This window comes from Streptomyces sp. NPDC001599 (assembly GCF_042893535.1).
Classification (GTDB): Bacteria; Actinomycetota; Actinomycetes; order Streptomycetales; family Streptomycetaceae; genus Streptomyces.
Genome location: NZ_JBIAVA010000026.1, coordinates 1 through 56,238, shown reverse-complemented (window position 1 = coordinate 56,238; position 56,238 = coordinate 1). Strand labels below are relative to the sequence as shown.

The 56,238-nt window shown below is 71.3% G+C and carries 48 protein-coding genes, 5 tRNA genes and 1 pseudogene; 18 read left to right on the top strand and 36 right to left on the bottom strand.

Translation table 11 applies throughout. The annotated features are described in order from the left end of the window. Nucleotides 1–149 precede the first annotated feature (149 nt). The 3 genes from ACFYZ3_RS37070 to ACFYZ3_RS37060 all read right to left on the bottom strand — a co-directional run bounded on the left by ACFYZ3_RS37070 (nt 150) and on the right by ACFYZ3_RS37060 (nt 3,212). Entirely contained in the window at nt 150–1,319 is a 1,170-nt protein-coding gene (locus ACFYZ3_RS37070) for a D-alanine--D-alanine ligase family protein (protein ID WP_388527417.1), read from the bottom strand. A gap of 91 nt (nt 1,320–1,410) precedes the next feature. Then, on the bottom strand, nt 1,411–2,421 hold the full coding sequence (locus tag ACFYZ3_RS37065) for an NAD(P)H-dependent glycerol-3-phosphate dehydrogenase (protein WP_361011414.1): 1,011 nt from the start codon (nt 2,419–2,421) through the stop codon (nt 1,411–1,413). After that, nucleotides 2,418–3,212, bottom strand: a complete 795-nt coding sequence (locus ACFYZ3_RS37060; RefSeq protein WP_388527414.1) for a lysophospholipid acyltransferase family protein — start codon at nt 3,210–3,212, stop codon at nt 2,418–2,420. Before ACFYZ3_RS37060 ends, ACFYZ3_RS37065 begins: the two co-directional genes overlap by 4 nt. Before the next feature lie 143 nt (nt 3,213–3,355). Here ACFYZ3_RS37060 and cofC point away from each other — a divergent pair, with 143 nt between their 5' ends. Together cofC and ACFYZ3_RS37050 are read left to right on the top strand one after the other, a co-directional pair. Next, nucleotides 3,356–3,994: a 2-phospho-L-lactate guanylyltransferase gene (gene cofC / locus ACFYZ3_RS37055; protein WP_388527411.1), complete on the top strand. Its 639-nt coding sequence runs from the start codon at nt 3,356–3,358 to the stop codon at nt 3,992–3,994. A gap of 9 nt (nt 3,995–4,003) precedes the next feature. Continuing rightward, nucleotides 4,004–4,273: a hypothetical protein gene (locus ACFYZ3_RS37050; RefSeq protein WP_388527408.1), complete on the top strand. Its 270-nt coding sequence runs from the start codon at nt 4,004–4,006 to the stop codon at nt 4,271–4,273. A gap of 117 nt (nt 4,274–4,390) precedes the next feature. Here ACFYZ3_RS37050 and ACFYZ3_RS37045 read toward each other — a convergent pair whose 3' ends face one another. The 4 genes from ACFYZ3_RS37045 to leuC form a co-directional block, all read right to left on the bottom strand. After that, a complete protein-coding gene (locus ACFYZ3_RS37045; RefSeq protein WP_388527405.1) occupies nt 4,391–5,047 on the bottom strand; it encodes an HU family DNA-binding protein in 657 nt (218 codons plus the stop codon). Between the two features lie 137 nt (nt 5,048–5,184). After that, the gene (locus ACFYZ3_RS37040; RefSeq protein ID WP_109036119.1) at nt 5,185–5,415 is read right to left on the bottom strand and encodes a hypothetical protein; all 231 of its coding nucleotides are present in this window, start codon (nt 5,413–5,415) and stop codon (nt 5,185–5,187) included. Nucleotides 5,416–5,702: 287 nt separating this feature from the next. Continuing rightward, nucleotides 5,703–6,296: a 3-isopropylmalate dehydratase small subunit gene (gene leuD / locus ACFYZ3_RS37035; RefSeq protein WP_361011402.1), complete on the bottom strand. Its 594-nt coding sequence runs from the start codon at nt 6,294–6,296 to the stop codon at nt 5,703–5,705. 5 nt (nt 6,297–6,301) lie between these two features. After that, nucleotides 6,302–7,732 (bottom strand): 3-isopropylmalate dehydratase large subunit, encoded by a 1,431-nt coding sequence (gene leuC, locus ACFYZ3_RS37030; protein ID WP_361011399.1) that lies wholly within the window; start codon nt 7,730–7,732, stop codon nt 6,302–6,304. A gap of 197 nt (nt 7,733–7,929) precedes the next feature. On the opposite strand from leuC, the gene ndgR reads away from it, so the two are divergent. Continuing rightward, complete coding sequence (gene ndgR, locus ACFYZ3_RS37025; RefSeq protein WP_003973443.1) at nt 7,930–8,646, top strand: IclR family transcriptional regulator NdgR; 717 nt, start codon at nt 7,930–7,932, stop codon at nt 8,644–8,646. Between the two features lie 66 nt (nt 8,647–8,712). Here ndgR and ACFYZ3_RS37020 read toward each other — a convergent pair whose 3' ends face one another. Beyond that, a complete protein-coding gene (locus ACFYZ3_RS37020; RefSeq protein WP_388527401.1) occupies nt 8,713–9,285 on the bottom strand; it encodes a DUF4188 domain-containing protein in 573 nt (190 codons plus the stop codon). A gap of 81 nt (nt 9,286–9,366) precedes the next feature. Here ACFYZ3_RS37020 and ACFYZ3_RS37015 point away from each other — a divergent pair, with 81 nt between their 5' ends. Then, a complete protein-coding gene (locus tag ACFYZ3_RS37015; protein ID WP_388527398.1) occupies nt 9,367–10,011 on the top strand; it encodes a MerR family transcriptional regulator in 645 nt (214 codons plus the stop codon). A 59-nt stretch (nt 10,012–10,070) separates the two neighbouring features. On the opposite strand, the gene ACFYZ3_RS37010 is transcribed toward ACFYZ3_RS37015, so the two are convergent. The 10 genes from ACFYZ3_RS37010 to ACFYZ3_RS36965 form a co-directional block, all read right to left on the bottom strand. Then, a tRNA-Glu gene (locus ACFYZ3_RS37010) sits at nt 10,071–10,143 on the bottom strand. Between the two features lie 44 nt (nt 10,144–10,187). Further along, a tRNA-Gln gene (locus ACFYZ3_RS37005) sits at nt 10,188–10,259 on the bottom strand. A 20-nt stretch (nt 10,260–10,279) separates the two neighbouring features. After that, a tRNA-Glu gene (locus ACFYZ3_RS37000) sits at nt 10,280–10,352 on the bottom strand. A gap of 62 nt (nt 10,353–10,414) precedes the next feature. Then, nucleotides 10,415–10,487 (bottom strand) — tRNA-Glu (locus tag ACFYZ3_RS36995). A 39-nt stretch (nt 10,488–10,526) separates the two neighbouring features. Further along, nucleotides 10,527–10,598: transfer RNA gene (locus ACFYZ3_RS36990), tRNA-Gln, on the bottom strand. Between the two features lie 92 nt (nt 10,599–10,690). Next, the gene (locus ACFYZ3_RS36985) at nt 10,691–11,425 is read right to left on the bottom strand and encodes an HAD family hydrolase (RefSeq protein WP_388527395.1); all 735 of its coding nucleotides are present in this window, start codon (nt 11,423–11,425) and stop codon (nt 10,691–10,693) included. A gap of 39 nt (nt 11,426–11,464) precedes the next feature. Beyond that, nucleotides 11,465–11,860 (bottom strand): RidA family protein, encoded by a 396-nt coding sequence (locus ACFYZ3_RS36980; RefSeq protein ID WP_388527392.1) that lies wholly within the window; start codon nt 11,858–11,860, stop codon nt 11,465–11,467. A 108-nt stretch (nt 11,861–11,968) separates the two neighbouring features. Continuing rightward, nucleotides 11,969–13,453: a glutamate--tRNA ligase gene (gltX, locus tag ACFYZ3_RS36975; RefSeq protein ID WP_388527389.1), complete on the bottom strand. Its 1,485-nt coding sequence runs from the start codon at nt 13,451–13,453 to the stop codon at nt 11,969–11,971. After that, nucleotides 13,446–14,231 carry a fumarylacetoacetate hydrolase family protein gene (locus ACFYZ3_RS36970; RefSeq protein ID WP_388527386.1) on the bottom strand — a complete coding sequence of 262 codons (786 nt, stop codon included), beginning with the start codon at nt 14,229–14,231 and terminating at the stop codon, nt 13,446–13,448. Before ACFYZ3_RS36970 ends, gltX begins: the two co-directional genes overlap by 8 nt. Before the next feature lie 101 nt (nt 14,232–14,332). Next, on the bottom strand, nt 14,333–14,521 hold the full coding sequence (locus ACFYZ3_RS36965) for a hypothetical protein (protein ID WP_162832949.1): 189 nt from the start codon (nt 14,519–14,521) through the stop codon (nt 14,333–14,335). Between the two features lie 602 nt (nt 14,522–15,123). Between ACFYZ3_RS36965 and ACFYZ3_RS36960 the strand changes: the two genes are divergently transcribed. The 9 genes from ACFYZ3_RS36960 to ACFYZ3_RS36920 all read left to right on the top strand — a co-directional run bounded on the left by ACFYZ3_RS36960 (nt 15,124) and on the right by ACFYZ3_RS36920 (nt 28,971). After that, nucleotides 15,124–19,074 carry a nitrate- and nitrite sensing domain-containing protein gene (locus ACFYZ3_RS36960; protein ID WP_388527382.1) on the top strand — a complete coding sequence of 1,317 codons (3,951 nt, stop codon included), beginning with the start codon at nt 15,124–15,126 and terminating at the stop codon, nt 19,072–19,074. 9 nt (nt 19,075–19,083) lie between these two features. Continuing rightward, a complete protein-coding gene (locus ACFYZ3_RS36955; RefSeq protein ID WP_003973453.1) occupies nt 19,084–19,497 on the top strand; it encodes a roadblock/LC7 domain-containing protein in 414 nt (137 codons plus the stop codon). A gap of 111 nt (nt 19,498–19,608) precedes the next feature. Then, the gene (locus ACFYZ3_RS36950) at nt 19,609–20,007 is read left to right on the top strand and encodes a DUF742 domain-containing protein (protein WP_003973454.1); all 399 of its coding nucleotides are present in this window, start codon (nt 19,609–19,611) and stop codon (nt 20,005–20,007) included. Then, nucleotides 19,988–20,563: an ATP/GTP-binding protein gene (locus ACFYZ3_RS36945; RefSeq protein ID WP_003973455.1), complete on the top strand. Its 576-nt coding sequence runs from the start codon at nt 19,988–19,990 to the stop codon at nt 20,561–20,563. Before ACFYZ3_RS36950 ends, ACFYZ3_RS36945 begins: the two co-directional genes overlap by 20 nt. Before the next feature lie 406 nt (nt 20,564–20,969). Then, nucleotides 20,970–24,212, top strand: coding sequence for a nitrate- and nitrite sensing domain-containing protein (locus ACFYZ3_RS36940; protein ID WP_388527379.1), 3,243 nt, complete (start codon nt 20,970–20,972; stop codon nt 24,210–24,212). Between the two features lie 10 nt (nt 24,213–24,222). After that, the gene (locus tag ACFYZ3_RS36935) at nt 24,223–24,636 is read left to right on the top strand and encodes a roadblock/LC7 domain-containing protein (RefSeq protein ID WP_004983065.1); all 414 of its coding nucleotides are present in this window, start codon (nt 24,223–24,225) and stop codon (nt 24,634–24,636) included. A gap of 94 nt (nt 24,637–24,730) precedes the next feature. Further along, nucleotides 24,731–25,303, top strand: coding sequence for a DUF742 domain-containing protein (locus ACFYZ3_RS36930; RefSeq protein ID WP_388527376.1), 573 nt, complete (start codon nt 24,731–24,733; stop codon nt 25,301–25,303). After that, nucleotides 25,284–25,865 (top strand): ATP/GTP-binding protein, encoded by a 582-nt coding sequence (locus ACFYZ3_RS36925; protein ID WP_030216560.1) that lies wholly within the window; start codon nt 25,284–25,286, stop codon nt 25,863–25,865. The genes ACFYZ3_RS36930 and ACFYZ3_RS36925 overlap by 20 nt, the downstream gene beginning before the upstream one ends. Nucleotides 25,866–25,950: 85 nt before the next feature. Then, entirely contained in the window at nt 25,951–28,971 is a 3,021-nt protein-coding gene (locus ACFYZ3_RS36920; RefSeq protein WP_388527372.1) for an NACHT domain-containing protein, read from the top strand. Between the two features lie 57 nt (nt 28,972–29,028). Here ACFYZ3_RS36920 and ACFYZ3_RS36915 read toward each other — a convergent pair whose 3' ends face one another. The 3 genes from ACFYZ3_RS36915 to ACFYZ3_RS36905 form a co-directional block, all read right to left on the bottom strand. Continuing rightward, complete coding sequence (locus tag ACFYZ3_RS36915; protein ID WP_356862550.1) at nt 29,029–29,226, bottom strand: acyl-CoA carboxylase epsilon subunit; 198 nt, start codon at nt 29,224–29,226, stop codon at nt 29,029–29,031. A 17-nt stretch (nt 29,227–29,243) separates the two neighbouring features. Further along, complete coding sequence (locus tag ACFYZ3_RS36910; RefSeq protein WP_356862548.1) at nt 29,244–30,827, bottom strand: acyl-CoA carboxylase subunit beta; 1,584 nt, start codon at nt 30,825–30,827, stop codon at nt 29,244–29,246. Between the two features lie 154 nt (nt 30,828–30,981). Continuing rightward, nucleotides 30,982–33,375: a polysaccharide lyase 8 family protein gene (locus ACFYZ3_RS36905; protein ID WP_388527457.1), complete on the bottom strand. Its 2,394-nt coding sequence runs from the start codon at nt 33,373–33,375 to the stop codon at nt 30,982–30,984. 151 nt (nt 33,376–33,526) lie between these two features. On the opposite strand from ACFYZ3_RS36905, the gene ACFYZ3_RS36900 reads away from it, so the two are divergent. Continuing rightward, the gene (locus tag ACFYZ3_RS36900) at nt 33,527–34,084 is read left to right on the top strand and encodes a YceI family protein (RefSeq protein ID WP_104635676.1); all 558 of its coding nucleotides are present in this window, start codon (nt 33,527–33,529) and stop codon (nt 34,082–34,084) included. A 124-nt stretch (nt 34,085–34,208) separates the two neighbouring features. Here ACFYZ3_RS36900 and ACFYZ3_RS36895 read toward each other — a convergent pair. Both ACFYZ3_RS36895 and ACFYZ3_RS36890 read right to left on the bottom strand, forming a co-directional pair. Further along, nucleotides 34,209–34,361: pseudogene (locus tag ACFYZ3_RS36895) on the bottom strand (isochorismatase family protein); the annotation flags it as partial. Between the two features lie 42 nt (nt 34,362–34,403). Next, nucleotides 34,404–35,003, bottom strand: coding sequence for a TetR/AcrR family transcriptional regulator (locus ACFYZ3_RS36890; RefSeq protein WP_388527367.1), 600 nt, complete (start codon nt 35,001–35,003; stop codon nt 34,404–34,406). 76 nt (nt 35,004–35,079) lie between these two features. Between ACFYZ3_RS36890 and ACFYZ3_RS36885 the strand changes: the two genes are divergently transcribed. Further along, nucleotides 35,080–36,039 (top strand): DMT family transporter, encoded by a 960-nt coding sequence (locus ACFYZ3_RS36885; RefSeq protein WP_388527364.1) that lies wholly within the window; start codon nt 35,080–35,082, stop codon nt 36,037–36,039. Between the two features lie 17 nt (nt 36,040–36,056). Here ACFYZ3_RS36885 and ACFYZ3_RS36880 read toward each other — a convergent pair whose 3' ends face one another. The 6 genes from ACFYZ3_RS36880 to ureA all read right to left on the bottom strand — a co-directional run bounded on the left by ACFYZ3_RS36880 (nt 36,057) and on the right by ureA (nt 43,461). Then, nucleotides 36,057–37,409 carry a hypothetical protein gene (locus ACFYZ3_RS36880; protein ID WP_388527362.1) on the bottom strand — a complete coding sequence of 451 codons (1,353 nt, stop codon included), beginning with the start codon at nt 37,407–37,409 and terminating at the stop codon, nt 36,057–36,059. A gap of 84 nt (nt 37,410–37,493) precedes the next feature. Continuing rightward, the gene (gene cimA / locus ACFYZ3_RS36875; RefSeq protein WP_388527359.1) at nt 37,494–39,098 is read right to left on the bottom strand and encodes a citramalate synthase; all 1,605 of its coding nucleotides are present in this window, start codon (nt 39,096–39,098) and stop codon (nt 37,494–37,496) included. A 318-nt stretch (nt 39,099–39,416) separates the two neighbouring features. Beyond that, on the bottom strand, nt 39,417–40,019 hold the full coding sequence (locus ACFYZ3_RS36870) for a TetR/AcrR family transcriptional regulator (protein WP_388527356.1): 603 nt from the start codon (nt 40,017–40,019) through the stop codon (nt 39,417–39,419). A gap of 17 nt (nt 40,020–40,036) precedes the next feature. Continuing rightward, entirely contained in the window at nt 40,037–41,056 is a 1,020-nt protein-coding gene (locus ACFYZ3_RS36865) for an agmatine/peptidylarginine deiminase (protein WP_388527353.1), read from the bottom strand. 45 nt (nt 41,057–41,101) lie between these two features. Beyond that, nucleotides 41,102–42,781, bottom strand: a complete 1,680-nt coding sequence (locus ACFYZ3_RS36860) for an urease subunit alpha (RefSeq protein WP_388527351.1) — start codon at nt 42,779–42,781, stop codon at nt 41,102–41,104. Then, on the bottom strand, nt 42,778–43,461 hold the full coding sequence (ureA, locus tag ACFYZ3_RS36855) for an urease subunit gamma (RefSeq protein WP_388527348.1): 684 nt from the start codon (nt 43,459–43,461) through the stop codon (nt 42,778–42,780). The genes ACFYZ3_RS36860 and ureA overlap by 4 nt, the downstream gene beginning before the upstream one ends. A gap of 144 nt (nt 43,462–43,605) precedes the next feature. Here ureA and ACFYZ3_RS36850 point away from each other — a divergent pair, with 144 nt between their 5' ends. After that, nucleotides 43,606–45,060 (top strand): cytosine permease, encoded by a 1,455-nt coding sequence (locus ACFYZ3_RS36850; RefSeq protein ID WP_388527345.1) that lies wholly within the window; start codon nt 43,606–43,608, stop codon nt 45,058–45,060. 54 nt (nt 45,061–45,114) lie between these two features. Here ACFYZ3_RS36850 and ACFYZ3_RS36845 read toward each other — a convergent pair whose 3' ends face one another. The 5 genes from ACFYZ3_RS36845 to ACFYZ3_RS36825 form a co-directional block, all read right to left on the bottom strand. After that, nucleotides 45,115–46,203 carry a branched-chain amino acid aminotransferase gene (locus tag ACFYZ3_RS36845; RefSeq protein WP_388527342.1) on the bottom strand — a complete coding sequence of 363 codons (1,089 nt, stop codon included), beginning with the start codon at nt 46,201–46,203 and terminating at the stop codon, nt 45,115–45,117. Nucleotides 46,204–46,465: 262 nt separating this feature from the next. Next, nucleotides 46,466–47,509, bottom strand: a complete 1,044-nt coding sequence (locus ACFYZ3_RS36840; protein ID WP_388527339.1) for a 3-isopropylmalate dehydrogenase — start codon at nt 47,507–47,509, stop codon at nt 46,466–46,468. Between the two features lie 75 nt (nt 47,510–47,584). Beyond that, nucleotides 47,585–47,716: a hypothetical protein gene (locus ACFYZ3_RS36835; RefSeq protein WP_011030289.1), complete on the bottom strand. Its 132-nt coding sequence runs from the start codon at nt 47,714–47,716 to the stop codon at nt 47,585–47,587. A gap of 308 nt (nt 47,717–48,024) precedes the next feature. Next, complete coding sequence (pruA, locus tag ACFYZ3_RS36830; protein ID WP_388527336.1) at nt 48,025–49,665, bottom strand: L-glutamate gamma-semialdehyde dehydrogenase; 1,641 nt, start codon at nt 49,663–49,665, stop codon at nt 48,025–48,027. A 49-nt stretch (nt 49,666–49,714) separates the two neighbouring features. After that, nucleotides 49,715–50,641 carry a proline dehydrogenase family protein gene (locus ACFYZ3_RS36825; RefSeq protein ID WP_388527333.1) on the bottom strand — a complete coding sequence of 309 codons (927 nt, stop codon included), beginning with the start codon at nt 50,639–50,641 and terminating at the stop codon, nt 49,715–49,717. A 165-nt stretch (nt 50,642–50,806) separates the two neighbouring features. Here ACFYZ3_RS36825 and ACFYZ3_RS36820 point away from each other — a divergent pair, with 165 nt between their 5' ends. Further along, a complete protein-coding gene (locus tag ACFYZ3_RS36820; RefSeq protein WP_388527330.1) occupies nt 50,807–52,066 on the top strand; it encodes a PucR family transcriptional regulator in 1,260 nt (419 codons plus the stop codon). Here the strand turns inward: ACFYZ3_RS36820 and ACFYZ3_RS36815 are convergent. Continuing rightward, a complete protein-coding gene (locus tag ACFYZ3_RS36815) occupies nt 52,047–52,637 on the bottom strand; it encodes a TetR/AcrR family transcriptional regulator (RefSeq protein ID WP_388527328.1) in 591 nt (196 codons plus the stop codon). The two genes, ACFYZ3_RS36820 and ACFYZ3_RS36815, sit on opposite strands and share 20 nt — an antisense overlap. Before the next feature lie 83 nt (nt 52,638–52,720). On the opposite strand from ACFYZ3_RS36815, the gene ACFYZ3_RS36810 reads away from it, so the two are divergent. Continuing rightward, nucleotides 52,721–54,268, top strand: coding sequence for an MFS transporter (locus tag ACFYZ3_RS36810; protein ID WP_388527325.1), 1,548 nt, complete (start codon nt 52,721–52,723; stop codon nt 54,266–54,268). A 65-nt stretch (nt 54,269–54,333) separates the two neighbouring features. Here ACFYZ3_RS36810 and serA read toward each other — a convergent pair whose 3' ends face one another. Beyond that, complete coding sequence (gene serA, locus ACFYZ3_RS36805; RefSeq protein WP_356862510.1) at nt 54,334–55,923, bottom strand: phosphoglycerate dehydrogenase; 1,590 nt, start codon at nt 55,921–55,923, stop codon at nt 54,334–54,336. Between the last annotated feature and the right edge of the window lie 315 nt (nt 55,924–56,238).

Below are 56,238 nucleotides of genomic sequence, written 5' to 3'. Positions count from 1 at the left end.
GTCCTGGTGATCGCCGCCGCGTGCTGTTCCTCAGCAGACGACGGCAAGTGGACGACGGTTCCCGGACCGGACAGGAAACCCGCTGATCATACTGCGAGAAGGCGACCCCCGAGGGAGTCGCCTTCTGCGTGGTCACGGCGCGAAAAGCGTCAGCGCAGTCCCGTCGGCCGCCGCAGCGCCGCCTGGACCAGCCGGTCCACCAGCTCCGGGTAGCTCACCCCGCTCGCCTGCCACATCTGCGGGTACATGGAGATCGGCGTGAAACCGGGCATGGTGTTGATCTCGTTGATCACGAACTCGTCGTCCTCGGTGAGGAAGAAGTCCGCGCGCACCAGCCCCTCGCAGGAGGCCGCGTCGAACGCCGCCACGGCCAGGCGCTGGACCTCGGCGGTCTCCTCGGCCGTGAGCGGGGCCGGCACGAGGCCGGGGGTGGAGTCGATGTACTTGGCCTCGAAGTCGTAGTACGCGTGCTCGGAGGGCGGCGGGATCTCGGCCGGGACGGAGGCCCGGGGGCCGTCCTCGAACTCCAGCACCCCGCACTCGATCTCCCGGCCGCGCAGTGCCGCCTCGACCAGGATCTTCGGGTCGTGGCGCCGGGCCTCCTCGATCGCCTCGTCGAGGCCGGAGAGGTCGTCGACCTTGGTGATACCGATCGAGGAACCCGCGCGGGCGGGCTTCACGAACAGCGGCCAGCCGTGCTCGCCGGCGAAGTCGACGATCTTCCTGCGGGCGCCGGAACGGTCCTGCTCCCACTCGCGGGGCCGGATCACCGCGTACGGGCCGACCTTCAGCCCGTAGGAGGTGAACACCGCCTTCATGTACTCCTTGTCCTGGCCGACGGCGGAGGCGAGGACGCCCGCGCCGACGTAGGGCACGCCGGACAGCTCCAGCAGGCCCTGGAGGGTGCCGTCCTCGCCGTACGGACCGTGCAGCACGGGGAAGACGACGTCGACCTCGCCCAGCGCCTTGGGCACCGAGCCCGGTTCGCTGTAGACGACCTCGCGGCTCGCGGGGTCGACGGGCAGCAGCACGCCGCCCTCGGTCGACTCGGCCAGTTCCTCGACGTCGGGCGTACGGCGTTCGGTGATCGCCATGCGTTCCGGTTCGTCGGCGGTGAGGGCCCAGCGGCCGTCCCGGGTGATGCCGATCGGCAGGACGTCGTAGCGCGTCCGGTCGATGGCCGCGAGGACGGCGCCGGCGGTGACCACGGAGATCCCGTGTTCGGAGCTGCGCCCGCCGAACACGACGGCCACACGCGGCTTGCGGGGCGGCCGCTGGGGGCTCTGCTCAGGGTTCTGGGGGAGGTTCTCGGTGCTCATATCGCGTTGAGAGTACCCGCCCGCAGTGCCTCGAGACAGCGTCGGCGGGGCCGTGTGGCGCCCGAGTTCCACCGGGTTCAGGGGGCGTCGCTCAGCGTCGTTCGGGCTTCGCGCTGCGCGACATGAGTTCCTTCACTGCGACCACCGGGGACTTGCCCTCGTGCACGATGGCGACGACCGTCTCGGTGATCGGCATGTCGACGCCGTGCCTGCGGGCCAGGTCCAGCACCGACTCGCAGGACTTGACGCCCTCGGCGGTCTGCCGGGTGACCGCGATGGTCTCCTCCAGGGTCATGCCCTTGCCGAGGTTGGTGCCGAAGGTGTGGTTGCGGGACAGCGGCGAGGAGCAGGTCGCCACCAGGTCGCCGAGTCCGGCCAGGCCGGAGAAGGTCAGCGGGTCGGCCCCGAGGGCGACTCCGAGGCGGGTGGTCTCGGCGAGGCCGCGGGTGATGAGGGAGCCCTTGGCGTTGTCGCCGAGGCCCATGCCGTCCGCGATGCCGACGGCGAGCCCGATCACGTTCTTCACCGCGCCGCCCAGTTCGCAGCCGACGACGTCGGTGTTGGTGTAGGGGCGGAAGTACGGGGTGTGGCAGGCGGCCTGGAGGCGCTGGGCGACGGATTCGTCGGGGCAGGCGACCACGGCTGCGGCCGGCATGCGGGCGGCGATCTCACGGGCCAGGTTGGGTCCGGTGACCACGGCGATGCGCTCGGGGCCGACCTTGGCGACGTCGCCGATCACCTCGCTCATCCGCATCGCGGAGCCGAGTTCGACGCCCTTCATGAGCGACACCAGGACGGTGCCGGGCGCCAGCAGCGGCGTCCAGTCGGCGAGGCCCGCGCGCAGCGTCTGGGAGGGGACGGCGAGGACGGTGAAGTCGGCGTCCCGCGCGGCCTCGGCGGCGTCGGTGGTGGCCCGCAGGTTCTCGGGGAGTTCCACGCCGGGCAGGTAGTCCGGGTTGGTGCGGGTGGAGTTGACGGCGTCGGCGAGTGCGGCGCGGCGCCCCCACAGAGTGACCTCGCAGCCCGCGTCGGCGAGGACCGTGCCGAAGGCGGTGCCCCAGGATCCGGTGCCGAAGACGGCCGCCTTGACCGGCTTGCTCACGTGCTCTGCCCTTCTGCCTGCGGTCCGTGGGTGCGCGGGCGCGCCGACTGCGACTTCGCCTGCTGGGTGCGGCGCCGCTGCTCGATCCGCTCGCGGCGCGGGTCGTAGGGGGATTCGGGTGCCTTCTCGCCGCGGATCTCCTCCAGCTGGCGGGTGACGGCGGCCATGATGACCTCGGTGGCCTCCTTCAGCACCTCCGTGGTCATCTCCTTGTCGTAGAACCGCGACAGGTCGACCGGCGGGCCGGCCAGCACCTGGTGGGTCTTGCGCGGCAGGAGGCTGGGCTTCTTGGCGTACGGCGGCAGCAGTTCGTTGCAGCCCCACTGGGCGACCGGGATCACCGGGCACCTGGTCTGCAGGGCGACGCGCGCGGCACCGGTCTTGGCGGTCATCGGCCAGCCGTCCGGGTCGCGGGTGAGGGTGCCCTCGGGGTAGAACGCGACGCACTCGCCGCGCTCCACGGCGTCGATCGCGGCCCGGAAGGCGCTCAGCGCGTCGGTGCTCTCGCGGTAGACGGGGATCTGTCCGGTCCCCCGCATCGCGGCGCCGACGAAGCCCTTCTTGAAAAGGCCGCTCTTCGCCAGGAATCGCGGGACCCGTCCGGTGTTGTACTGGTAGTGCGCGTACGCGAAGGGGTCGACGTGCGAATTGTGGTTCACGGCGGTGATAAATCCACCCTCGGCCGGAATGTTCTCCATTCCCCGCCAGTCCCGCTTGATCAGAACCACCAGCGGCGGTTTGCAGATCACCGCGGCCAAGCGGTACCAGAAGCCGATTCTGCGGCGGGGCACGCTGACACCTTTCCTCCAGGGCCTGGGGCCGGACAAGTGTCGCCCCGGGCCGCCCGTCTGTCGAGAACACCGTACGCCCCGAAGAGTGAACCGCCAGGTCTCGCAGGTGACAATGACGGCGACGAGAGAAGGACGGAACGCTCGTGCAGTGGACCTTGGTCGTACCCGTGAAGGCCCTTGCCCGGGCCAAGAGCAGGCTGTCGGACACCGCGGACGACGGGGTGCGGCCGGGGCTCGCGCTGGCGTTCGCACAGGACACCGTGGCAGCCGCGCTGGCCTGCCCGGCGGTCGCGGATGTGGCAGTCGTCACGGACGACGCGCGGGCCGGGCGGGCGCTGGCGGCGCTCGGCGCGGGCGTGGTCGCGGACGAGCCCGGCGGGGGCCTGAACGCCGCGCTGACGCACGGGGCGGCCATGGTACGGGCGGCCCGGCCGGAAAGCCCGGTGGCCGCGCTCAACGCCGATCTTCCCGCGCTGCGGCCGGCCGAATTGGCGCGGGTACTGGCCGCGGCCGCGCTATTCCCACGTGCTTTTCTCCCGGACGCGGCCGGAATCGGCACCACCTTGCTGGCCGTGGCGCCGGGCCTGGAATTGGCGCCCGCATTCGGCACGGATTCACGGGCCCGCCACCGGGCGTCCGGCGCGGTGGAACTGCGTCTCGGCGCGGTGGATTCCGTACGGCAGGACGTCGACACCGGCGGTGATCTCCGCTCCGCCCTGGCACTCGGGGTGGGTCCCCGTACGGCCGCGGTGGCGGCGCGGTTGCTGATCGCCGGGCAGTAGGCTGCCGGCATGCAGGCGACCGCGTACACGTACGACCCCGAAAGCCGCAGCGGGCAGGTGCTGCTCGACGACGGGACGCCCGTGCCCTTCGACGCGGCGGCGTTCGACGCGGGGGGCCTCAGGCTGCTGCGGCCCGGGCAGCGGGTGCGGATCGAGACCGAGGAGACAGGCGCGGACTCGAAGACAGGCGCGGACTCGGGGGCGGGCGCGGACTCGGGGGCGGGCTCGGGGGCGGGCGCGGAGCGCCGGATCACGCTGGTGACCCTGCACACGTTCTGACCGGCGGGGCCCGTCCGACGGGACCCGGACACGCCGCGGGCCGGACTCCGAGAGGGAGTCCGGCCCGGCGCGTGAGTGCCCTGTGCCCGTTCGCCCGCTGCGGCGGGTTGCCGCGTGCTACTTCTTGCGGGCGGTGGCCTTCTTGGCGGTGGTCTTGCGGGCCGTCGACTTCTTGGCCGGGGCCTTCTTGGCGGTCGCCTTCTTCGCGGGGGCCTTCTTGGCGGCGGTCTTCTTCGCCGCCGCCGTGGTGCTCTTGGCGGCGGACTTCTTGGCGGTGGCCTTCTTCGCCGTCGTCTTCGCCGCTCCGGTGGTCTTCTTCGCGGTCGTCTTCTTCGCCGCCGCGGACGTCTTCTTGGCCGCGCCCGTGGCCTTCTTCGCGGCACCCGTGGCCTTCTTGGCGGCGGCCTTCTTGCCCGCGGCCTTGGAGATGGTGGGCGGCGGTCCTGACAGGCTGCCCTTGGGGGCCTTCTTGACCGCGATGTCGTTCTTCGGAAGCTTCTTCGAGCCGCTCACCAGGTCCTTGAAGCCCTGGCCCGCGCGGAAGCGCGGCACGGAGGTCTTCTTGACCCGAACCCGCTCGCCCGTCTGCGGGTTGCGGGCGTAACGGGCCGGGCGGTCGACCTTCTCGAAGGAACCGAAGCCGGTGACCGAGACCCGGTCGCCCGCGACGACGGCACGGACGAGGGCGTCCAGGACCGCGTCGACAGCGTCGGCGGCCTGCTGCCTGCCGCCCAGCTTGTCGGCAATCGCTTCTACGAGCTGCGCCTTGTTCACGTCTTCCCCTTCGGAGACATCGCCAGAACGAATGTGTTCAAGCTTTTTCGCACGTTAGGCAGATATATACCGCAAATCAAACACGAAACGGGCTTATCACCCTTGTGCCGCAACGGACTCGGGCTGTCCCGGCCGGTTCAGCCTTCCTCTTCGGGGAATCGACCCGCGTCGAGGTCGGCGGTGAACCGATCCAGGCGCCTTGCCGCACCGGCGAGATCGTGTTTGGCCGCGGCCGTAATGACCAGCAGCTTCCGGGTCAGCGCCATCCGTACGCCCTCCGGGACTTGCAGTGCGCGCACTCTTGTGTGCGCTTCCTTGAGCCGGGACGCGACCGCCGTATAGAGCTCGAGTTGGCCGTCGTGTTCCATGCACAGATTGTGCCATCTGGGGCGAGTTGTCGCCTGCGCAGGGGGCAACTGCCGCCTCGAACGGCCTTCCTGGCACCTTCGGGAGCCGGTCCTCAGGACCTTGCGTACCCCGGCAACCACGCCTCTAACGTGGGAAGTTGTGCGTCACGTCCGTCACGGGCGGCCGCGGACGGATCCAAAAACGGCCGTACCCCCGATCGGGCTGATCGGGGGTACGGCGGGTGTGTTGGGTGGCCGAAACTCGACCTTGCGGAAGCCCCGGGGAGGACCGTGGGGGCTCCTGGTGCTCAGACCTGGACGGTCTGCGGCTTGAACGACGGACGCTTCGCCTCGTACGCGGCGATGTCCGCCTCGTTCTGGAGGGTGATCGAGATGTCGTCCAGCCCGTTCAGCAGGCGCCAGCGGGAGTTCTCGTCCAGCTCGAAGGAGGCGGTGACGCCCTCGGCACGGACCTCGCGGGCCTCCAGGTCGACGGTGACCTCGGCCTGGGGGTCCTTCTCCACCAGCTCCCACAGCGCGTCCACGACCTTCTGGTCGAGGACCACCGTGAGCAGGCCGTTCTTCAGCGAGTTGCCGCGGAAGATGTCGGCGAAGCGGGAGGAGATCACGGTCTTGAAGCCGTAGTTCTGCAGGGCCCAGACGGCGTGCTCGCGGGAGGAGCCGGTGCCGAAGTCGGGACCCGCGACCAGGACGGTGGCACCCTCGCGCTCGGGCCGGTTGAGCACGAACTCCGGGTCCTTGCGCCAGGCCTCGAAGAGCCCGTCCTCGAACCCGTCCCGGGTCACCTTCTTGAGCCAGTGGGCGGGGATGATCTGGTCGGTGTCGACGTTGCTGCGGCGCAGCGGGACGGCCCGGCCGGTGTGCTTGGTGAACGCTTCCATGACTCTCAGACTCCAGCGGGCGTGGGGACGTCGGCGGCGGACAGGTCGGCCGGGGAGGCCAGGTGGCCCAGGACCGCCGTCGCGGCCGCGACCTGCGGCGACACCAGGTGGGTGCGGCCGCCCTTGCCCTGGCGCCCCTCGAAGTTGCGGTTGGAGGTGGACGCGGAGCGCTCACCCGGGGCCAGCTGGTCCGGGTTCATGCCCAGGCACATCGAGCAGCCCGCGTGCCGCCATTCGGCGCCGGCCTCCTTGAAGACCACGTCCAGGCCCTCGGAGACGGCCTGCAGACCGACCCTCGCGGAGCCCGGGACGACCAGCATGCGTACGCCGTCGGCGACTTTGCGGTCCCGGACGATCTCGGCGGCGGCGCGCAGGTCCTCGATGCGGCCGTTGGTGCAGGAACCTACGAAGACGGTGTCCACCTGGATGGAGCGCAGCGGCTGACCGGCCTCCAAGCCCATGTACTCCAGGGCCTTTTCGGCGGCGAAGCGCTCCGAGGCGTCCTCGTACGAAGCCGGGTCGGGGACGGCGGCGGAAAGCGGTGCGCCCTGGCCGGGGTTGGTGCCCCAGGTGACGAACGGCGCCAGCTCGGCGGCCTCGATGACCACCTCGGCGTCGAACTCGGCGTCGTCGTCCGTGCGCAGCGTCTTCCAGTACTCCACCGCCGCGTCCCAGTCGGCGCCCTCGGGGGCGTGCGGGCGGCCCTGGAGGTAGGCGAAGGTGGTCTCGTCGGGGGCGATCATGCCCGCGCGGGCGCCGGCCTCGATCGACATGTTGCAGATGGTCATGCGGGCCTCCATCGAGAGCTTCTCGATGGCCTCGCCGCGGTACTCCAGGATGTAGCCCTGACCGCCGCCGGTGCCGATCCTCGCGATGATCGCCAGGATCAGGTCCTTGGCCGTGACGCCGTCGGGCAGCTCGCCGTTGACCGTGATCGCCATGGTCTTCGGGCGGGCCATGGGCAGCGTCTGGGTGGCCAGTACGTGCTCGACCTGGGAGGTGCCGATGCCGAACGCCAGCGCGCCGAAGGCGCCGTGCGTCGAGGTGTGCGAGTCGCCGCAGACCACGGTGGTGCCGGGCTGGGTCAGGCCGAGCTGCGGGCCGACGACGTGCACGACGCCCTGCTCGACGTCGCCCAGCGGGTGCAGCCGGACGCCGAAGTCCGCGCAGTTCTTGCGCAGCGTCTCCAGCTGGGCCCGGGAGACCGGGTCCGCGATGGGCTTGTCGATGTCGAGCGTCGGGGTGTTGTGGTCCTCGGTGGCGATGGTCAGGTCGAGCCGCCGCACCGGGCGGCCGCTCTTGCGGAGGCCGTCGAAGGCCTGCGGGCTGGTCACCTCGTGCAGCAGGTGCAGATCGATGAAGAGGAGGTCGGGCTCGCCCTCGGCGCGCCGGACGACGTGGTCGTCCCAGACCTTCTCCGCGAGTGTCCTACCCATCGCTTTCCCTTCGGTCGGCGACGAAGCGCCGACCCAACTAGAGATCTTGGGGAAGCGGTGCCCGCACCCCTGTGATTCCGGGCAGCCGCCACCAGGCCCTTTCGTCACGGGCCGTTGTGACTTCCTGCCGTCCAGGGTGGCGCGTTCCATGGAAAATTGAACTTGCGTTTCACAGAGTGAGACGGGAGTATCGTGTCATGGACAACAGTAGCGGCGTCGGCGTTCTGGACAAGGCGGCCCTCGTCCTGAGCGCTCTGGAGTCCGGCCCGGCCACCCTCGCGGGGTTGGTCGGTGCGACCGGACTGGCACGACCCACGGCCCACCGCCTGGCCGTGGCGCTGGAACACCACCGTATGGTGGCCCGCGACATGCAGGGCCGTTTCATCCTCGGGCCGCGCCTGGCCGAGCTCGCGGCGGCCGCCGGCGAGGACCGTCTGCTCGCCACGGCGGGCCCGGTCCTCACCCACCTGCGCGACGTCACGGGCGAGAGCGCCCAGCTCTACCGCCGCCAGGGCGACATGCGCATCTGCGTGGCCGCGGCCGAGCGTCTGTCGGGCCTCAGGGACACGGTTCCGGTCGGCTCCACGCTCACCATGAAGGCCGGCTCCTCGGCCCAGATCCTCATGGCCTGGGAGGAGCCCGAGCGCCTCCACCGCGGTCTCCAGGGCGCCCGCTTCACGGCGACGGCCCTGTCCGGCGTACGGCGCCGCGGCTGGGCCCAGTCCATCGGCGAGCGCGAGCCCGGTGTCGCCTCCGTCTCCGCGCCGGTGCGCGGCCCCTCCAACCGCGTGGTGGCCGCCGTGTCCGTCTCCGGCCCCATCGAGCGCCTCAGCCGCCACCCCGGCCGCATGCACGCGCAGGCCATCATCGACGCCGCGGGCCGCCTCTCCGAGGCGCTGCGCCGCAACGGCTGACCGTCCCCGGACACTTCTGACCGGTCACGGGCCCGCCTCAACGCCGCGGCGGGCCCGGCGCCGTTCTCAGACCCCGTCGGGGGCCTTCTCCGGGGCGACGACCCGCTTCTGCGCCCTCTGCTCCGTCGCGTCCGCCGTCTTCCGCGACCGGTACCCGAAGCGGTCCCGCGCGCGCTTGCCCCGCCGCTCCAGCGGCACCTGTCCGTGCGCCGCGGCGAGCCCGAAGGGCGGCATGTCGGCGTAGATCGACTCGTACGACCCCTCGGGCACGACGTACGCCTCGTGCCACAGCCCCACGTGTCCGCGCACCTTGCCCTTGCGCTCCTTGCGGTTGATGATCGCCCACGCCCGGTGGTGGAACATGTCGGGCGAGTGCGCGTACCGGTAGAGCTTCTCCTTGGACTCCCAGTACTGGACGACGTAGTACGTTCGCGGCGAGGCCGTCAGCAGGACGTGGCTCAGGAGCCCGCGCTCCGGATCCCTCGCCAGTTCGCGGAGCATGCGCGGCATGGCGAGGAAGACCGGCAGCCAGTGGTGCACGGCCCAGAAGTGGTTGATCCGCATGCCGATGAGCAGGACGGTCACGTCCCCCTCGGCGGCGGCGGTGGTGCGGGTCGCGGTCGCGTTCTTGCCCGGCATGACGCCTCCCCCTGTTGGCGAGCTGCACTGTCCGAGTGGTGCTGCTTAGATAGTGGCGCTATCCGAAGAAGGGCGCAAGGGATGCGACTGGCCGACCTGAGCAAGCGCAGCGGGGTGTCCACCGCGACGATCAAGTACTACCTGCGGGAAGGCCTGTTGCCGCCGGGCCGGCAGGTCAACGCGACCACCGCCGAGTACGACGAGGGTCATCTGCGCCGGCTGCGGCTGGTGCGGGCGCTGATCCAGGTCGGCAAGGTGCCGGTGGCGACGGCCCGGGAAGTGCTGGGGCACGTCGACGACGAGTCGCTGGGCCGCACCGTCCGGCTGGGGGCGGCCCTGTGGGCGCTGCCGCAGGACGCCGAGCCCGACGCGGCGGACCCGGCCGTGGCCGCCGCGCGCGTCGAGGTGGACCGGCTGCTGGAACTGCTGGGCTGGGAGACCGCCCGGGAGCTGGCGCCGCTCTCCCCCGTGCACCGCTCCCTGGTGGTGGCGGTGGCCGCGCTGCGCCGCCTCGACTATCCGTGGGACGCGGAACTGATGGCGCCCTATGGCGAGTTGATGATGGAGGTGGCCCGGCGGGACCTGGACTTCATGGAGACCCACGCCTCGGAGGCGGAGAAGGTCGAGATGGCGGTCGCGGCGGCGGTGCTCTTCCAGCCGGTGCTGCGGGCCCTGCACCGGCTGGCGCAGGAGGAGGAGTCGGCGCGGCGCTACGGCATCGAGTAGGCGTCGGGGGACGCCGAAGGGGGCTCCCGCCTCGGCGGAAGCCCCCTTCGGACTTCGAGTACCCCCGACCGGATTCGAACCGGCGCTACCGCCTTGAGAGGGCGGCGTGCTAGGCCGCTACACAACGGGGGCGTGGATCTTGCGGGCGTTCGATGCTGCATCGCCGCAGATCCGAGCTGGTCTACCAGGACTCGAACCTAGACTAACTGAACCAGAATCAGTCGTGCTGCCAATTACACCATAGACCAATGTGGTTTAGACCAGTTCGTACCCCCGACCGGATTCGAACCGGCGCTACCGCCTTGAGAGGGCGGCGTGCTAGGCCGCTACACAACGGGGGCCCTAGCGATCCTGCATCGAGAACAGCGGGAGCGACCCGAGCTGTCCTCGCGGGAAGGATCTGTACCCCCGACCGGATTCGAACCGGCGCTACCGCCTTGAGAGGGCGGCGTGCTAGGCCGCTACACAACGGGGGCTTTGCGGATGTGCTCCGCGGCGCAGATAAGCTCTGCGAGCTGGCCTACCAGGACTCGAACCTAGACTAACTGAACCAGAATCAGTCGTGCTGCCAATTACACCATAGGCCACTGGAACGCAAGCCCCGGAGGGGTTCTTGTTCTAGCGTTGCGCTTCCGGTTCCCGGCCCTTCGGCCCGCTCTCCGGCGGCGCAGGAAGAACATTACCCGAAGGTCGACGGGGCTCCAAAACGGGTATCGGCGCCGAGGAGCGCGGGAAGTTCGGAGAGCGAGGCGATGCGGCGCGGTCCGGCGGGCGGGTCGACGGTCGCGTAGACGCCGCCGCGGTCGATCCACACGGAGAGCAGCCCGGCGTCGGCGGCGCCGCGTCCGTCGATCTCCGGGTGGTCGCCGACGTAGGCGACCTCGGCCGGGCCGAGCCCGAGCGCGTCGCAGGCCGCGAGGAAGGCCCCGGCCTCCGGCTTGGAGACGCCCAGCTCGGCGGCGCACAGGATGGCCTCGAAGCGGTCGTGCACGCCGAGGACGCGCAGTTTGCGGTCCTGGACGGTGAGGCTGGAGTTGGAGAGCACGGCGTGCCGGTGGCTGTCGGCGAGCGCGTCGAGCACGGGCATCACGTCCGGGAAGAGGGACCAGGCGGCCTCGTAGTGCGTGACGTACCGCTGGAACCAGTCGTCGGCCTCGGCGTCCGTCAGCTCCGGCCGGCCCAGGAAGACCCGGGTCCGGTCGCGGCGCTGTGTGACGAAGTCCACCTCGCCCGCCGAGAAGCGCGCCCACTGCTGGTCGGTGATCTCCCGCCAGCGCACGAGGGCCTCCTCGGCCGACCCGTACCCGGCGAGCAGCCCCTCGGCGACCAGGTGGGCGTGCATGCCCTCGCGGTCGGCGGTGGTGTAGTCGAAGAGGGTGTCGTCGACGTCCCAGACCACGGCTTTGATCGGCATGGGGCCCAGCCTAGGCGGCCAGGGCGACGGTGGCCCGGCCTATTGCGCGGCGAGGCCCTCGATCTCGACCAGCATCCGCGGGTCGGACAGGGCCCGGACCTCGGCCAGGAGGCTGGCCGGGCGGCAGTCGGCGGCGGCCAGTTCGTCCAGTACGGCGTCGTAGTGGGACGTCACCGCCTCGATGTCGACGGTGAGGATCCGGATCTGGACGAGGTCGCTCAGGGCGAACCCGGCCTTGTCCAGCGTCTCGGCCAGGCGCCGGAAGGTCAGCCGGATCTGGCCGCGGATGTCGCCCACGGCGGCGATGCCGCCCTCGTCGTCGCGGGCCTCGTGCCCGGCGACCACGAGCCAGCGCCGGGGCTGTTCGACGAGTACGGCCCGGTTGTAGGCGAGCCGGTCTCCGAAGAAGCGTGGGTCGATGTCCTCACGGCGCATGCCGTCAGTCTGCGTGCCCCTCGCCGAGGGCGCCGGGCGGAGGGAGCCGGGCGGGGTAACGAGAAGGGCGGCGCCCGTGCGGACGCCGCCCCTCACACACACCGTCGGTTACGCCGCGAGCCTCGCCAGCGCCGCGTCGATCCGGGCCAGCGCCTTCTCCTTGCCCAGGACCTCCAGGGACTCGAAGAGGGGCAGGCCGACCGTGCGGCCGGTGACGGCGACGCGGACGGGGGCCTGGGCCTTGCCGAGCTTGAGGCCGTGGGCCTCGCCGGCGGCCAGGACGGCCTCCTTGAGGGACTCGGGGGACGTCCAGTCGGCGGCGTCGAGCTTCTCGCGGGCCGTGCTCAGGAGCGCGTCCGAGCCCTCCTTCATCGCCTTGGTCCAGCTCGCCTCGTCGAGGACCGGCTCCGGCAGGAACAGGAAGTCGACGTTGTCGGTGATCTCGGAGAGGACCTTCAGGCGGGTCTGCGCGTGCGGCGCGATCGCCTGCCACTTGGCCTCGTCGAAGTCCTCGGGGGCCCAGGGGGCGACGGGGGCCTTCAGCCAGGGACGGCAGCGCTCGGTGAAGTCCTTGACCTCGAGGAGGCGGATGTGGTCGCCGTTGATCGCCTCGCACTTCTTCAGGTCGAAGCGCGCCGGGTTGGGCTGGACGTCGGAGACGTCGAAGGCCGCGACCATCTCCTCGATCGTGAAGATGTCCTGGTCGGCCGAGAGCGACCAGCCGAGCAGGGAGAGGTAGTTGAGCAGGCCCTCGGGGAGGAAGCCGCGCTCGCGGTAGAGGTTGAGGCTCGACTGCGGGTCGCGCTTGGACAGCTTCTTGTTGCCCTCGCCCATGACGTACGGCAGGTGGCCGAAGGCGGGGGTCTCCTTGGCGACGCCCAGCTCGATCAGCGCCTTGTACAGGGCGATCTGGCGGGGGGTGGAGGAGAGCAGGTCCTCGCCGCGCAGGACGTGGGTGATCTCCATCAGCGCGTCGTCGACGGGGTTGACCAGCGTGTAGAGGGGCGCCCCGTTGGCGCGGACGATGCCGTAGTCCGGGACGTTCTCCGGGAGGTAGGTGATCTCGCCGCGGACCAGGTCCGTGAAGGTGATCGCCTCGTCGGGCATCCGGAAGCGGACGATGGGCTCGCGGCCCTGCGCCACGTACTCCTCGACCTGGGCGGCGCTCAGCTCGCGGCAGTGGCCGTCGTAGCCGGAGGGCTTGCCGGCGGCGCGGGCGGCCTCGCGGCGGGTGTCCAGCTCCTCCTGGGAGCAGTAGCAGCGGTAGGCGTGGCCCGCGTCGAGGAGCTTGGCGGCCACGTCCTGGTAGATGTCCATGCGCTGCGACTGGCGGTACGGCGCGTGCGGGCCGCCGACCTCGGGGCCCTCGTCCCAGTCGAAGCCCAGCCAGCGCATCGAGTCGAGGAGCTGGTTGTAGGACTCCTCGGAGTCGCGGGCCGCGTCGGTGTCCTCGATGCGGAACACCAGCGTGCCCTGGTGGTGGCGCGCGAAGGCCCAGTTGAACAGGGCGGTGCGGACCAGACCCACGTGGGGGTTGCCGGTGGGGGAGGGACAGAAACGGACGCGTACGGGAGAGCCGGATGCGCTAGCCACGCTTGACAACCTTGTTGGTGAGAGTGCCGATGCCTTCGATGGTGACGGCGACCTCGTCGCCGACGTTGAGGGGGCCGACGCCGGCCGGGGTGCCCGTGAGGATCACGTCACCGGGGAGCAGCGTCATCGCCTCGGAGATGTTGACGATCAGGTCCTCGATGGAGTGGATCATCTCGCTGGTGCGGCCGAGCTGGCGCTGGGCGCCGTTGACCGTGAGCTGGACGGTGAGGTCGCCCGCGGCCGCGAGGTCGAGCTCCGTCTCCACCCAGGGGCCGAGCGGGCAGGAGGAGTCGAAGCCCTTGGCCCTGGCCCACTGCTTCTCGCGGCGCTGCACGTCGCGGGCGGTGACGTCGTTGGCGCAGGTGTAGCCGAAGATCACGTCCTGGACGCGCTCGCGCGGGACCTCGCGGCACATGCGGCCGATGACGACGGCCAGTTCGGCCTCGTGGTGCAGTTCCTCGCTGAAGGAGGGGTACTGGATGGCGTCGCCGGGGCCGATCACGGAGGTGGACGGCTTGAAGAAGGCGAACGGGGCGTCGGGCACCTCGTTGCCGAGTTCACGGGCGTGCTCGGCGTAGTTGCGGCCGAAGGCGACGACCTTGTTGGGCAGTACCGGCGGCAGGAGCCGCACCTTGCTCAGGGGCACCTTTGTGCCGGAGAGCTCGTAGTCCGCGAACGGGATGCCCTTGATGATGTCGAGGACGAGCTGGTCCGGCTGGTCGCCCTCGACCGCGCCGAAGGCGACGTTCCCGTCGATGGAGAACCTGGCGATGCGCACGGGTTGCTTGGCCCCTTGACTGAGCTGGCTGAAGTCTGACGCTCCAGGCTAACGCGGCAAGAGGCCCCTGGCCGCTGAACGGTCGGCGGCCCGGTGTCGTACTACTCTGCGACGGACGCCGCGACCGGGGCCTCCATGAGGATCGTGCGGCGGGGGTTGGCGGTCTGGGCGGGGAGCTCGACGGCGTGCTCCGGCTGCTCCGGCGTTTGCAGTTCGTCGGCGTCCTGGAGGTGCGCCAGCGTCGTGCGCCGCGGGTTGGCGATCTTGTGGAACATCATCGTCGTCTTCACGGTTGTACGTGGCCCTGTCGTGTCCGGGCGCCCGAGGGGCGGCGAAAGCCTCCGCGAGGGCGCGGGTTGTCGGTTTTGCCTTCTCTGTAAAGCGTCAGGCTAAACACGCGATTCCCCGTGAACCGTGGAGGAGTCCATGATCCGGATGTGAGTTTGCTCACTTATCAAGGGTCAAACCGGTCAATTGCGACGCCGAACGCACTCCGACTAAACCGACATTGCACACCTGAAGGCATCATTCCGCTGCTGATCATGTCGACTGGGACACCCTCCGCACCTCGGCGACTCGCGGGCATACGCCCGGTTTGCGGGTGATCACCTTCTACGTCCGGTGACTCGACCCTCACGTGCTGTCACGTATCTCACGGCCTGCCCCACGGGCCTTGTTGGAGATCCTGCACTGTGCTGGAATTCCACGGACCGCCGCGGGATCGAGCCGGCGCACAGGGGGCGCACACCAGCGCCGAGCGGCGGCGAGAAGGGGGAACCAGCGCCGGTCACTCACGACCAACACAGGGGCGTATTCAGGGCGCCCCTTTGACGCCGACACCGTGCCTGGCCGTTCACGCGGCAGGGCGCCTGGTCCAGAGGTTGCGACGCTAGTGCAGGGACGTTTCAAGAGGGATGGCAGCGCTTCGGCGGAGCCGGAGCCGCAGGGCGGGACTGGCCCCAAGGCCGTCAGCTCCTCGCCCCAGCACGCCCAGAACCCGGGCCAGACCCAGCCCGGCGACAGCGGGGAGCGCGCCGGTCAGGCGCCGGGCCCGTCCGCTCCCGGCCAGCAGTCGCCCACCAAGCCGGCCAAGGGCTCGACCGGCCCCGGCCCGCGAATAGCCCTGCGCAACTGGCGGATCTCCACCCGTCTGGTGTCGCTGCTGGCGCTTCCGGTGGTCGCGGCGACCTCGCTGGGCGCGTTGCGCATCAACCAGTCGATGGACGACATCCAGCAGCTCGAGAACATGAAGCTGCTGACCGAGATGACCAAGCAGGCCACGGAGCTGGCCGCCGCGCTCCAGGAGGAGCGCGACCAGTCCGCCGGCCCGCTGGCCCACGGCTCGAAGTCCAGCGCGATCGCCGTCAAGGGCGACCGCGAGCAGACCGACCGGGCCCTGAAGAACTTCCTCGACAAGTCCGAGCAGATCGACGCGGCGAGCAAGGACGGCAAGCTCGTCGGCGTCCGCGACAGCCTCGTCGGCATCGCGAGCGACCTGAACGACCTGACCAAGATCCGCAGCTCGGCGTACACGGCGGAGGACAACTCGACCCAGACGGTCGAGGCCTACCACCGCCTGATCACCCACCTGCTCGACCTCTCGCAGGACATGGCGGAGGCGACCAGCAACCCCGACATGATCCAGCGCACGCGCGCCCTGTCGGCCTTCTCCTCGGCCAAGGAGTACGCGTCCATCCAGCGCGCGGTGCTCGCCGCGGCCCTCCCGGCGAACAACACCAGCAAGGGCGATCTCGCCGAGAACGACCGGCTGTACGCCCAGTCCGCGCTGCAGAGCCAGACGTCCGAGATCCGCAGCTTCACCAGCATCTACGGCGAGGGCGCGGAGGACCTGCTCAAGCCGATCTCCGAGGGCAACCCGGTGATCGAGGCGTCCGACCAGTACGCCGGCCGCGCCGTCGGCAAGAAGGACGGTCTGGCCAGCCTGAAGCCCCGGTCCTACCAGGACTGGCTGGACGACAGCTCCACCAAGATCCAGCAGATGAAGAACATCGAGCTGAAGCTGCTGGAGGACATGGAGCAGCAGGCTCGCGAGCTGCGCAACGAGTCCGAGCAAGAGGCCATCATCTCCGGTGTCCTCATCCTGCTCGTGCTCGGTGTCTCCCTGGTCGGCGCGTTCGTCGTGGCCCGGTCCATGATCCGCTCGCTGCGCCGCCTGGAGGACACCGCGACCAAGGTCGCCCAGGACCGCCTGCCCGAGCTGGTCAAGCAGCTCTCCGAGACCGACCCGCAGGACGTCGACACCTCGGTGGAGTCGGTCGGCGTGCACTCCCGGGACGAGATCGGCCGAGTGGCCGCGGCCTTCGACGACGTGCACCGCGAGGCGGTCCGCCTCGCCGCCGAGCAGGCCCTGCTGCGGGGCAACGTCAACGCGATGTTCACCAACCTCTCGCGCCGCTCCCAGGGCCTCATCCAGCGTCAGCTCTCGCTCATCTCCGAACTGGAGTCCCGCGAGGCCGACCCGGACCAGCTGTCCTCGCTGTTCAAGCTCGACCACCTCGCCACGCGTATGCGCCGTAACGGTGAGAACCTCCTCGTCCTCGCGGGTGAGGAGCCCGGCCGCCGCTGGACCCGTCCGGTGCCGCTGGTCGACGTGCTCCGCGCCGCCGCCTCCGAGGTGGAGCAGTACGAGCGCATCGAGCTGGCCTCCGTGCCGAGCACCGAGGTCGCCGGCCGCGTGGTCAACGACCTCGTGCACCTGCTCGCCGAGCTGCTGGAGAACGCGACGTCGTTCTCCTCGCCGCAGACCAAGGTCAAGGTCACCGGTCACGCGCTGCCCGACGGCCGGGTGCTGATCGAGATCCACGACACCGGTATCGGCCTCTCGCCGGAGGACCTGGCCGCGATCAACGAGCGGCTCGCCTCGCCGCCCACCGTGGACGTCTCCGTCTCCCGCCGCATGGGTCTGTTCGTGGTCGGCCGCCTCTCGCAGCGCCACGGCATCCGCATCCAGCTGCGTCCCTCCGACTCCGGTGGTACGACCGCGCTGGTCATGCTGCCCGTCGACGTCGCCCAGGGCGGCCGCAAGCCGCAGCCGAAGCCGGGTCAGCCCGGCTCGGGCAACGGCGGTCCGGCGGCCGCCCAGGCGGCCGCCGGTGTCGCCGCGGCCCGCCGCGGCGGACAGGGCGGCGGTGCCCTCGCGGGCAGCGGTGCCTTCGGCGGTGGAGGCGGCGGCGGTGCCCTCGGCTCCGGTGCGCCGGGCGGCCGGCTCGGTTCCGGCCAGGGGCCGCGGGCCGCACTGCCCGGACGCGACGCGGGCGGCCGCCCGGGTGCGCCGGGTGGCGCGCGCGGGCCCCAGTCCCCCGCGGTCCCGGGCCAGCAGAACCGCCCGGCTCCGGCCGGTGCCGGTGCCGGTCAGCAGGCGCCCGGTGCTCCGCAGGGCCTCCAGGCCGCGGGCATGAACGCGCCGCAGGGCAACGCGCCGGCGAACAACGCCTCGCAGGGTCAGGACATGTTCGGCGGCAGCCGCACTCCCGCCGCGCCTCCGCAGCGCAAGCGGGGCGGCAACGGCGACGGCGAGCAGGGCCGTCGTCCGCAGCTGCCGCCGCGCGGCGGTCCGCGGGCCGAGCTGCCCGGCGGCAACCCGCAGCCGCGGGTGCCCAGCTGGAGCGACGAGAACGCGCAGCCGCCGGTGCCGCGGGCCTCGCTGGACGCCCCGCGCGGCCACGACGAGCCGGACAGCTCCCGCACCGACCGGACGCCGCGCCTCGACGAGCGCCAGGGCCCGGGCTCGACCGCCGAGATGCCGGTCGTGCCCCGGTTCGGCGAGCCCCAGTCCCCCGCCGCCACGGCCGAGTTCGCCCGCCCCGACTTCGACGCCCCGGCGCCCCGTCGGGACGAGCCGCAGGACACGGGCCAGTTCGCCCAGCCCGGCCAGAACCAGTACGACGCGCGGAACGAGTACGAGGACCAGTACGGGCAGGACCAGTACGGGCAGGGCCAGTACGGTCAGGCCGGGCCCGGCCAGGACCAGTACGACCAGGCTCGGTTCGGCCAGGACGCCCCGCAGAACGACCAGTTCGCGCGACCCGGGCCGGCCGCCCCGCAGCAGGACGGCGGAGCCTTCGTCCGCTCGGACGTCTTCGGCGGCCAGCCCGCCCCGAACGGCCAGGCACCGGCCGACCGGTTCGCGGCCACCCAGGGCTACGACAACGGCTCGACCGGTCAGCACGACCTGCCGGGCCGTCAGAACCCGGCCGTCACCGGCCAGTTCGAGCGTCCGCAGGCGGGTGGCACGCAGGGCGGGAACGACTTCGGCGCCCCGCGTCCGCCGGCCCCGCAGCGACCGGTTCCGCAGGAGCCCGCGGGCCAGAACACCAACGGCACTCCCGCGCAGCGGCCCGGAGACGGCTGGGCCCTGCCCCCGGCCTCCGGTCCCGGTGACGGACGTACGCCGCTGTACGACACGCTGGAGACCAACTGGTTCCACGGAGACCGCGAGGCGAGGGCGCAGCAGACCGCCCCGGCCGCGTCCCCGGAGCCGCAGGCCGCCCAGCCCCAGACCCCGGCGGCCCCCCAGCGGCCGGCCACCTCGGCCTGGCGCAGCTCGCCGAACGACGATCTCGTCCGGCAGGCGGAGCGCGTGAGGCAGCCGGCCGCGGGTGGGGTCACCACCTCCGGCCTTCCGCGCCGGGTACCCCGGGCCAACCTCGTCCCGGGGACGGCTCAGCAGCAGTCGCACCAGAGCGGTCCGGCGGTTTCGCGTGCGCCCGACGACGTGCGCGGCCGGCTGACCAATCTCCGTCGGGGAATCGCACAGGGCCGTCAGGCCGGTACCAACCAGACCGGCAGCTATCCGCGGCCCACTCACCAGCAGGAGCGTTAGTTGAGCCCGATGAGCCAGGCGGCACAGAACCTCAACTGGTTGATCACGAATTTCGTGGACAACACCCCGGGGGTGTCCCACACCGTCGTCGTGTCCGCCGACGGACTCCTCCTGGCGATGTCGGAGGGCTTCCCTCGCGACCGCGCCGACCAGCTCGCGGCCGTCGCCTCGGGGCTGACCTCACTGACGGCCGGGGCGTCCCGGATCTTCGAGGGCGGCAACGTGGCGCAGACGGTCGTGGAGATGGAGCGGGGGTTCCTCTTCCTCATGTCCGTCTCGGACGGCTCGTCCCTGGCCGTCCTCGCGCACCCGGAGTGCGACATCGGCCTCGTCGGCTACGAGATGGCGCTCCTGGTAGACCGCGCGGGTGCGGTCCTCACACCCGACCTGCGCGCCGAACTACAAGGCAGTCTGCTCCACTGATCGGCCCCGGCACCACCCGAGTTACCAAATCACCGTCCGGCCGCCACAATCCCCCCACCGGCCTCGTCAGACGGCTTGACTGACCGACTTGCTGTCCCGCCCGGAGGATTCATGACCCCGCCCACCGCCTCTCATGATCCGTACGCGGAGCCGTACGAGGACGAGGGCGACCAGCCGCTGGTACGTCCCTACGCGATGACCGGTGGCCGGACCAGGCCGCGCTACCAGCTCGCCATCGAGGCGTTGATCAGTACGACGGCCGACCCGGCAGCGCTCATGGGGCTGCTTCCCGAGCACCAGCGGATCTGCCACCTGTGCCGCGAGGTGAAATCGGTGGCCGAGGTGTCGGCCCTGCTGGCGATGCCGCTCGGTGTGGCGCGGATCCTGGTCGCGGACCTCGCGGAGGCAGGGCTCGTCGCCATTCACCAGCCTGGCGGAGACGAGAACAACGGCGGTGCGCCTGACGTGACACTGCTCGAAAGGGTGCTCAGTGGACTTCGAAAGCTCTGACGGAGGGCGGGCGACCACCTCCGCGAAGATCGTGGTGGCCGGCGGCTTCGGCGTCGGCAAGACCACGTTCGTGGGCGCCGTCTCCGAGATCAACCCTCTGCGCACCGAGGCCGTGATGACCTCGGCCAGCGCCGGGATCGACGACCTCACGCACGCCGGGGACAAGACGACCACGACGGTCGCCATGGACTTCGGCCGCATCACGCTCGACCAGGACCTGATCCTGTACCTGTTCGGCACGCCGGGCCAGGACCGGTTCTGGTTCATGTGGGACGACCTGGTGCGCGGCGCCATCGGCGCGGTCGTGCTGTGCGACACCCGCCGGCTGGCCGACTGCTTCCCGGCCGTCGACTACTTCGAGAACAGCGGTCTGCCGTTCGTCGTCGCGCTCAACGGCTTCGACGGCCAGCAGCCCTACTCGCCGGACGAGGTGCGCGAGGCGCTGCAGATCGGCCCGGACACCCCGATCATCACGACCGACGCCCGGCACCGCGCCGATGCGAAGTCGGCTCTGATCACGCTGGTCGAGCACGCGCTGATGGCCCGTCTGCGGTAGGTCCACCGACCGCCGCAGCCAAGTCGGCAGGGGTCTACGGCACTTGTCGTAGACGATTCGGAGCCGACTGTGTCCTTTGACACGGTCGGCTCCGCTGTTCATAACGTTTCGGCAGAGGAATCGGGTGGTACCGACACGCGACGCGGTCGACTGGTCTCGCTGCGCGCACGAACGCCTCGTCTTTTGACGGACCTCGCTCTTTATGACCGTTTTACGTGGGGCTTACATCACGTGTAACCCCCGCGTTCCACTGTTTGGAAGAGCGCTGGTCGCCGTGCTGGAATGCCAGAACTGCCCCATGGTCTAAGACGTACTCAGCAGTAGCGCGTACTCGATGACTGACGGAGTGGGTTCTGAGACACAGCGGCACGACACAGGTGCCGACCGCCGAGAGGTTGTTGGTCGAGTGAGGCGAAGCAAGAACAGTCCCGAGCCATCGGCCCGGGGCAACTTCACCCCGCCGCCGCGCACAGCGGCGCCCGCCCCCGCCCCCGCCGCGGAACCCAAGGCCGAACCGCCCGCGCCGAGCGGTGGTCGTTTCACGCCGCGCAACTGGCGGGTGACTACCCGGCTGAACGCGATCCTGCTCATACCCGTGCTGGTCGGCCTCGTCATGGGCGGCTTCCAGGTGAAGAGCTCGATCGACACCTGGCAGGACGCCGAGGACGCCGAGAGCACCGCACGTCTCGTGCGCGCCTCCCTCGGCTACGCCAACGCCCTCTACAACGAGCGCGACATCACCGCGGCCCCCCTGTTGCAGGGCAAGGGCGAGAAGGACACCACCGTCGCCGCGGCCCGCCAGGCCACCGACGAGGCGGCCGACACCTTCGACGCGGCGGCCCAGGGCATGCCCGGCAAGGCCGGCCTGGAGCGCCGCCTGAAGGTCTTCCGCGAGCAGGAGCCCAAGCTCCAGACGCTGCGGGCGGCCGCGTACACCTCCAAGCTCAAGGGCGTGGAGACCGAGGAGGGCTACACCGGCGTCGCCCACCCCCTGATGGAGTTCGCCAACGAGCTCGGTCTGGGCACCGGCAACATCACCTCCTACGGCCGTACCGTCTACGCGATCTCCCTGACCAAGGCCGCGCTCTCCCTGGAGCGCTCCATCGGCATGCACATGCTGGTCAAGCCGGGTCCGGAGCCCGGCCACCTCGCCAGCCAGCGCGTCGCGCTCTCCTCGTACGCCTACCTGGAGCGCATCGCGGTCGAGGAGTACATCGGCGGCGGCACCGAGGCGGACGCGCAGAAGCTCGAGGACGCCGAGGCGAAGCTCAAGGAGGACGGGGCGGCCATGGCCAAGGAGGCCAAGGGCAAGGACCCGGACTACGTACCGCCGCCGTCCAACCCGACGACGATGATCTCGGAGCTGGCCGGACTCGAGTCCACCGACACCAGTGACCGCGCGGCGCTGGCCCAGCAGGGCATCACGCCGGAGAACTGGTGGGCCGTCAACACCCTCAAGTTCGACGCGTACCAGAAGATCGAGTCGGACCTGGCCGACAAGGCGGTGTCCGAGGCGTCCACGATCGCCGACGACGCCGAGCGGGACGCCTACATCACGGGTGCCGCGGTCGTGATCGCGCTGCTCGCCGCGTTCGTCCTGGCCGGCATGGTGGCGCGCGGGATGAGCCGCTCCATGCGCCAGCTGCGCAACGCCGCCTTCGGCATCGCCGAGCAGCGCCTGCCGATGCTGGTCGACCAGCTCTCCCGCACCGACCCCGGCCGGGTCGACACCCGGGTGCAGCCGATCCCGATCACCTCGACCGACGAGATCGGCGAGGTCGCCCGCGCCTTCGACCAGGTGCACCGCGAGGCGGTCCGGCTCGCCGCCGAGCAGGCGCTGCTGCGGGGCAACATCAACGCGATCTTCACCAACCTGTCGCGCCGCAACCAGTCGCTGATCGAGGGCCAGCTGAGCCTGATCACCGACCTGGAGAACAACGAGGCCGACCCGGACCAGCTGGAGAACCTCTTCCGCCTGGACCACCTGGCCACCCGTATGCGCCGCAACGGCGAGAACCTCCTGGTCCTCGCCGGCGAGGAGCCCGGCCGCCGCTGGGACCAGCCGGTCCCACTGGTCGACGTGCTGCGCGCCGCCTCCTCCGAGGTGGAGCAGTACGAGCGCATCGAGCTGTCCGGCGTGCCGGAGGCCGAGATCCACGGCCGCGCCGTGACCGACCTCGTGCACCTGCTCGCCGAGCTGCTCGAGAACGCCACCACGTTCTCCTCGCCGCAGACCAAGGTCCGCGTCACCGCGACCCGGCTGCCCGACGGCCGTGTGATGGTCGAGATCCACGACAAGGGCATCGGCCTGACCGCCGAGGACTTCGCGGACATCAACCACAAGCTGGCCAACCCGCCGACCGTGGACGCCGCGATCTCGCAGCGCATGGGCCTGTTCGTGGTCGGCCGGCTGTCCGACCGGCACGGCATCCGCGTCCAGCTGCGCCCCTCCGGCGAGCAGGCCGGCACCACCTCGCTGGTCATGCTCCCGGACGCCATCACCCACGGTGGCGGCGGCGAGCAGCAGCCGCGCGACGAGTTCACGGTCTCGCAGATCATCCCGGAGCAGAACTTCCAGGGCGAGAACTTCGGCCAGGTCGGCCAGGTGGGCCAGCCCATGCGGACCGCGGCCGAGCTGGGCTTCGACGACAGCCGGTACGCCGAGATCCCCGACGACATACGCGAGCTGGACCCGGTGGGCCGCTCGCTGATGCGCGAGGAGCGCCGCGCGGCCCTGGAGGCCCAGTCGCCTCCCGAGCTGCCCGGTCCCACCGACCAGGGCGGCGCCGGGAACGACGGGACCGCGGGCTTCCAGGACCGGTTCACCGGACAGCAGCCGGGCTACGACGGCCGGCAGCCGGGCTACGACCAGTCCCTGGACGGCTACCAGCAGCAGCCGAACGGCGCGTACCCGGAGTCGCCGAACGGAACGTACGACCAGCAGTCGGCGTACGCCGACCCGCAGCAGGCGTACCAAGAACCGCAGCAGGCGTCGTACGACGAGCAGTACTACGCGCCGAACGGCGGTGTGCCGGAGTCCGGGAACTACTCGCCCTTCGAGCAGCGCCGCCACCAGGACGACTGGCCGCAGCAGGACGGATACCAGAACGGTTATCCGGACCAGTACCCGACCGGTGCCCCTCAGGCGCAATCCGCCGAGGCCGCTGACGTGACCGAGACGGACCGCGTAGGCTTCGACCGTCCGGGGCCGGCCCCCTCCGCCGCCCACGAGCTGACCGACGCCGGTCTTCCCCGCCGCGGGTCCACCGCGAGCGGCGCGGGCGATGCGGGGCACGTGGGCCAGGAGACGCCGGCCGCCGCACCGGGGGCGGGCGGCGAGGACACCTGGCGGTCGGCCAACGACGACCGCTGGCAGCAGGCCTCCTCGCTGCGCAAGCCCAAGGCGGGCGGGGTGACCTCCTCGGGCCTCCCGCGCAGGGTGCCCAAGGCCAACCTGGTCGAGGGCGCGGCCGAGACCACTCCACAGGGAGGCCCCCAGGTCTCCCGCGCTCCGGAGGACGTCCGGGGCAGGCTGAGCAACCTGCGGCGCGGCGTCGAGCGAGGCCGCAACGCAGGCAGTGAAACGAACGGCCAGGACACAAGGAATGAACACCGTGGTCCTGACAGCACCTACAACCAGGAGCGTTAGTGTGAGCCCGATGAGCCAGGCGGCGCAGAACCTGAACTGGTTGATCACCAACTTCGTGGACAACACCCCGGGGGTGTCCCACACGGTGGTGGTCTCCGCCGACGGACTCCTTCTGGCGATGTCCGAAGGGTTCCCTCGCGACCGAGCCGATCAGCTCGCGGCCGTCGCCTCCGGCCTGACCTCGCTGACCGCCGGTGCCTCGCGCATCTTCGAGGGCGGCAGCGTGAACCAGACGGTTGTGGAGATGGAGCGCGGATTCCTCTTCATCATGTCCATCTCCGACGGCTCGTCCCTCGCGGTTCTCGCACACCCCGAGGCGGACATCGGTCTCATTGGGTACGAGATGGCCCTTCTGGTGGACCGTGCCGGCACGGTTCTGACCCCCGATCTGCGGGCGGAGCTCCAAGGGAGCCTTCTCAACTAAAGGACAGACGGTGCGTTTTGGCGTCCCGTGGCCGTAAAGTTTCGGGACGCGGCTCCACAGCGATGGGTGCCAGGCACAGTCGGAGGAGGAAAAAGTGGCAACACCCCCAGGCGGTCCGTCATCGGGCGACTGGTCGTACGGCCCTGGTCAGGGCCGAGGCGACGGCTCGGCGAACGGGTACGGCTACCCCTCCGTGCCGAGCCACCGGCAGCCGTACGCGCCGCAGGGCCCCGGCCCTTCGCCGTACGACCAGCCTCACGCTCCGCGCATCCAGCCCGTGCAGCCGCAGCGCCGCACCCCTGAGCCGGCGCCCGCCGGGGCGTCGAACAACCCCCTGGTGCGCCCGTACGCCATGACGGGCGGCCGCACCAGGCCCCGGTACCAGCTCGCCATCGAGGCGCTGGTGCACACCACCGCGCAGCCGCACCAGATGCAGGGCCAGCTGCCCGAGCATCAGCGGATCTGCAACCTCTGCCGGGAGATCAAGTCGGTGGCCGAGGTCTCGGCCCTCCTGACGATCCCTCTCGGCGTGGCCAGGATCCTCGTCGCCGACTTGGCGGAGGCGGGACTGGTCGCCATCCATCAGCCCGGCGGCGACGAGAGCGCCGGCGGCCAGCCAGACGTGACACTGCTCGAAAGGGTGCTCAGTGGACTTCGCAAGCTCTAGCGGCGGTCCTTCCCGCTCCACCACTTCCGCGAAGATCGTGGTGGCGGGCGGCTTCGGCGTGGGCAAGACCACGTTCGTCGGCGCTGTCTCGGAGATCAATCCGCTGCGCACCGAGGCCGTGATGACATCCGCTTCGGCGGGCATCGACGACCTCACCCACACGGGGGACAAGACGACCACGACGGTCGCCATGGACTTCGGCCGCATCACGCTCGACCAGGACCTGATCCTGTACCTCTTCGGTACACCCGGCCAGGACCGGTTCTGGTTCATGTGGGACGACCTGGTGCGCGGCGCCATCGGGGCGATCGTCCTGGTCGACACGAGGCGGCTGGCCGACTGCTTCCCGGCCGTCGACTACTTCGAGAACAGCGGTCTGCCGTTCGTGATCGCGCTCAACGGCTTCGACGGTCAGCAGCCGTACCAGCCGGACGAGGTCCGGGAGGCGCTGCAGATCGGCCCCGACACGCCGATCATCACGACGGACGCGCGGCATCGGGCCGACGCGAAGTCGGCGCTGATCACGCTGGTCGAGCACGCGCTGATGGCCCGCCTGCGGTAATCGGCAGGAATCGGTTGCGGCCCTCGTTCCTCCTGTGGGAGAGATGGGGGCCGTATGTCGTTGTGCGAGGGGACGGGGCACCGGGGTGAGCGCTGAGGTGGCCGCGTTGCGGCTGGGGACGACCGTGGCGGGCGCGGCGGCACGGATGTGGCTGGGCGGCAGGCGGCGGGAGCAGGAGCGGCACCTGCCTGTCGAGGAGCTGGCCCGGGTGCGCGTGCCCGGCGTCAAGTTCTCCCGGAGCGTGAAGCGGCAGTTCGAGCAGATCGCCGACGCGGTCTTCGACCGCCTCGAGCCGTTCCTGGAACACGAGTTCAAGGCGCTGGAGGAATCCGGCAGGCAGACGGTGATCGACGCGGTCTGTGACACGCTGGCTGCGGCCGACCTCTCGGACGACGCCCTGTTGGCAGCGGACGCCCAGCCGGCCGAGCTGATCCGCCGGATCGCCAGGGCGGTGCCGCCTCCGGTCGGGCTGGGCGAGGCGGAGAGCAGCCTGTACGAGCGGCTGTTCACCGAGTGCGTGGAGTACTACGTCCGTATCGTGCGCAGCCTGCCGGTCTTCGAGGAGCGTGCGGCGGCCGAGCTGCTGGTGCGGACTTCCACTCTGGGCGGCGAGGTGACCCGCATCCTCGAACGGCTCCCCGACCGCTCCTTGTTCGCTCCGGACGGGACGGACCAGGACACGGCCTTCCGGCGCCGGTACCTGGAACTGGTCAGCGACAGCCTCGACGAGGTCGAGCTGTTCCGCCGTGCCTCCGACCGCGCGGCGGCCCAGGTCCGACTGTCGGTGGCGTACGTCAGCATGCGCGCCACGGGAGATGACAACGCCTGGCGGCGCACCGCCCGCCCGCTGCCTAGGCTGCGGGCGGACATGAGCGACTGGGAGGAGCGGCCGGGGGGCGGGGGTGCCGGTATGCGGGTCGAGGCCGCCCTGCGCAACGCGGTGCGCGTGCTCCTGCGCGGCGAGGCGGGTTCCGGCAAGACGACACTGCTGCGCTGGCTGGCGGTCACGGCGGCCCGCGGCGCCTTCGCCGGCGAGCTGGCGGAGTGGAACGGTCTCACTCCGGTCTTCGTCAAACTGCGCGAGTACAGCGGTCGCACACTGCCCACGCCGGAGGCGATGCTCGACGGGGTGGCCGCTCCGTTGACCGGGATCATGCCCCGCGGCTGGGTGGAACGGCAGCTCGACGGGGGCCGGGTGCTGCTGCTGATCGATGGCGTGGACGAACTCCTGGACCGCGAGCGGCGGGCGGTACGGGACTGGCTGCGCCGGCTGTTGGCGACCTATCCGGACACCCGCGTCGTCGTCACCTCCCGCCCGGCCGCGGCCGGTGTGGACTGGCTGCGGCGCGAGGACTTCGGCGCGCTGCACCTGGACCGGATGACTCCGCCCGACCTGGCGGCGTTCGTGCGGCAGTGGCACCAGGCGGTGCGGGAGCTGGGCGACGAGCTGCCCTGCGCGGTGGAGGAGCTTCCGCAGTACGAGCAGTCGTTGCTGGTCAGCCTGAAGGACCGGGCCCATCTGCAGTCGCTGGCCGGGACGCCGCTGCTGGCGGCGATGCTGTGCGCGATGCACCTCAATCGCGGGCGCCACCTTCCCCGCGACCGGATGGAGCTGTACCGCAGCGCGCTGCACACCCTGGTCCACGACCGGGACGCGGAACGCAACGTGCCGAGCGCTATGGACAGCGTGCTCGGCCTCGGTGACAAGTTGATTCTGCTGCGCGACCTGGCCTGGCGGCTGTCGGACAACAATCGCAGCGAGATCGCGCTCGACCAGGCCGCAGTGCACGTGGGGGCACGGTTGAGGGCGCTGCGGCATCTGGATCCGCTGGACGGCGAACAGGTGCTGAGGCACCTGCGCGACCGTTCCGGGATCCTGCGCTCCCCCGCACAGGGACGGCTGGATTTCGTGCACCGGACCTTCCAGGAGTACCTCGCCGCCGAGGAGGCCGCGGAGGAGGACCGGATGGGCAACCTGGTGGGGCGGGCCCACCTGGACCTGTGGCGGGAGACGGTCGTCCTCGCGGCGGGCCACGCCAACGCCCGCCAGCGGGAGGAACTGCTGGGCGGGATACTGGACCGCGCGGAGGCCGAACCGCGCCACGCGCGGACGCTGCGGCTGGTGGCGGCGTCCTGCCAGGAGACGCTGCCGTCGGTGCCGGAAAGGCTGGCCGCGCGGTTGGAGGAGGCTGTCTCGCGTCTGCTGCCGGCCCGCAGGGAGACGGACCCCCCGGCGCTGGCGGCCGTGGGTCCGCGTCTGCTGCGCTGGTTGCCCCGGTCGGGAGCCGGGCTCACGGCGAAGGCCACCGCTCGTACGGTGGAGACCGCGGCTCTCGTCGGGGGCGAGGAGGCGCTGGGAGTGCTGGAGGGGTTCACGGGAGACAGGCGTGACGAGGTGACCGACGCGCTCGCCCACGCCTGGAACTATTTCGACGCCGACACCTATGCGCAGCGCGTGCTCAACCGGTTGCCCCTGGGGAGATGTCATCTCACACTCACCCACTCCGCCCAGTGGAACGCCATCCAGGGATCACCGGCGGTGCAGAGGCTGACCGTCGACTATCCGTTCACCCGGTTCGCGGACGTGACCGGTCTGCGCTCGCTGGTCGACCTGGGGCTCTACAACCAGCGGGGCGAGGTCGATCTCGGGGAACTGCGGGCGCTGTCCGCCCTGAGGTTCTTCGCCGTGTTCGGCGACATCTCACTGAGCGGCCTCGACGCCGTCGGCGAGCTGGAAGAGCTACGGTTGCTCTCCCTCGACGTGCAGAACTCACCGCGCCTCGACGACCTGCGACCGGGGCCGAAACTGAGCCACCTGACCCTGTGGGACGTCAGCACCACCACGGACCTGACCGTTCTGGCCGACTGCACCCACCTTCGGTACATCCAGGTGCTGACCGACGGCGTCTGCCTCCCGAGAGGCCTGTCCGCGGCAGCCTCGCTGCCGGACACCCGCCTGGTCCTCCACGGCGTGGACGTCGCCGCCTGGGTGGCCGCCCCCGACTTCGTCCCGCCCAAAGCCCGGAAGCTCGACCTGTACAACTGCCTCCTGCCCGACGACCCCGACGCCCTGGACTTCCCGGGCGTCAAGCTGGTGGTCCGCTGACAACGCCGCGGCCCCGGTCTCCCGGGCGGGGAGAACGGGGCCGTGAGAGTCCGGAGGTCAACGCCAGCTGTGCGGGGCGCGGAAGCCCGGCTCGCGCTCCAGGCGGCGCCAGCCCGCGCGGGCGCGGCCGCCGCCGTGGGTCGGGGCGATCTCGGCGGGGCGGGCGGCGGCGCGGGCCAGGAGGAGGGCCGTGATGGCGGCGACTTCCTCGGGCTCGGCGTGGCCCTTCTCGACGCGGATGTCGGAAGTGGACATGGAGGTGGCTCCTCGGGTCACTGCGGCGGGTTGCCGTGCTTGCGGGAGGGCAGGTCGGCGTGCTTGGTGTGGAGCATCGCCAGGGACTTGATCAGCACCTCGCGGGTTTCGGCGGGGTCGATGACGTCGTCGACCAGGCCGCGTTCGGCCGCGTAGTAGGGGTGCATCAGCTCGGACTTGTACTCCTTGACCATGCGCGCCCGCATGGCCTCGGGGTCCTCGGCGTCGGCGATCTGCCGGCGGAAGATGACGTTCGCGGCACCTTCCGCGCCCATGACGGCGATCTCGTTGGTCGGCCAGGCGTAGGTGAGGTCGGCGCCGATGGACTGGCTGTCCATGACGATGTAAGCACCTCCGTACGCCTTCCGCAGGATCAGCGAGATCCGGGGCACGGTCGCGTTGCAGTAGGCGTAGAGGAGCTTGGCGCCGTGGCGGATGATGCCGCCGTGCTCCTGGTCGACGCCGGGCAGGAAGCCGGGTACGTCCAGAAGGGTGATGATCGGGATGTTGAAGGCGTCGCACATCTGGACGAAGCGGGCGGCCTTCTCCGAGGCCTCGATGTCCAGGACGCCGGCCAGGGCCTGCGGCTGGTTGGCGACGATGCCCACGACCTGGCCGTCGAGGCGGGCCAGCGCGCAGATGATGTTGCGGGCCCAGCGCTCGTGGACCTCCAGGTACTCGCCCTCGTCGACGAGTTCCTCGATGACCTTGGTCATGTCGTACGGGCGGTTGCCGTCCGCCGGGACCAGGTCCAGGAGCGTGTCCGAGCGGCGGTCCACGGGGTCGGAGGACTCGGCGCGGGGCGGGTTCTCCCGGTTGTTCTGCGGGAGGAGGGAGAGGAGGTAGCGGACCTCGGCGAGGCAGGTCTCCTCGTCGTCGTAGGCGAAGTGGCAGACGCCGGACGTCTCGGCGTGCACGTCGGCGCCGCCCAGGCCGTTCTGCGTGATCTCCTCGCCGGTGACCGCCTTGACCACGTCGGGGCCCGTGATGAACATCTGCGAGGTGTCCCGGACCATGAACACGAAGTCCGTCAGGGCGGGGCTGTAGGCCGCGCCGCCCGCGCACGGGCCGAGCATCACGCTGATCTGCGGGATGACGCCGGACGCCTTGGTGTTGCGCTGGAAGATGCCGCCGTACCCGGCGAGTGCGCTGACGCCCTCCTGGATGCGGGCGCCGGCGCCGTCGTTCAGCGACACCAGCGGGGCACCGGCCGCGATGGCCATGTCCATGATCTTGTGGATCTTCGTGGCGTGGGCCTCGCCCAGCGCGCCGCCGAAGATCCGGAAGTCGTGGGCGTAGACGAAGACCGTGCGGCCCTCGACCGTGCCCCAGCCGGTGATGACACCGTCGGTGTACGGCTTCTTGGCCTCCAGACCGAACCCGGTCGCCCGGTGCCGGCGCAGCTGCTCGACCTCGCGGAAGGAATCGGGGTCCAGGAGCAGCTCGATGCGCTCGCGTGCGGTCAGCTTGCCCTTGGCGTGCTGCGCCGCCGTCGCCTTCTCGCTCGGCCCGGCGAGCGCCTGCGCACGGATCTCGTGCAGCTCGGCCACGCGTCCACGCGCGTCCGTCGGCTCGCCCGGCGCCTCATCCAAAACGGTCATGTAGCGACTCTACGAAGCCGACCAAGGATTGCGAGCCGTCGACTCCGTACAGTCTCCGGCCCGTTTTCCTGGTAGCACTGAACAGAACCCCTACTCCATGCAGCCTTTCCGACTGCTCAGGGGGTCTCTGGGTTGTAGGAGTCACACAAAGCCGTCAGCTGAGAGTCACCTCACATTCATGGGTGGCGCATACCACCCCTGGAGTGACGCGGAGGTGCAGTCGGCGGCCCGTCGCGAGGATCTCGACCGTCTCGTCGGCCCGCAGCACCGCTCCCACCGGGTGGTCCCAGACGATCTCCAGGGCCTCTCCCGTGCGCGGCGGTTCGCTCACGGAGAGCGTAGCGGTACGGCCCCGGCGGCGGACGAGCACGCTCGCCCCGGCCGTCGCGGTGAGCGGGCCCGCGGCGCCGGCCCGCCAGAAGTTGGCGGCCGTGAGACCGAGGGAGGGGACGGTCACCGCCTGGCGGCGGCCGTCGTTGGCGAGGACCGTGAGCCAGTGGCGGTCCGCGGCGCGGCGGGCGAGGGCCGCTCGGGAGGCGCCCGGCATGACGGTGTAGACGTAGTCGGCGTCAACCGGGTCGGTGCCGTGGTCGAGCCAGAGGGTCTGCCAGCGGCGGGTGCGGCGCTCGGTGGCGCTGGTGGTGTTGATGTCGGACCAGGAGCCGGTGCGGTCCTCGCGCAGGGTCCGCAGGGTGCCCCCGGGCACGATCCAGCCGCCGTGGCCCTCCAGGTGGGCCCAGTGCCGGCCGCGTACGAGGGCCTGGGTGCCGCCCTCGCCCAGGTTGCGGTTGTCCACGACCGTCTCGACCGGTACGCCGTCCGCGCAGGTGATGCCGGCGCCCAGGCAGATGACGGCGTCGTCGAGGAAGAACCAGGACTTGCGGGCCTGAAGGGTCGACCCCAGGCCCTTGAGGTGCTGGCCCACGGCGGCGTACTCCCCGTCGGTCGTGCCGCCGACCCAGCTCACCTCCGGCTTGGGGGCGCCCCATTCGCCGCCCGCACGGTCGGGCAGGCGCTGGGTGGAGACGGTGGTGCCGGGCAGCCGGTACCAGTCGACGGTGGGCCAGAACCAGTCTGTGTATTGATCCGACCGACCGGACCGACCGGACCGACCGGACCGACCGGACCGACCAGACCGACCGGACCGGTCGGAGGCGGCTCCGTTCGCCCACCAGGTGAGCATGCCCGCGCCGGTGTGCCAGCCGCGCGGGTTCTCGCCGTTGCCGCACTCGTAGTGGGCGATGCGGTCACTGGCCATGGCGAGGCCCGCGGTGAAGGCCGGGCGGCGGTGGACGGCGCGGTCCATGGCCGCGAAGAGGTGGTGCCCGGCGGGTTCGGGGGCGGCCTCGCCGGGGGCGGCGGCGATCGCGTGCAGCCGGGCCAGGTCGGCGACCGGGAACTGGGGCGCGGTCAGGATCGGGGTGACGGTGTCCCGCTCGATCCAGCCCTTGATCCGGGCGGACCAGCGCTCTCGCTCGGCGTCGCTCGCACCGCCCGCGAGGACCGCCATGGCGGCGACGATCTGCTGGCCGTGGAAGTGGTCGCTGCGCATGACGTGCAGGTCGTCGCTCTTGAGGTAACCCCGGCTGATGGCCCGCCCGTTGACGATGTCCATGACGAGACCGTCGTGGATCAGGGGTGCGTAGGCGCGCTCGACGCTGTCGAGGACGATCTGCTTGCCCGGGTCGGTCACCTCCCACTCGGAGCCGGCCAGCAGGGTGAACAGCCGGCCGAGGCCGTCCAGCATGACCTGGCCGTACGTCCCCGAGTAGGCGACCCAGGTGTGCTGGACGAAGGAGCCGTCGGCGTAGAGCCCGTCCCCCTCGGTGACGTACGGGAAGACCGGCGAGAGGGCGTCGCGGGCCAGGGCGAGCTTGGCGGGGGCCCGGCCCAGGACGCCGCGCAGGGCGACGGAGCGGCACAGGTCGACTCGGTTGGCGCCGGTGGAGGTGCCGGTGTAGTCGCCGAGCATCGCGTCGGGGACGAAGTGGTCGACGGCGGCGCAGGCGGCGGCCACGCGGTCGGCGCCTAGGTGGTCGTACAGGGCGGCCGTGATGTCCATCAGGAGCCGGGGGCTGCCGATCTGCCATTCCCACCAGTTGCCGTAGCGGGTGGTGGCCGGGTTGTAGACGGTGGCCGAGAGATGGTCGAGGCCGCGCAGGATGTCGGCGAGGAGGGCGGGGTCGCCGGTGGCGCCGGTGCCCTCCTGCACGTACGCCTCGGTCATCGTCCACAGGCGGCCGTAGGCGAAGGTGATACCGGCGGGCGGGTCGAAGGGGTGGCCGGGCCACAGGGAGGTGGGGGTGGGGGCCATGGTGGCGCGGTGCTCGCGGGCGCGTGCGCCGGTCTCGGCCAGGCGGGAGGCGTACGGCTCGGCGGACGGGTCGTAGCCGGTGCCGAGGGTGATGTCGAGCCAGCGGTGGCGGAGGGCGTCGTAGGGGTCGGCCGCGGCGGCCGCGGCGCGGGGGACGGCGGTGAGGGACGCGGCCGCGGCCGCCGCGAGCAGGACCGCGCGGCGGGTGGGGGCGGTGGGACGCTGTGGGGTCATGCTCATGCCGTCTATCACGCCGGGGCGCCGGAGGGGAACGGTGGCGCAACACGTGCGGCGCGGTGGTTGATGGCGGCGCGGAATAGCTCTAGAGTCGAAGCCGTTGGACTGGTTGAACATTCAACTTCAAGGGATCTTCCCGGAGGACACCATGACCACCACCCCCGACCTCTCCACGCTGACCGGCGACTACACCGTCGACCCCGCCCACACGACGATCGGCTTCACCGCGCGCCACGCGATGGTCACCAACGTCAAGGGCAAGTTCCTCGACTTCACCGGCACGCTGCACCTGGACGGCACCGACCCGTCCCGCTCCACGGCGTCCCTGGACATCACGATGGACAGCATCGACACGGGCTCCCCCGACCGTGACGGCCACCTGAAGAGCTCGGACTTCTTCAACACGGGCGAGCACCCGACGATGACCTTCCGCTCCACCAAGGCGGAGTCCCTGGGCGGCGACGACTACCGCATCACCGGTGACCTGTCGATCCTCGGCACGACCAAGCCGCTCACCATCGACCTGGAGTTCAACGGCGCCGCCAAGGACCCGTTCGGCAACGAGCGCGTGGGCTTCGAGGGCAAGGCGGAGATCAAGCGCTCGGAGTGGGGGCTCACCTGGAACGCGGCCCTGGAGACGGGCGGCGTGCTGGTCTCCGACAAGATCAAGCTGAACTTCGACATCTCGGCGATCAGGCAGGCCTGACGTCCCGCGCCCCCTCGGGAGCGCCGAAGTCCACGTCGGCGGCGGCCCGGATACGGCGGCCGGGCCGGCCGATCGTGCGGTAGCCGGCGTTGTACTGCGCGATCGAACGGCCCGCCGGAACGAGGTCGCGCTGCCGCACGGTCACCACCGGCACCCCGGCCGCCCGGGCCCGTTCGCTCGGCCCGGCGATCGCGGCGACCGTCTCGGCGGCCCGGTGCGCCATGGCGACCGTGGCGTTCTGCATGTCGATGACGAGGAGCGTGGTGACGGGCGGCATGGGCCCACCGTAGCGCCGCGCCCTGCCCGCCCGCCGCCCGTTTCACCTGCGCAGCAGCTCCCGCACCTGGTCCAGGGCCGCACCGAAGGGGTCGGGCACGACCCCCACGCCGTGGGCGACCAGCGCCCCCTCGTGCAGCAGCATCAGCGTCCGCGCCAGCCGGTCCGCACCGGCCGCGTCGATCTCCCGGGCCAGGCCGCCGAACAGGTCGAGCATCCACCGCTTCTGGCCGGTGATGACCGGGTACGCCGGATGGTCCGGGTCGCTGATCTCCGCGTGTGCGTTGATCATGCTGCACCCCTTGGCCCCGTACCGCTCCGACCACGCGCGCGACGCCTCGAAGACGGCCACCACCCGGGCGGCGGGGCACTCCCCCGCCGCCGCCAGCCGCCCGGCGAGCAGTTCCCGCCAGCGCTCGTCGCGTCCGGCCAGGTACTCGACGACGATCTGCTCCTTCGAACCGAAGCGGTCGTAGAGCGTCTTCTTGGTCACCCCGGCCTCGGCGGCGACGGTGTCCACACCGACGGCGTGGATGCCGTGCTCGTAGAACAGCCGCTCGGCGGCCTCCAGCACCCGTCGCGCGCCGGGCGTCATCCGTACGCGGCGCGGTTTGTCCTCCGGACCCATGACCTCTGCACCCATGGCGACGAGTATACCGGTCTGTATAGTGGGCACCCAAGGCCAGTAAACCGATCTGTCTACTCTGCAGGGGTCGACCATGAACGTCCTGCTCTCGGCCGCCTTCGTCCTGTGCTGGAGTTCCGGCTTCATCGGCGCCAAGCTCGGTGCGGAGACCGCGGCCACGCCCACCCTCCTGATGTGGCGCTTCCTGCCCCTCGCCGTGGCCCTGATCGCCGCCGCGGCCGTCTCCCGGGCGGCCTGGCGGGGCCTGACACTCCGGGGCGCCGGCCGGCAGATCGCCATCGGCGCCCTGTCGCAGAGCGGGTACCTGCTCAGCGTCTACTACGCCATCGAACTCGGCGTCTCCAGCGGCACCACCGCCCTGATCGACGGCGTCCAGCCACTCGTCGCCGGCGCGCTCGCCGGTCCCCTGCTGCGCCAGTACGTCTCGCGCGGGCAGTGGCTCGGACTGTGGCTGGGCCTGTCGGGCGTGGCCACGGTGACGGTCGCCGACGCCGGGGCGGCGGGCGCGGAGGTGGCCTGGTGGGCGTATCTCGTCCCGTTCCTCGGCATGCTGTCGCTGGTGGCGGCCACGTTCCTGGAGGGCCGCACACGGGTGCCGGCCGAGCCCCGCGTCGCCCTGACGATCCACTGCGCGACCAGCGCCGTCCTCTTCTCCGCACTGGCCCTGGGCCTCGGGGCGGCGGCGCCGCCGGCCGGTTCCTCGTTCTGGCTGGCGACCGCCTGGCTGGTGGTGCTGCCGACCTTCGGCGGCTACGGCCTGTACTGGCTGATCCTGCGCCGGTCCGGCATCACCGGGGTCAACACCCTCATGTTCCTCATGGCCCCGGTCACGGCCGTGTGGGGTGCCCTCATGTTCGGTGAGCCGTTCGGCGTCCAGACCGCCCTCGGCCTGGCGGTCGGCCTCGCGGCCGTGGTCGTGGTCCGGCGCGCGGGCGGCGCGCACCGGGGGCGGCCCGTGCGGTCCGTGCGGTCCGGCGCGGACCGTCCGGCGGTCGAGAAGCCGACGGCGGACAGGCCGGCGGCGAGGCGCTGATGCCCGCCGCGGGCGCCTCAGAAGCCGCCGCCGAAGTCCCCTCCGCCGCCGAAGCCGCCGCCACCGCCGAAGTCCCCTCCGCCGAAGCCGCCCCCGAAGTCGCCGGGATCGAAGTCGCCGCCCGAGACGTCGCCGCCCTCGTAGCCGCCGAAGTCGCCGTACCCGGTGCCGTAACCGGCTCCGTAGGCGGGGCCCGCCATCATGCTGCCGAGCATGGTGCCGACCAGCAGGCCGGGCAGGATGCCGCCGCCGAAGTAGCCGCCCGCCCAGGGGCCGTAGGCCGGGCCCGCGTCCCAGTAGGGGCGGCGGCCCTGGTCGGTGTCCACCTCGCGGATCATCGGGTCCCGCCCGTCGGACAGCCGGGCCCGGTCGGCGGCGCAGACCGGGACCTGGCGGGTGGTGCCGCCCGGCGGGGTCCAGGTGGCGTCGGCGACCGACGGGCCGTGGCGCGGGTCGAAGAAGCAGGGCGGACGGCGTTCGGGCAACGGCCTGCCCTCGCGGCGGGCGGCGAGCTGCGCGAGCGAGAAGCGGCCGTCCTCCACCGCCTGGGTGACGGCGCGCACGTCCTCCGGTTTACGGGCGTCGGCCATGTACGTCTTGGCCTGCTCGTAGGCGTCCAGGGCGCGTTCGTAGTCCGCCCGCATCGCGTCGTCGGCGCCCGGCTCCGCCGGGTGGAAGTCCAGGCGGTCCAGCTCCTCGCCGAACGCCGTGATGTCCTCGTCGACCACCACCCGCAGCCGCTCCAGCGCCGCCCGCTGCTCCGCCTCGCGGCGGTGGCGGCTGCGCCGGGAGACCGCGTAGACGCCCGCGCCGCCGATGACCACCACCGCGCCCGCGGTGATCAGGGCGCCCGTGGGCGCGGAGCCGCCGCCGGAGTCCCAGGACGAGGGGGCGGAGCCGCGCACGCTGCGCAGCGCGTCGTCGACGAAGTCGTTCAGCTGGGCCTTGGGATCACCCGCGCCCTGGACGGCGGTGACCAGGTTGTGCACGCCCTGGCGGCTCAGCACGCTGCTGTCGGCGCGCGCGTCGAAGCGGTCGCCGAGGCGGACGCCGTACAGACCGGTGATGCCGGTCTCGGTGCGGAGGTTCTGGAAGAGGTTCTCGGTGGGGTAGCCGGCCGGGAGGACCGCCACGAAGACCGGTTCGCCCGCGTCCTCGATCTTGTCGGCGAGCGCGTCCGCGTCCGACTTGGACAGCAGGTCGGAGGCGGCCGGGTCCACGTACACCGGACTCTCGCGCAGGGCCGCGCCGATCTCGGAGACACCGGTCTCCGCCTGCGCGCCGGGCGCACCGGCGAGCAGCACCGCCAGCGCGGCCACGACCGGCGCGACCAGGAGGCGTATGAGGACTTGCACACGAACGCCCTTCATACGTTCGAACGTACCCGAATGGACCTCAATCAGACATAAAGGGCGGAGCCATTACCCGAAGCGCGGAGCCATCACCGGCTCCGCTCACTCGGCGGGCGTGACCCCGGCCCGCAGCAGCCCGTACGTGTACGCGTCCTCCAGGGCCTGCCAGGAAGCGGCGATGACGTTCTCCGCGACGCCCACCGTGGCCCACTCCCCCGTGCCGTCGGAGGTGGAGATGAGCACCCTGGTGGTGGACTGCGTGCCGTGCACGCCCTCCAGGATGCGGACCTTGTAGTCGACCAGGTCGAGCTTGGCCAGCTCGGGGTAGATCTTCTCCAGGGCGACGCGCAGCGACCGGTCCAGGGCGTTGACCGGGCCGTTGCCCTCGGCGGTGGCGACGATGCGCTCACCCTTGGCCCAGAGCTTGACCGTGGCCTCGTTGGCGTGGCTGCCGTCGGGGCGGTCCTCGGTGATCGCGCGCCAGGACTCGACGTCGAAGTACTTCAGCGGCCTGCCCTCGGCCTCGGCGCGCAGCAGCAGCTCGAAGCTCGCGTCGGCGGCCTCGTAGGTGTAGCCCGCCAGCTCGCGCTCCTTGACCCGCTCCACGACCCGGCCGACCAGCTCGCGGTCGCCGCCGAGGTCGATGCCGAGCTCCTTGCCCTTCAGCTCGATGGAGGCACGTCCCGCCATGTCGGAGACCAGCATCCGCATGGTGTTGCCGACCAGCTCGGGGTCGATGTGCTGGTAGAGGTCCGGGTCGACCTTGATCGCGGAGGCGTGCAGGCCGGCCTTGTGGGCGAAGGCGGAGACGCCCACGTAGGGCTGGTGGGTGGAGGGGGTGAGGTTGACGACCTCGGCGATGGCGTGGGAGATGCGGGTCATCTCGCGCAGCCGGCCCTCGGGCAGCACCTGCTTGCCGTACTTCAGCTCCAGGGCGGCCACGACCGGGAACAGGTTGGCGTTGCCGACCCGCTCGCCGTAGCCGTTGGCCGTGCACTGGACGTGGGTGGCGCCCGCGTCGACGGCGGCGAGCGTGTTGGCGACGGCGCAGCCGGTGTCGTCCTGGGCGTGGATGCCGAGCCGGGCGCCGGTGTCGGCGAGCACCGTGGCGACCACGGCCTGGATCTGCGCGGGGAGCATGCCGCCGTTGGTGTCGCACAGGACGACGACGTCGGCACCGGCTTCGGAGGCGGTGCGCACGACCGACTTGGCGTACTCGGGGTTGGCGCGGTAGCCGTCGAAGAAGTGCTCGCAGTCGACGAAGACCCGGCGGCCCTGGGCCTTCAGGTGGGAGACCGTGTCGGCCACCATCGCCAGGTTCTCGTCCAGCGTGGTGCGCAGGGCCAGTTCGACGTGCCGGTCGTGCGACTTGGCGACCAGGGTGATCACCTGGGCGCCGGAGTCGAGCAGCGCCTTGACCTGGTGGTCCTCGGCGGCGCTCGCGCCCGCGCGGCGGGTGGAGCCGAAGGCGACCAGCTGGGCGTGCCGGAAGTCGATCTCCTGCTGGGCGCGGGCGAAGAACTCGGTGTCCCGCGGGTTGGCGCCGGGCCAGCCGCCCTCGATGAAGCCCACCCCGAAGTCGTCCAGGTGCCGTGCGATGGCCAGCTTGTCCGCGACCGTGAGGTTGATGCCCTCGCGCTGCGCGCCGTCCCGCAGGGTGGTGTCGAAGACGTGGAACGAATCGTCGAGTTCGCTGGTTGCGGTCATGATCTGAAGGCTCCTGTTGGGGATCTCGGTCTACCGGAATGACCGGTTCCACCGTTCCTCTATGATCCCTCGCGCTCTCTTCCCGGCTCGGGTGGGGCCAGGAAAGCGAAAAACCTCTCGCGGGTGCGAGAGGTCTGCGCGCGGGTCGAGGACGACGGTGTCCACCCGTACCTGGTCGTACGTGGTGGTCACTGCGGACCGGCGCGCCTGCTGCCAATAATCATGGCGAACGAGAGCACGGGGGCAGTCTGGCACACTCCGTCCCCCTGTCCATCGGCCGTCTCAGGATGCGAACGGCGGCGGTCCGCGGGCGCGGGCTCAGTCCCGCCCGTGGAGGCCGTCCGCAAGGAAGTCCCGTACGTGACCGAGCACCTGCGCCCGGTCCGTCCCCCGCAGGCCGATCGCCACGTGGATGGCGAAGCCGTCGAGGAGGGCCCGCAGCCGGGACGCGAAGCGGTCCGGGTCCACGGCGCGGAACTCGCCGCGCGAGATGCCCTCGGCGAGCAGGGCGACCAGGTCGCGGTGCCAGGCGCCCTCGATGGCGGCCTGCCGGTCGCGGGCCTCGTCGGGGGCGTTCTGTGAGCGGTTCCACACCTCCAGCCACAGCGTCCAGTGCGGGTCGCGGTGGCCGTCGGGGACGTACAGGTCGACGTAGGCGCCGAGGCGCTCCCGGGCGGTGCCGGGCCGGGTGAGCAGGCGGCCGCGCTCGGCGCCGAGGCGGCCCTCGCTCCACTCCAGGGTGCGCAGCAGCAGTTCGTCCTTGGAACCGAAGTAGTACAGGAGGTGGCCGCTGCTCATGCCGACCTCGCGGCCGAGCGCCGCCATGGTGAGCTTCTCCAGCCCGCGCTCGGCGATCATCTCCATGGCGGCGGCGAGCACGTCCTCGCGCGGCGGGGCCTGCCTGCGCCCACCACCGGCCATGTCCACTCCCGGGTCTTCTAAGTCTTCGGCTGTTGCTGCGTGATGCAGTGGATGCCCCCGCCCCCCGCGAAGATCGTACGCGCGTCCACCAGGGTCACCGTCCGCTCCGGGAACAGGCGGCGGAAGATGCCCGCGGCGAGTTCGTCGTTCGGGTCGCCGAAGGCGCACAGGACCACGCCGCCGTTGCACACGTAGTGGTTGATGTACGAGTAGTCGACCCAGTCGCCCTCCTCGTCTCTCAGGAGCGTCGGTGCGGGAACCTCGACGACCTCCAGGCGGCGGCCCCTGGCGTCGGTCTGGCCGCGCAGGATCTCCAGGTACAGCCGCGAGCGCTCGTGGTCGGGGTGCCGGGGGTCGCGCTGGCTGTGCACGACGACCGTGCCCGGCCGTGCGAAGGCCGCGACGATGTCGACGTGGCCCTGGGTGCCGTACCTGCCGTAGTCGCCGGCCAGGCCGTGCGGGAGCCAGATCGCCCGGCTGGTGCCGAGCTTGGCGTGGATCTCCGCCTCGACCTGCTCGCGGCTCCAGCCGGGGTTGCGGCCGGAGCCGAGCTGGACGGTGTCGGTCAGCAGGACCGTGCCCTCGCCGTCGACGTGGATCGCGCCGCCCTCGTTGACGAGCGGGCTGCTCAGCACGGGGGCCACGGCGAGGTCCGCCACGTGGCGGGCGATCTTGGCGTCGTGCTCCCAGCGGGCCCAGCCCTGGGCGCCCCAGCCGTTGAACACCCAGTCCACGGCGGCGATCCCGCCCCGCCCGTCCGTCACGAAGGTCGGGCCGATGTCCCGCATCCAGGCGTCGTCCAGCTCGCGCTCCACCAGGTCGACGTCCGGTCCGAGCAGCTCGCGCGCGGTGGCGCCCTGGCCGGGCCCGTGCACCATCGTCACCGGCTCGAAACGGCGCACCGCGCGGGCGACGGCGGCCCAGGCAGCACGAGCCCCGGCCAGCTCCTCGTCGTCGGTGAACGTCGCGTTGGGGCCCGGCCAGGCCATCCAGGTGCGTTCGTGCGGGGCCCACTCGGGCGGCATGCGGAAGGTCATGGAGGTGTCCAGGAGATCGGAGAGGTTGGAGAGGGCGGAGAGAGGTCAGAGGAAGTAGAGGCGGTTGAGGGAGACCGACTCGGCGGGCTCGGAACGCAGCGGGTCGCCGTCGAGGGTGACCAGACCGGTCCGCTGGTCGACGTCGACCGCGCCGGTACGGGAGTTCAGCCGGAGGTCGGCCGGTCCGATGCCGCGGGTGCCGCGCACGGCCACCCGGCGGCGGCGGGTGGGCATGGTGTCGTGCCCCTGGTCGAGGGCGGCCTGCGCGACGAAGGCCACCGATATCTCGGCGGGCGTGGCGCCGTACGCGCCGAACTGGGGTCCAAGGACCAGGGGTTCGCAGGTGTCGGTGGCCGCGTTCGGGTCTCCGACCACGCCGTACGCCGGGAAGCCCGACTTGAGGACCAGCTGCGGCTTCGCGCCGAAGTACTCCGGCCGCCACAGCACGATGTCGGCGAGCTTGCCGGTCTCGATGGAGCCGACCTCGTGGGAGAGGCCGTGGGCGATGGCGGGATTGATGGTCAGCTTGGCGATGTAGCGCAGGACGCGCTCGTTGTCGTGGCCGTCGTCCGGGGCGCCGAACCGGTCCTTCATCTTCCCGGCCATGGCGAAGGTACGGCGGACGGTCTCGCCGGCCCGGCCCATGCCCTGCGCGTCGGAGGAGGTGATGCCGATGGCGCCCAGGTCGTGCAGCACGTCCTCGGCCCCCATGGTCCCGGCGCGGATGCGGTCGCGGGCCATGGCGGCGTCGCCCGGCAGGTCGGTCTTCAGGTCGTGGACGGAGACGATCATGCCGTAGTGCTCGGCGACCGCGTCCCGGCCGAAGGGCAGGGTGGGGTTGGTGGAGGAGCCGATGACGTTGGGGACGCCGGCCATCTTCAGCACGTTCGGGACGTGTCCCCCGCCGCAGCCCTCGATGTGGAAGGCGTGGATGGTGCGGCCCTCCAGGACCCGGAGGGTGTCCTCCACGGAGAGGCACTCGTTGAGGCCGTCGCTGTGCAGGGCGACCTGGACGTCGTACTCCTCGGCGACGCGCAGCGCGGTGTCGAGGGCGCGGGTGTGGGCGCCCATGTCCTCGTGCACCTTGAAGCCGGACGCGCCGCCCTCGGCCAGCGCCTCGATCAGCGGGGCGTCGTGGGACGAGGAACCCCGGCCGAGGAAGCCGATGTTGACCGGCCAGGCGTCGAAGGCGCCGAAGGCGTGCTTCAGCGCCCAGGGCGAGTTGACGCCGACGCCCCACACGGGGCCGAACTCCTGCCCGATGACGGTCGTCACGCCGGACGCGAGCGAGGCCTCCATGATGCGCGGGGAGAGCAGATGGACGTGGGTGTCCACGGCTCCCGCGGTGGCGATGAGACCCTCGCCGGACACGATCGAGGTGCCGGTGCCGACCACGACGTCGACGCCGTCGAGGGTGTCGGGGTTCCCGGCCCGGCCGATGGCGTGGATGCGACCCTCGCGGATGCCGATCGACACCTTCCGGATGCCCTGCACGGCGTCGATCACGACCACGTTGCTGATCACGACGTCGCAGGTGTCGCGGACGGCGGCGGCCTTGAGGTGCAGTCCGTCGCGCGCGGTCTTGCCGAAACCGGCGAGGAACTCGTCGCCGTACCGCTGCGCGTCGGACTCGACGCGGATCACCAGCCCCGAGTCACCGAGACGGAGCCGGTCGCCGGCGCGCGGGCCGTGGGTGGCGGCGTAGGCGTACGGGTCGATGCTCATCGGTCTGCTCCCAGATATCCGCAGGCGGCGGCCCGGCGCAGGGCCTCTTGTCTGGCACCCGGTGCGTCCAGCGGGCCGTCGACTAGCCCGGCGAACCCGATGGCGACGCGCGCGCCGCCGATCGGCACGAGCCCCACCTCGACGCGCTCGCCGGGGCCGAAGCGGACCGAGGACCCGGCGGGGACGGCCAGGCGCATGCCGTAGGCCCGCCCACGGTCGAAGTCCAGGCGCGGATTGGCCTCGAAGAAGTGGAAGTGGGAGGTCACGGAGACCGGCACGGTCGCGGTGTTGGTGACCGGCAGCCGCAGCGCCGCCTCGGGCTCGGGACGGTCGCGTCCCGGCAACAGCGCTCCGGGGGCGTCGGGGCCGAGCCCGCCGCCTCCGACGGGATCGGTGACGACCGCGAGGCGGGAGCCGTCGTCGAAGACGGCCTCCACATGCACCTCGGTGACCACGTCGGCGACGCCGGGCAGGACGTCGTCCGGGCCGAGCACGGACCGGGCGCGCTCGATGGCCGCCGCGAGGCGCGCTCCGTCGCGGGCGGCCTCGCACACGGTGTCCGCGATCAGCGCGGTCGCCTCCGGCACGTTCAGCCTGAGCCCGCGGGCCCGGCGGGCGCGGGCCAGCTCGGCCGCCCCGAACAGCAGCAGCCGGTCACGTTCCGTGGGAGTCAGTCTCACGTCGCGGCACCTCCTTGCCTTACCGAGATTAGAGCATCACTCTAAAGGGCAATTCCGTGCCCCGGAACCGTTGACGAGTGCGCAGGACAGACGTCACATTGAACGTCGCTCTAAACCTCAGGCGGCCGTCGAAGGAGACCAGCCATGCCGATAGAACAGCGCGGAGTCGACACCATCCCGGAAGCGGAACGCACCAGCGGGCCCCGGGACCTGGTCTCGATCCTGCTGGGGTCCAACCTCTGCCTGGGCGTGATCGTCTTCGGCTGGCTGCCCCCGTCCTTCGGCCTCGGCTGGTGGGCGTCGGTGAGTTCGGTGGTCGCGGGGACGGTCGTCGGCACCGTGTTCACGGCCCCGCTGGCCCTGATCTCCCTGCGCACCGGCACCAACCTGTCCACCTCCTCCGGCGCCCAGTTCGGGGTGCGCGGGCGGCTGGTCGGCTCGGTGGTCGGCCTGCTCCTCGCCCTCGGCTACACCGCGCTGACCGTGTGGATCGGCGGGGACGTGATGGCGGGCGTGCTCGGGCGGCTGTTCGGCCTGCCGCAGGGCGGTGCGACGTACGCCGTCGTCTACGGCCTGCTCGCCGCCGCGACCGTGGCGGGCGCGGTGTACGGGTACCGGGTGCTGCTCGCCATGTCCCGGGTGCTGGCCTACGGCATGACCGCCCTGCTGGTCCTCGGCGTGATCGCCTACGCCCCCGACTTCACCACCGCCGCGCTGCCGGAGGCGGGCGGGTACCTGCTGGGCGGGTTCTGGCCGACGTGGCTGCTGGCCGTCGTGGCCGCGGGACTGTCCGGGCCGATCGCCTTCATCACACTGCTCGGCGACTACACCCGCTACATCTCACCGGCCCGCCACTCCTCCCGCCGGGTGCTGCACGCCACCTGGCTGGGGCTGATGCTGGGCCTGCTGGTCCCGCAGCTCTTCGGCACCTTCACGGCGTACGCCGCCCGCGCCGCCCTGGACTACGCGGGCCCGCTGGTCGACGCCTCGCCCACCTGGTACCTGGTGCCGCTGCTGCTGGCCGCGTCGGCCGGCTCGGTCGGCAACGCGGGGCTGATGCTGTACTCGATGGGCCTGGACCTGGACGCCATCCTGCCGCGCGCCTCCCGCGCCCGCGCCACCTGCGCCGTCGCCGTCGTCGCCACGGCCTGCGTCTTCGCCGGGCACTACGCCTGGCAGGCGCAGTCGGCGATGACGTCCTTCGTGCTGCTGCTGACGGCGATCGGCACCCCGTGGGCGGTCATCACGATGATCGGCTCGGTGCGCTGCCGCGGGGTCTACGACGCCGACGCCCTCCAGGTCTTCAACCGCCGGGCGCGGGGCGGGATCTACTGGTACCGGTCCGGCTGGAACGTCCCCGCGACGGCCGCCTGGGCCGTGGGTGCGCTGGTCGGCGTGCTGGCGGTGTCCCTGCCGTCGTACGAGGGTCCGCTGCTGTCCCTCACGGGCGGGGTGGACTGCAGCTTCCTGCTGTCGGGGCTGGTGGGCGGGGTGGTGTACGTGATCGCGACGCCGGGTGCCGTCGTGCCCACGGCTGCCGGGGCTCCGGTGGCGGCGCCCGCTTCTTGTCCGACCGAGTCGGGTGGTGGGCGGGCATAGGCCGGGGATCCGGGGGCGGAGCCCCCGGCGAGGCCCGCCCCCACGCCGGCCGCGTCAGGCCAGGGTGTGCATCCACCCGTGCACGTCCGCGGCGGTCCCCCGCTGGATGTCCAGCAGCGCGTCCCGCAGCCGCTGTGTCACCTCGCCCGTCTCGCCCCCGCTCTGCTGCCACTCGGCTCCGGTGCGCTTGACGGTGCCGACCGGCGTGATCACGGCGGCGGTCCCGCAGGCGAAGACCTCGGTGAGGGTGCCGTTCTCCGAGTCGCGCTGCCACTGGTCGACCGAGACGCGGCCCTCCTCCGCCTCGTAACCGAGGTCGCGGGCGACGGTGAGCAGGGAGTCACGGGTGACGCCCTCCAGGATGGAGCCGGTGAGAGTGGGCGTGACGATCTTGTTGCCGTACACGAAGTACAGGTTCATGCCGCCCAGTTCCTCGACCCACTTGCGCTCGATGGCGTCGAGGTAGCAGACCTGGTCGCAGCCCTTGGTGGCGGCTTCGGCCTGGGCGAGCAGGGAGGCCGCGTAGTTGCCGCCGGTCTTGGCGTCGCCCATGCCGCCGGGGACGGCGCGGACGCGGTCCTCGGAGACCCAGATGGAGACCGGCTTGACGCCGCCCGGGAAGTAGGCGCCGGCCGGGGAGGCGATGACGATGAAGAGGTACTCGTTGGCCGGCCTGACGCCCAGGCCGACCTCGGTCGCGATCATGAAGGGGCGCAGGTACAGGGACTCCTCGCCGCCGTGCGCCGGGACCCACTTCTCGTCCTGCGCGACCAGCGCGTCGCAGGCCTCGACAAAGGTGTCCACGGGAAGCTCGGGCATGCCCAGGCGGCGCGAGGACGCCTGGAAGCGGGCGCCGTTCTTCTCCGGGCGGAAGGTGGCGACGGAGCCGTCGGGCCGCCGGTAGGCCTTCAGTCCCTCGAAGATCTCCTGCGCGTAGTGCAGGACCATGGTGGCCGGGTCGAGGGAGAGCGGGGCGTACGGCACCAGCTGGCCGTCGTGCCAGCCGCGGCCCTCGGTCCACTTGATCGTCACCATGTGGTCGGTGAAGTGGCGGCCGAACCCGGGGTTGGCCAGGATCGCCGTCCGCTCGGAGTCCGAGAGCGGGTTGGCGGAGGGCTTGAGCTCGATCGTGGGCGTCGTCATGGGTGGCTGTCCTTCACCGGTTCGTATTGTGACGGGCCGCGGTCACGCCCGTACGACCGGTGGCCGGTGCTGGGACGTCCGAGCATTCCCTCAAGTCGCGGCTTTCGCGTTCGATTATCGCGCGCGGCCCGCGACGGGCGAAACGGGGTGAATGCGGTCCAGGGTTCGATGGTCGCACCTGGCGGACGCAGGAGAAAGCCGCCGGGTGCCTTGTTCTTCGGACCCGGCGGCTTCGAAAGGTTGGATTTCGAGTGCGCCGGGGTCAGCCGGCTACTCGTACGGTGAGTGCGTCGCCGATCTCGGAGGTGGAGCGGGCGGGCAGGCCGCCGCGCTCGCCGAGGTCGGCGGAGACGGCTTCCTCGATCCGGGCGGCCTCGTCCTCGTACCCGAGGTGGCGCAGCAGCAGGGCGACGGACAGGACCGTGGCGGTGGGGTCGGCCTTGCCCTGGCCGGCGATGTCGGGCGCGGAGCCGTGCACCGGCTCGAACATCGAGGGGAAGTCGCCGGACGGGTTGATGTTCCCGCTGGCGGCGACGCCGATGCCGCCGGAGACGGCCGCGGCGAGGTCGGTGATGATGTCGCCGAAGAGGTTGTCGGTGACGATGACGTCGAACCGGGCCGGGTCGGTGACCAGGAAGATGGTCGCGGCGTCGACGTGGATGTAGTCGGTGGTGACCTCGGGGTACTCCGCCGCGACCTTGTTGAAGATGTTGGTCCACAGGTGGCCCGCGAAGGTCAGCACGTTGTTCTTGTGGACCAGCGTGAGCTTCTTGCGGGGGCGGGCCTGGGCGCGGGCGAAGGCGTCGCGGACGACGCGCTCGACACCGTAGGCCGTGTTGACGGAGACCTCGGTGGCGACCTCGTGCTCGGTGCCCTTGCGGATGGTGCCGCCGTTGCCCGTGTACGGGCCCTCGGTGCCCTCGCGGACGACGACGAAGTCGATCTCGGGCTGGCCGGCGAGCGGGGTGGCGACGCCGGGCAGGAGCTTGCTCGGCCGCAGGTTGACGTGGTGGTCGAAGGCGAAGCGGAGCTTGAGCAGGAAGCCGCGCTCCAGGACGCCGGACGGCACCGACGGGTCACCGATCGCGCCGAGCAGGATGGCGTCGTGCGACTTGAGGGCGTCGAGGTCGGCGTCGGTGAGGGTCTCACCGGTGGCGTGGTAGCGCCGGGCGCCGAAGTCGAATTCCTTGGTCTCCAGCTTCACATCCTGCGGAAGGACGGCGGAGAGGACCTTGAGACCCTCGGCCACGACCTCCTGGCCGATGCCGTCACCGGGAATCACTGCGAGATTGAGGCTGCGAGACATGACGGCACCCTATCGCTCGTCCCACGGGATGACATGAGGCGTCCGCCATGCGGACGCCACTGTCGTCCGCGCGGCTCAGTGGCCGGTGGCGCCGCCGTTGTCCCTGCGGTCGAGGGAGCGCTGGAGGGCGGCCGCGGCGTTCTTGCGGTCGGAGTCGCTCGTACGGGAGAGGTGGCGGACTCGGCGGCGGACGGTCGTCTCGGCCATGGGAATCGACTCCTTCGGCACAAAGGGAGCACGGAAAGCGAGGGTGGTGAGAGACGCCGGAAGGGGCGGGGAGCGCGATGCCGCAGGGGTTGCCTGCACGGGCACGGGCTCACGACCGCCATTCGCTCGATCGAGCGGGACGTTCGGCTCCTACAAAGCTAAGGGAGCGCACCGCGTCTGTCTCCACAATTACTCGGACTTCCTACTATCTGAGACGGCACCTTCGCCCGCACCGCTCCGACCTGCGGAAAAGCCCGGCGGGGCCAGGTCGGTCGACCTGGCCCCGCCGGGCGATTCGCGCGCGGGCGTCAGCCCATGTGCGGGTACGTGTAGTCGGTCGGCGCGACCAGCGTCTCCTTGATGGCGCGGGTCAGCGTCCAGCGCATCAGGTTCTGCGGGGCACCGGCCTTGTCGTTGGTGCCGGAGGCACGGCCGCCGCCGAAGGGCTGCTGGCCGACCACGGCGCCGGTCGACTTGTCGTTGATGTAGAAGTTGCCGGCCGCGTAGCGCAGCTTCTCCATCGTGTACGCCGCCGCCGCGCGGTCGTTGGAGATGACCGAGCCGGTGAGCGCGTAGTCCGAGACCGACTCCATCTGGGTCAGCATCTCGTCGTACGCGTCGGCCTTGCTGTCGTCGTAGACGTACACGGCGAGGAAGGGGCCGAAGTACTCGGTGCGGAAGACCTCGTTCTCCGGGTCGGTGCACTCGACGACGGTCGGGCGGACGAAGTAGCCGACCGAGTCGTCGTAGGAGCCGCCCGCGACGATCGTGCAGGTCTCGTCCTCCTTGGCCCGGTCGATGGCGGCCTTGTTCTTGGCGAAGGACCGCTCGTCGATGACGGCGCCGATGAAGTTCGACAGGTCGGTGACGTCACCCATGGTGAGGTAGTCGACCTCGGCGGCGAACTCCTCCTTGAACCCGTCGTTCCAGATGGACGCCGGGATGTAGGCGCGGGAGGTGGCGCTGCACTTCTGGCCCTGGTACTCGAAGGCGCCGCGGGTCAGCGCGGTCTTGAGCACCGCGCGGTCGGCGCTCGGGTGGGCGACCAGGAAGTCCTTGCCGCCGGTCTCGCCGACCAGGCGCGGGTAGGTGCGGTACTTCTCGATGTTGTTGCCGACCGTCTTCCACAGGTGCTGGAAGGTCTTGGTCGAACCGGTGAAGTGGATGCCCGCGAGGTCCCGGTGCTCCAGGGCGACCTCGGAGACCGCGATGCCGTCGCCGGTGACGAGGTTGATGACGCCCTTGGGCAGCCCGGCCTCCTCCAGGAGCTGCATGAGCAGCACGGCGGCGTGGGTCTGCGTCGGGGACGGCTTCCAGACCACCACGTTGCCCATCAGGGCGGGGGCGGTGGGCAGGTTGGCCGCGATCGCGCTGAAGTTGAAGGGCGTGATCGCGTAGACGAAGCCCTCCAGCGGGCGGTGGTCCATGCGGTTCCACACGCCCTGGGAGTTGGCGGGGGGCTGCTCGGCCAGGATGCCTCGGGCGTAGTGGACGTTGAAGCGCCAGAAGTCGATCAGCTCGCAGGGGCTGTCGATCTCGGCCTGCTGGGCGGTCTTGGACTGGCCGAGCATGGTGGAGGCGGCGATGGTCTCGCGCCACGGACCCGACAGCAGCTCGGCGGCGCGCAGGATGATCGCCGCGCGGTCGTCGAAGGACATCGCGCGCCACGCGGGGGCGGCGGCCAGGGCGGCGTCGATCGCGTCCTGGGCGTCCTGCTGGGTGGCGTTGGCGTACGTACCCAGGCGGGACTTGTGGTTGTGCGGCTGCACGACGTCGAAGCGCTCACCGCCGCCCATCCGCTTCACACCGCCGATGGTGCAGGGCAGATCGACCGGGTTGTCGGCGAGGTGACGGAGCTTCTCCTCCAGCCGAGCGCGTTCCGGGGAACCGGGCGCGTAGCCGTGCACCGGCTCGTTGACGGGGGTGGGGACCTGGGTCACAGCGTCCATGGGTTCCGTTACTCCTTTAACTGAGCGGGTTGTGCGAGCGGGTGCGGGCTCAGCCCTTGCTGACCATCGAGCGGGCGAAGAACCGGAGGTTGGCCGGCTTCTCCGCCAGACGGCGCATGAAGTAGCCGTACCAGTCGGTGCCGTAGGCGGTGTAGACGCGCATCCGGTGGCCCTCGGCGGCCAGGCGCAGGTGCTCGTCGCCGCGGATGCCGTACAGCATCTGGAACTCGTACTCGTCGAGCTTGCGTCCGGCCGTGCGGGCCAGCTCCTGTCCGATGGAGATCAGGCGCGGGTCGTGCGACCCGATCATCGGGTAGCCCTCGCCCTCCATCAGCGTGCGCAGGATGCGGACGTACGCCTTGTCGATCTCGTGGCGCTGCTGGTACGCGACCTCTGCGGGCTCCTTGTAGGCGCCCTTCACCAACCGTACGCGAGAGCCGCTGTCGGCGAGCCGGCGCGCGTCGGCCTCGGTGCGGAAGAGGTAGGCCTGGATGACGCAGCCGGTCTGCGGAAAGTCCTTCCGCAGCTCCTCGTGGATGGCGAACATCGAGTCGAGGGTGGTGTGGTCCTCGGCGTCGAGCGTGACGGTGGTGCCGATCTCGGCGGCGGCCTCGACGACCGGGCGGACGTTGGCGAGGGCCAGTTCGTGGCCGCCCTCCAGCGCCTGGCCGAACATCGAGAGCTTCACCGACATCTCGGCGCGGGTACGGAGGTCGAGCGGCTTGAGCCGGTCGATCAGCTCCAGGTAGGCGTCGCGGGCGGCCTCGGCCTGCACGGGGGTGGTGATGTCCTCGCCGACGACGTCCATCGTCAGTTCCAGGCCCTGATCGGTCAGCTCCCGGATGATCGGCACGATCTGGTCGACCGTCTCGCCGGGGATGAACCGGTCGACGACCGGCTTGGTCACGGGCGCGGCCGAGACGAGACGACGCATCCGGTCGCTGCGCGACGCGGCGAGAATCACGGGACCCAGCACGGGGCACCTCCACTTACCAACCAACACAGGGGCCGCTGCCCGACGAACGGGGAACGGCACGGAGAACCACCGTGAAATCTAAGGATCCACCCGATCGTCGGCCATCGACAGCTGTCACGCATCCGTGCCGCGGATCTCAGACAGATGTATGAAGGGCGCTCGCATATGCGGCAGAATGCCCGGGTGACGTCCGATTCCAGAGGTTCCGCAGGCACCGGTGGTACGCGTGGTGACTACCAGGAGCTGGTCGACGAGCTGTCCGAGCTGCTGGGCGCACCCGCGACCCTGGAGAACCGCGACTTCGAGCTGATCGCCTTCGGCGCCTACGACAGCGAGGGCGACCTCGACCCCTCCGCCCTGGACCCGGTGCGCACCCGCTCGATCCTCACCCGGCGCTCCACGGCGGCGGTGCGGGCCTGGTTCGAGAGCTTCGGCATCACCCGCGCGACCGGACCGGTCCGCATCCCGCCGACCCCCGAGGCGGGCGTGTACCGGGGACGCACCTGCCTGCCGGTACGCCACCGGGGTGTGGTCCTCGGCTACGTCTGGCTCCTGGACACCGACCCGGGCCCGACCGAGCGGCAGCTGGCGGCGGCCATGGAGGTCACGGCGCGGATCGGCGCGCTGCTGGCCGACGAGGCGCAGCACGGTGCGGACCTGAGCCGGGAGCTGCGGGCGGTACTGACGGCCGAGCGGGACTGGCAGCGGGACATGGCCGTGGCGGAGCTGCGCAGCGCGCTGGGGCCGCGGGCGGGCACCCCGCACGCGGTGGTCTGCGTGGCGCCCTGGCCCTCGGCCGACCCGGACGACGCGCCCTCGGTCCGTACGGTGCCGGGCGCGACGGCGTTGTGCACGGTGCCGTGGGGGGTCTCGGCCGTGTCGCTCGCGCTGCTGGTCCGGCTGCGCTCGGCGGAGGTGCAGACCCCGGCGACGTCGGCGGCGGGGCGGCTGCTGGAGCGGGCGGGGGCGGCCACGGGCCGGGGCGGACCGGCAGGAGCAGCGGGAGCGACGGGTGGCGCCGCGGCCGGTGTCTCCGCGTCGCGCACGGGTCTCGCGGACCTGGGGGCGGCCTGGTCGGAGGCGTCGGCGGCGGCCCGTGCGGCGCGGGCGGAGGCGCGGTTCGGGCCGGTCGCCCAGTGGACGTCGATCGGCGCGTTCCGCCTGCTGACCTCGCTGCCCCCGCGCTCCGCCGACGATCCCGCCGTACGCGCCCTGCTCTCCCCCGCCCACCGCGAACTCGCCCGCACGGCGGAGGTGTACCTGGACTGCGCGGGGCAGGCCGGCCGCACCGCCGCCGAGCTGGGCGTCCACCGCCAGACGCTGTACTACCGGCTGTCCCGCGTCGAACAGCTCACGGGCCTGGACCTGGACGACGGCGAGGACCGGCTGCTGCTGCACATGGCGCTCAAGGCGCGTCGCCTGTAGCGGCCCCGATCACCCGGCGCAGGCCCTCGGTCAGCGCGTCGGCGTCGGGTGCGCTCCTCGGGTCGAAGGTCCACTGGGCGATGAGACCGGTCATCAAGGTGACGTAGAACGCGCCCAGGGTGTCCGTCGTCTCGTCCGTGACGTCCTCCTCCCTGCCGCCCATGAGCAGGGGGATGATGCCGCGCCCGGCCTCGCGCTGGGCGCGGCCGAGGTGGTCGCGCAGCTCGGGCATCCGGTCGCCCATGACCAGCACTTCCATGCTGAGGCGCCAGATGGAGCCGGGCTCCCGCATGGTGCCGATGATGTTGGACCACACCTGATGGAACCGCTCGACCGAGCCCGGTCCGGTGTCGTCCAGAGCGGGGCCCTCCCCCTCGAAGGCGCCCCCCATCCCCTCGATCAGCTCGATGTACGCCTGGGCGAGCAGGACGTCCTTCGACCCGTAGTGGTAGCCGATGGACGCCAGGTTGGTCCGCGACTCCTTGACGATGTCCCGCGCGGTCGTGCGCGCGAACCCCTTCTCCAGCAGGCAGCGCTTGGCGCCCTCGAGCAGATCCTCACGGTGTCCCATGCGCCCACCCTACCCGCACCTTCATACGCACGTCTTAGACAATGTTCTAGACAGTCGTATAAGACGTGCGTACAGTCGCTGCCATGACAACGAACCCGTCCCGCGCAGGGCGCCGCGAGTGGACCGCGCTCGCCGTGCTGATGCTCCCGTTGCTGCTGGTCTCGATGGACGTCTCCGTCCTGTTCTTCGCGATTCCGGAGATCAGCGCCGATCTGGAGCCGAGCGGCACCCAGCAACTGTGGATCTTCGACATCTACGGCTTCGTACTGGCCGGCCTCCTGATGACGATGGGGTCCCTGGGCGACCGCATCGGCCGTCGCAGGCTGCTCCTCGTCGGCGCGGCGGCCTTCGGCGCGGCTTCCCTGCTCGCCGCCTACGCGCACACCGCCGAGACCCTGATCGCGGCCCGCGCGGTCCTCGGCATCGGCGGGGCCACCCTGATGCCGTCGACGATGGCGCTGGTCCGCACGATGTTCACCGACCCCGCCCAGCGGGCGAAGGCGATCGGGCTGTGGTCCGGGGTGATGACGGCCGGGATCGCGCTCGGCTCGGTGATGAGCGGCGTCCTCGTGGAGCACTTCTGGTGGGGCTCGGTCTTCCTGGTGAACCTGCCCGCGATGGCGCTGCTGCTGATCCTCGGGCCGGTGCTGCTCCCGGAGTCCAGGAACCCCTCACCCGGCCGCTTCGACCTGCTGAGCGTCCCGCTGTCGATGGCGGCGGTCCTGCCCGTGGTCTACGGCCTCAAGGAGCTGCCCTCCGAGGGCTGGAACGTCCGCTACGTCGTCTCCATCACCGTCGGTCTGCTCTTCGCGGCGCTGTTCGTGCACCGCCAGCGCACCGCGGCCTCGCCGATGATCTCGCCCGCCCTCTTCCGCGGGCACGGTTTCACCCCGGCCGTCGTCCTCAACCTGGTGTCGGCCTTCGGGATGATGGGGTCCTCCTACTTCACCACCCAGTACCTCCAGTCCGTGCTGGACAAGAGCGCGCTGGAGGCCGCGCTGTGGGCCCTGCTGCCGTCGGTCTTCATCGGCTTCGCCGCGCCGCTCGCCATGCGGCTGGTCCAGCTGGGTGTGGAGCGGGCGTACGTGGTGGCGGGCGGTTTCGTGGTCGCGGCGTGCGGTTACGCGCTCCTGGCCTGCGCCGGCACCGACTCCCTGTGGCTGGTGCTGGCGGCCTGCGGCGTCATGGCGGGCGGCATTGTCGCGGTGATGTCCCAGCTCACCGACCTGGCGCTCAGCTCCGCCCCGGTGGAGAAGGCGGGCGCGGCGTCCTCCCTGATGGAGACCGGCACCGAGTTCGGCGGCGCGTTGAGCATGGCGGTCCTGGGCTCCGTCGGTACGGCCGTCTACCACCACGAGATGCCGGCCTCGGCACCGGACGCGGCCCGGGAAACCCTGGGCGGCGCGCTGTCGGTCGCCGCGCGGCTGCCGGGGTCCGCGGGAGAGGCCCTGGCGACGGCGGCGCGGGAGGCCTTCACCGACGGCATGCGGGGCGCCGCGATCGCGGGCGCGGTGCTGCTGTTGGCGGCGGCGCTCCCGGCGGCGCGCGCACTGCGCGGCATCCGGGTGCGCGAGAACGCGGCCACGGAGAACGCCGGACAGGCTGACTCACTCAGCCCGTCCGGCGTGTGAGGACGAGGCCCGCTCAGGGCCGTGAGCGGGGGTCCCGGGGGCGGCGGCCCCCGGGTACGGTCGCCTCAGACGAGGTTGACGGACCGGGCGGACGTGGCGCCGATCTCCGCCGAAACCTCCGCCAGCACCCCGGCGGGCACCGTGTCGTCGACGGTCAGCACGGCCAGCGCCTCGCCGCCCACCGTCGCACGGGCGACCTGCATGCCGGCGATGTTGATACCGGCCTCGCCGATGACGCGGCCCACGGTGCCGACGACGCCGGGACGGTCCTCGTAGCGCAGGACGACCATGTGGTCGGCCAGGGCGAGGTCCACGTCGTACTCGCCGACGGCGACGATCTTCTGGAGGTGCTTCGGGCCGGCCAGCGTGCCGGAGACCGACACCTCCTCGCCGTCCGAGAGGGTGCCGCGCACGATGACGACGTTGCGGTGCTCCGGGGACTCCGAGCTGGTGGTCAGGCGGACCTCGACGCCGCGCTCCTGGGCGAACAGCGGGGCGTTGACGTACGACACGGTCTCGTCGACGACGTCCTCGAAGACACCCTTGAGCGCGGACAGCTCCAGCACCTTCACGTCGTGCTGGGTGATCTCGCCGTAGACCTCGACGTCGAGGCGGACGGCGACCTCACCGGCGAGCGCGGTGAAGATGCGGCCGAGGCGCTCGGCGAGCGGCAGGCCCGGCTTGACGTCCTCGGCGATGACGCCGCCCTGGACGTTGACCGCGTCGGGGACCAGCTCGCCGGCGAGGGCGAGACGGACCGACTTGGCGACGGCGATACCGGCCTTCTCCTGGGCCTCGTCGGTGGAGGCGCCGAGGTGCGGGGTGGCGACAACCTGGTCGAACTCGAAGAGCGGGGAGTCCGTGCAGGGCTCCTTCGCGTACACGTCGAGACCGGCGCCCGCGACGCGGCCCTCCTTGAGCGCCGAGTACAGCGCCTCCTCGTCGACGATGCCGCCGCGCGCGGCGTTGACGATGCGGACGCTGGGCTTGACCTTGCGCAGCGCCTCGTCGCCGATCAGGCCGAGGGTCTCGGGGGTCTTGGGCAGGTGGACGGTGATGAAGTCGGAGACCTCGAGCAGCTCGTCCAGCGACAGCACCTTGACGCCCATCTGCGCGGCCCGCGCGGGCTGCACGTAGGGGTCGTAGGCGACGACCTTCATGCCGAAGGCCGACATGCGCTGCGCGACCAGCGCGCCGATGCGGCCGAGGCCGACGACGCCGAGGGTCTTCTCGGCCAGCTCGACGCCGGTGTACTTGCTGCGCTTCCACTCGCCGTTCTTCAGCGCGGCGTTGGCCTGCGGGATGTTGCGGGCGGTGGCGACGATCAGGCCGCAGGCCAGCTCGGCGGCGGTGACGATGTTGGAGGTCGGGGCGTTGACCACCATCACGCCGGCCTTGGTGGCGGCGGAGACGTCGACGTTGTCCAGGCCGACACCGGCGCGGGCGACGACCTTGAGCTTCTTGGCGGCGGCCACGGCCTCGGCGTCGACCTTGGTGGCGGAGCGGACCAGGATCGCGTCCACGTCGGCGATGGCGGGGAGCAGTTCGGCCCGGTCCGCGCCGTTGCACTGGCGGATCTCGAAGTCGGGGCCGAGCGCGTCCACGGTCGCGGGCGACAGCTCTTCAGCGATGAGTACGACGGGTTTCGAGCTCACGTGAGTCCTCACAAGTCCAATGCGGACGGCCGTCCCGACGGCCGCATGCGGAGGGTTGCTAGCCGCGTGGAAGACGCACGACGCTGTGGGCCTGACGCGTATGTGTTCAGCAGTCTAGTGGCGTGGCGGGCAGTGTCCTGCGCCGCTGCGGAAGCATCACCCGGAAGTGGATCCCGCGGGGGCGCCCGGCGCGCCGGGCGCCCCCGCGGGGCAAAGACCTACGCCTCTTCGTCGACCCAGCTCATGAGCTTGCGCAGCTCCTTGCCGGTGGTCTCCAGGAGGTGCTCGGAGTCCTGCTTCTTGTACTCGTTGTAC

Excerpts from the sequence above, each read along its gene's own strand:
- ACFYZ3_RS37070 (WP_388527417.1), bottom strand. The coding sequence starts at position 1,319 with ATGAGCACCGAGAACCTCCCCCAGAACCCTGAGCAGAGCCCCCAGCGG.
- ACFYZ3_RS37050 (WP_388527408.1), top strand. The coding sequence starts at position 4,004 with ATGCAGGCGACCGCGTACACGTACGACCCCGAAAGCCGCAGCGGGCAG.
- ACFYZ3_RS37040 (WP_109036119.1), bottom strand. The coding sequence starts at position 5,415 with ATGGAACACGACGGCCAACTCGAGCTCTATACGGCGGTCGCGTCCCGG.
- leuD (WP_361011402.1), bottom strand. The coding sequence starts at position 6,296 with ATGGAAGCGTTCACCAAGCACACCGGCCGGGCCGTCCCGCTGCGCCGC.
- leuC (WP_361011399.1), bottom strand. The coding sequence starts at position 7,732 with ATGGGTAGGACACTCGCGGAGAAGGTCTGGGACGACCACGTCGTCCGG.
- ndgR (WP_003973443.1), top strand. The coding sequence starts at position 7,930 with ATGGACAACAGTAGCGGCGTCGGCGTTCTGGACAAGGCGGCCCTCGTC.
- ACFYZ3_RS37020 (WP_388527401.1), bottom strand. The coding sequence starts at position 9,285 with ATGCCGGGCAAGAACGCGACCGCGACCCGCACCACCGCCGCCGCCGAG.
- ACFYZ3_RS37015 (WP_388527398.1), top strand. The coding sequence starts at position 9,367 with ATGCGACTGGCCGACCTGAGCAAGCGCAGCGGGGTGTCCACCGCGACG.
- ACFYZ3_RS36985 (WP_388527395.1), bottom strand. The coding sequence starts at position 11,425 with ATGCCGATCAAAGCCGTGGTCTGGGACGTCGACGACACCCTCTTCGAC.
- ACFYZ3_RS36980 (WP_388527392.1), bottom strand. The coding sequence starts at position 11,860 with ATGCGCCGTGAGGACATCGACCCACGCTTCTTCGGAGACCGGCTCGCC.
- ACFYZ3_RS36955 (WP_003973453.1), top strand. The coding sequence starts at position 19,084 with ATGAGCCAGGCGGCACAGAACCTCAACTGGTTGATCACGAATTTCGTG.
- ACFYZ3_RS36950 (WP_003973454.1), top strand. The coding sequence starts at position 19,609 with ATGACCCCGCCCACCGCCTCTCATGATCCGTACGCGGAGCCGTACGAG.
- ACFYZ3_RS36935 (WP_004983065.1), top strand. The coding sequence starts at position 24,223 with ATGAGCCAGGCGGCGCAGAACCTGAACTGGTTGATCACCAACTTCGTG.
- ACFYZ3_RS36915 (WP_356862550.1), bottom strand. The coding sequence starts at position 29,226 with ATGTCCACTTCCGACATCCGCGTCGAGAAGGGCCACGCCGAGCCCGAG.
- ACFYZ3_RS36910 (WP_356862548.1), bottom strand. The coding sequence starts at position 30,827 with ATGACCGTTTTGGATGAGGCGCCGGGCGAGCCGACGGACGCGCGTGGA.
- ACFYZ3_RS36905 (WP_388527457.1), bottom strand. The coding sequence starts at position 33,375 with ATGACCCCACAGCGTCCCACCGCCCCCACCCGCCGCGCGGTCCTGCTC.
- ACFYZ3_RS36900 (WP_104635676.1), top strand. The coding sequence starts at position 33,527 with ATGACCACCACCCCCGACCTCTCCACGCTGACCGGCGACTACACCGTC.
- ACFYZ3_RS36890 (WP_388527367.1), bottom strand. The coding sequence starts at position 35,003 with ATGGGTGCAGAGGTCATGGGTCCGGAGGACAAACCGCGCCGCGTACGG.
- ACFYZ3_RS36885 (WP_388527364.1), top strand. The coding sequence starts at position 35,080 with ATGAACGTCCTGCTCTCGGCCGCCTTCGTCCTGTGCTGGAGTTCCGGC.
- ACFYZ3_RS36880 (WP_388527362.1), bottom strand. The coding sequence starts at position 37,409 with ATGAAGGGCGTTCGTGTGCAAGTCCTCATACGCCTCCTGGTCGCGCCG.
- cimA (WP_388527359.1), bottom strand. The coding sequence starts at position 39,098 with ATGACCGCAACCAGCGAACTCGACGATTCGTTCCACGTCTTCGACACC.
- ACFYZ3_RS36870 (WP_388527356.1), bottom strand. The coding sequence starts at position 40,019 with ATGGCCGGTGGTGGGCGCAGGCAGGCCCCGCCGCGCGAGGACGTGCTC.
- ACFYZ3_RS36865 (WP_388527353.1), bottom strand. The coding sequence starts at position 41,056 with ATGACCTTCCGCATGCCGCCCGAGTGGGCCCCGCACGAACGCACCTGG.
- ACFYZ3_RS36860 (WP_388527351.1), bottom strand. The coding sequence starts at position 42,781 with ATGAGCATCGACCCGTACGCCTACGCCGCCACCCACGGCCCGCGCGCC.
- ACFYZ3_RS36850 (WP_388527345.1), top strand. The coding sequence starts at position 43,606 with ATGCCGATAGAACAGCGCGGAGTCGACACCATCCCGGAAGCGGAACGC.
- ACFYZ3_RS36845 (WP_388527342.1), bottom strand. The coding sequence starts at position 46,203 with ATGACGACGCCCACGATCGAGCTCAAGCCCTCCGCCAACCCGCTCTCG.
- ACFYZ3_RS36840 (WP_388527339.1), bottom strand. The coding sequence starts at position 47,509 with ATGTCTCGCAGCCTCAATCTCGCAGTGATTCCCGGTGACGGCATCGGC.
- ACFYZ3_RS36835 (WP_011030289.1), bottom strand. The coding sequence starts at position 47,716 with ATGGCCGAGACGACCGTCCGCCGCCGAGTCCGCCACCTCTCCCGTACG.
- pruA (WP_388527336.1), bottom strand. The coding sequence starts at position 49,665 with ATGGACGCTGTGACCCAGGTCCCCACCCCCGTCAACGAGCCGGTGCAC.
- ACFYZ3_RS36820 (WP_388527330.1), top strand. The coding sequence starts at position 50,807 with ATGCGGCAGAATGCCCGGGTGACGTCCGATTCCAGAGGTTCCGCAGGC.
- ACFYZ3_RS36815 (WP_388527328.1), bottom strand. The coding sequence starts at position 52,637 with ATGGGACACCGTGAGGATCTGCTCGAGGGCGCCAAGCGCTGCCTGCTG.
- ACFYZ3_RS36810 (WP_388527325.1), top strand. The coding sequence starts at position 52,721 with ATGACAACGAACCCGTCCCGCGCAGGGCGCCGCGAGTGGACCGCGCTC.